Here is a 57,671-nt window from a genome sequence, read left to right as displayed (position 1 = left end):
GGAAGGCTTGGCGTCGATATAGCGGACTTCCCAGACGCGGTTCGTCGCTCGCGAGCGGTTCGGGTTCGGCGCATAGACGATCTCGGTGCCGATCATCGGGCCGCGAATATCGATCCGGCTTTCCGGCCCGTGCATGTCGGCCATCTGGATGGTAACGAGATCCGGCTTTTCGCTCTCGGAAAGAAACCGTGCGATCCGCAGCCCCGTCTGCACCCGGTGCGCGGGCTTTTCGTCATCGGCACGAATGACCGCGACGAGACGCCTTTCGCCGGAACGCAGGAATTTCGACGTGTAGATCGTCTTGCATGACCCGCTGGCCATGTCGGCTGTTTCACCCTTTGAAAAGTGAAAGCCACCGCCGAACAGAAGGGTGGCGGTGCCCGAGGCGCCAAGAAGCACCAGAAACCCACCCGTGATGAGGATCAGCTTCCTGGAAATCCTGAATGCGGAAAATAATCGGCGTTTGGCGGCAGCCATACTCGATACACCCGTTACGCAATACTACGACGCCGAGTATATCCGCCCCCCGCTTTAGCAAACGTTAATCACCTAAATGCCCGTTTTCCGGGAAAATTTACGCTACTATCTGCGTGATAGAAACACCCGGCCATTTCTGGCCGGGTGTTGTGTTAACCATGTCGCTCTCAGTTGGTCGCGGTCATGTCGATCTTCCAGAACAAGGTCTCGCCGGAGGAGTCGTCCACCCCGTCATTGTCGGTAATGGCAAAGGCGTTGCCGGCGGCATCGAAGGTGAAGCCTTCGAGCTTGTCGACCACGTAGCCGTTGGTGAGCGAGGCGAGATCCGGCAGGAAGTCGTGCACGAGTTCCTTGCTGACCACCGGCAGTTCGCCGCCGATCGGTGCCGGCTGAAGCTCATCGATCGCAACCTTGTAGAGCTTCTTGATGCTGGCCGCGTCACCGATCTGGTTGTCACGCTCGATGACATAGACCGCCCCCTCATGGGTGACGATTTCCGACAGGCCGACCCAGCCCTTCTCGCTCGCGTCGAGCGGATAGGACACCGCGCCCCATTCCCCGGTCGCGGGCTTGTAGGAGACGAGCTTCACGAAGCCTTTCTCATCGTCCTTCCATTCACGCTGCACGGCCATCCAGAGGGTCATGTCGCCGCCCTCACCGACCAGGGTGATGCCTTCGAAACCGAAACGCACCTGCTGGGCGTTGAGGTCTTCGGGAATGGCGACTTCCTCGACGAGCGCGCCGGTGGCGTCCACATGATAGATGGCGTGGAACAGCTCCTTCTCCGGATTGCCCTCGTTTGCGATCCAGAAGCCGCCCTGTCCGTCAGCCGCGATGCCTTCCTGGTCGCGGCCCGCGAGCGGCGCGCCGTCTTTCGTCACGCGGATGACGTCGGTGATGACGGCCGGCGTCTGATTGGCATCGATCACGAAGATCGAAGGCTGGTTGGCGTAGAAGGAATCGTTGATCGCATAGAGCTTGCCCGGAACTTCGGGATCGGCGGTCAGGCCCGACATCGCACCCCAGCCGATCGGCGAACCATCCTTGTCGGCGGAGACGATCTGCGGGAAATCCGCCGGACCATCGCCGAGCTGGTAGACCATGACATGCGAACGGGCGGCACCGTCTTCCACCAGATCGGCTTCGTTGGCCGTGGCGACGAGTCCGCGCGAGGGGATGGCGACGGCCGATTCCGGCGCGACGCCCGACGGCAGCATCTGCACCAGCTCGGGGTCCCCGCCGGTATCCCTGTAGACACCCATCACCGAAGCCCGCTCGGAGAGAACGAAGATATAGTTCTGACCATCGAATTCGGCGACGGCCAGACCTTCGGGCTCCACGCCCTTCTTGCCGGCGCGCTTGTCCGGGAACATGCCGAGACGCACGATCTCCCGCTCGAAGGAAGCACCGGATTCGTAGGCCACCTCACCGTCCCTGGTGAAGATCGTGAAGCCACGCGAACCGCCCTCGTAGTCGCCCTCGTTCGCCACGACGATGCGGTCGTCATCGACCCACTTCACCGTGTCGGGCTCGCGCTTGAGCCCCTTGAGGGAGCCGGTGAAATCGAGCTTGCCGTCTTTCTCGACGTCGATTCCATCCAGATCGACCGTACCGGCGGAGAAATGCGAGATGATCTCGCCCGACTTGCCGTCGACGATCACGATGTGATTGTTTTCCTGCAGCGTCAGCGCGATCTCGCCCTTCGAGTTGACGTCGACGAATTCCGGCTCGGGGTCCTCCGGCGCGATCTCCGCCAGTCCCGTCACGTCGACATGCATGATCGCACCGCAGTCGACGGCCCCCTCCGACAGCGGAAGGATGACGAGGTCGCCCGCGGGCATCTGAGGCAGTTTGCCGTCGTCAAGATCTTCGTTGCGCTCGTTCTCGATCGCTACCGTCAGGAACGAGCCATCCGGTGCAGCCGCAACCGAGTCCGGCTGACCGCCGAGATCGCAGCTTGCCTCGATCTCGTGGCTTTCCATGTCGATGGTGAGCAACTGGCCGCTCGTGTTGACGTAGTCTTCGGACGTGTTGACCGCGAGAAAGGCCTTGCCGCCCTTGACGGTGACGGAAGTGGGTTCGCCTTCGACCCTGACGGAACCGCCCGCCTTCGGCGCTTTCGGATCGGCGATGTCGACAAAGCCGATCGCCCCCAACGGGCTGTCCGAGTAGACGAGCGTCATGCCGTCTTCGCTGGCTGCGATGATCTCGGACGAGGTCTCGGTGGAAAGATCGACATCGTCGGGAAGGTTCTGGGCGACCGGGAAAGACGCGCTGCGGTTGAATACCGGCTCCGCCGAAGCGCTCATTGCGGTGGCCGTCAGAAGTACGGCGGTGACAGCGGCAAGGCAAACGCCGCCATTCATCTTCGAAACGATTGCCATTCTGGGTGCTCCTTGGGAAATTCGGGATTGGAGCTAAATGATCCAGTTACATGTCAGTCGCGTGACAGTTTTCTGAGTGGTGGAAAACTGTCACCGCAGGGTGCTTGCGGTCGCATCGCCCCAATTTCAACGCTTCGGGCGCTTTCAATCAGCCCCGTGACCAGCTAAGAGCACAGCCGATAGACCGGGGAACCTTCCGTAATGATCAGCGACATTGCAGCTTTTCTCGCACCCAGCTGGGGTCCGCTCCGGCTTCTGACGTCCTCGTTCATGCTCGCGGCGATCGGGACCATGGTCGCGGCGATCTCCGCGATGATCCTGATCCCGGTTCTGTCCAAATACCTGCCGACCGACCGTGGCCGCGCCCATGCGGTGGATTCCGCCGCGAGCGTCGGCAAGCCGATTTCCGCCGGCATCATCATGATCGGCATCATTGCCGTCGCCGCCTTCCTCTTCGTTCCCTTCGACATGCGCATCTACTGCTCGATGCTTCTGATCGTGGCGGCCTCGGTGCTCGGTTACATCGATGACAAGTCGGGCGGCCTGAGCGAACTGACGCTCGGCCTCTGCGACCTGCTTCTCGCATGCGCCGCAGCGGTCATCATTTTCGGCTTCGAACCCGCCAAGGTCTGGCTTCCCTTCACCGCCGACATCCTCACGGTCCCGGCCTGGCTGCACATCCCTGTCGCCGTCGGCATCATCTGGTTCTCGATCAACGCCCTCAACTGCTCGGACGGCGTCGACGGGCTGTCGGGCACGCTCGCGCTGATCTCGATCGCCGTGCTGGGGCTTCTGTTCTATATGGCCATCGGCCATATCGAGATGTCGCGCTACCTGCTGCTTCCGTTCGACGCCGACGGCTACAAATGGGCAATCGTCTGCGCGATCACCTGCGGCTGCCTCGCCGGCTATCTCTGGTACAACGTGCCGCCGTCCTCGGTGATGATGGGCGATGCCGGTTCGCGTCCCATCGGGTTGTTGATCGGGATTCTCGTGATGGTCAGCGGCAACCCGTTCCTGATTGTCGTGTGTGCCGGGGTGATCCTCGCCAACGGCGCCACCGGCCTTTTCAAGGTCGCCATGCTGCGTTTCTTCAAGCTCAGCCTGTTCTCCGGCATCCGCTTTCCGCTGCATGACCACGTGCGCAAGAACCACCACTGGTCGAACAGCCAGGTTCTTGCCCGCTTCGCCATGGTGCACATGGCCGTCACGCTCACACTGGTGTCGATCCTCCTCAAGGTCCGCTGAGACCGCGCGACGACAGGCCTCCCGCGCGGTTGTCATAAAACTGCAATGGAAGGCATATTATCGAGGCGGCAGGAATCACAGCGGCAAATGGAGACAGACGATGGACGAGCCCGAGCAGCGCCACCAGACGAAGGACTGGCTGGAGGTGGAACTCGAGGACACGCTCGACGAGGATTACGAGATCGAGCTCGAAGACGCCATTCTGTCCATGGAGATCCGCAAGATCTACGACCGCGCCCATGGCGAGACCATGCCGCGGCGTCAGTATTTCCAGGCCCTGCTGAAACTCCAGGCCGAGCTCATCAAGCTGCAGGACTGGGTCATTCATCACAAGAAGCGCGTCGTCGTGCTCTTCGAGGGTCGTGACGCCGCCGGCAAGGGCGGCGTGATCAAGCGCATCACCCAGCGGCTCAATCCCCGTGTCGTTCGCGTCGTCGCCCTCCCCGCCCCGTCGGACCGCGAGAAGACGCAATGGTACTTCCAGCGCTATGTGCCCCACCTCCCGGCGGGCGGCGAAATCGTGCTGTTCGACCGGTCCTGGTACAACCGCGCCGGCGTCGAGCGCGTCATGGGATTTGCCAATGACGACGAGGTCGAGCAGTTTTTCAAGGACGTGCCTGAATTCGAGCGCATGCTCGCCCGCGACGGCATCCTTCTCGTCAAGTACTGGTTCTCCATCACCGACGAAGAGCAGCAGCTGCGCTTCCTCATGCGGGTGCACGATCCGCTCAAGCAGTGGAAGCTGTCCCCCATGGATCTGCAGTCCCGCGTGCGCTGGGAGGATTACACCAAGGCCAAGGAAGAAATGCTCGAGCGCACCAACATGCCCGAAGCCCCCTGGTACATCGTGGAAGGCAACGACAAGAAGCGCGCGCGGCTCAACTGCATGGATCACCTTCTGTCGCTGTTTCCCTACGAAGAGGTCCCCGACGAGCCGATCGACCTTCCGGAGCGCGTCTTCAACGAGGATTACGAGCGCCGCATCCTGCCGTCGGAACTTTACGTTCCCGACAAGTACTGACCCTGCGGTCGCGCACGAAAAACCCCGGTGGAACGAGCCACCGGGGCCTTCTCTGTCCGGGCGAGCGGCAACCCGGTCAGGTGTGTCTGATCTCCGTGCCCAGCACCTTGAGACATTCCCGGATGAAGGCGGCAAGAGCCGTCCATCCCTTCGCTGAAACCATCGTGCCGTCCACATAGGCTTCCGTCGGCGACAGATCGATATAGGTGCCGCCGGCGAGTGTGACTTCGGGCTCGCAGGCGCCGAGCGCGGCCACCTTCTTGCCCCGCACCACGCCATCGACGGCCACGAGTATCTGGACACCATGGCAGATCGTGAAGATCGGCTTCTCCGTTTCGTGGAAGTGCTTCACCATGGCCTGGATGCGCTTGTCGGTGCGGATATATTCCGGCCCGCGTCCACCCGCGCAATAGACGGCGTGGTACTGGTCCAGCTCGTTCTCGGCTTCCGAGAACGTCTTGTTGATGAGCGCGTAGTGGCCCATCTTCTCGGTATAGGTCTGGTCGCCCTCGAAGTCGTGCAGCGAGGTCTTGATCACCTCGCCGGCCTTCTTGTCGGGACAGACGACGTGGACGGTATGGCCCACCGCCTCCATCGCCTGCTGGTAGACGAAGATTTCGTATTCTTCGGTGAATTCACCGGTGAGCATCAGGATTTTCTTGCCAGCCATTCTCACTCCTCCTGTTGAATGGTCGCGGTCAGGCTCCCGTCCCGTCCGCTGGTCTCAAAAATCACCCGGGCCGCGCAAGCGACGCTTTCAGGCCCGGGGACAACTCCTCATTCGAAAGCCAGAAGCAGGCGGTCGCGCGAGCATTCGATATGGACCCGCATCGCCTTCTCCGCCCAGTCCGCGTCGCCCGCGGCAAAGGCCGCCAGCAGATCGTCATGTCCGTTGAGTGCCTCCTCGGTCACCCGCGAGTGGAACATCAGACACAATGCTCGCATCAATACAATCCTGTATCCTATACGATTTTGTTTCGGGGCAACGATGCGGATTGCGGAGGAGGACTATCTCGACTGGACCGCGGAGCGGGCAGTCACCATCGATCGGCTGATCAGGAACAACCCGCGAGGCTTCGGCCTCGCCGTCATGCGGACACTCGTCCAGGCCGCTTACGATCGTGACCGCCAGACCGCCGCGATGTAGCAGCCCAGCTCGATCCGGAGGATTTTCAGACATGTCCATGCGATGACCGTCGGGGATCAAGCCCCCGGGAAGCCTGCGCGGCAAATCCGCTTATCGTGAAAATGATCGTTCGGCGGCGTCAGGACCGCGAGAGGCCGGTCATACTCACTGACGGGCTTGTCCTCGAACGATACTTTTCAACCACGCCCCCATCGGGAGAATTTGGTTCCTGTCCTGGCGATCAACTCGCCCCCATTATGCGCCCGCACCTGCCAGACGGGACCAACGGCCGCAGTTTCAAATGGTCGGGACGTCTTGTGTGCAGGTGCGAAAGCCGCTATCGAAGCCGCGCGGAGAACCTCCGTTATCTGGCGACATGATCGGTACGAAGTGACGCCCGGGGAAACCCGGATCACCGAACGAACACGCGCTTACGGAATGGCGCATCCAGGGACGAGTTGAGATGAACATTCAGGTCAAGACCACCGGAAACGAGCAACCGCAATTCCCGATTCCGGCTGGCGTACACGCTGAAACGATCCTTTCGGTGAAACATTACACCGACCGGCTGTTCTCGTTCCGCACCACCCGGCCGCAGTCCTTCCGCTTCCGGTCCGGCGAATTCGCCATGATCGGCCTGCCGAACGCCGAAAAGCCTGTCTACCGCGCCTATTCGATCGCCAGCCCCTCCTGGGATGAGGAGCTCGAATTCTTCTCGATCAAGGTCGAGAACGGTCCGCTGACCCAGCATCTCCAGTTGATCCAGCCGGGCGATACCCTGTTATTGCGGCCGAAGTCGACCGGCACGCTGGTGCTCGACGCGCTGACCCCGGGCCGCCGCTTGTGGATGCTCTCGACCGGTACCGGCATTGCCCCGTTCGCCAGCCTCGCCCGCGACCCCGAAACCTATGAGAAGTTCGAGGACGTGGTTCTGACCCACACCTGCCGCGATGTCGGGGAACTGGCCTATGGGCAGGAACTGGCGGACGCAATCGCCAATGATCCGCTGATCGGCGAGTTTGCCCGGGAACACTTCACCCATTATGCGACGACGACCCGCGAACCCCATGAGCGGATGGGCCGTATCACCTCGAAGATCGCCGATGGCTCGCTGTTTACCGATCTCGGCACCGAGCCCTTCGATCCGGCGGTCGACCGCATCATGATCTGCGGCTCGATCGAGATGACCAAGGAACTGAAGGCACTTGCCGAAAGCTTTGGCCTGACCGAGGGCGCCAACAATGCGCCGGCCGAGTTTGTTATCGAGCGCGCCTTCGTCGGCTGATCTTCCCGCCCGCCATTGAACTGCGGGCAAAGCCTGTTACCTTCGACTGTACCCAGGGGAGCCCCGGCAGGGGGCTGAGAAACTGACGGCTCGCCGATTTTCGGCGCGCGGCGCAGTGACCCTTCGAACCTGATCCGGATCATGCCGGCGAAGGGACGGGAGCACAGCGCTTTTCCGCCTTTGCCGGCCTCGTGAAAGAGGCCGCCATGCAGACCATCCCGAACATTCTCACCATTGCCGGCACCGACCCTTCCGGTGGCGCGGGCATTCAGGCCGATATCAAGACATTCTCCGCACTCGGCGCTTATGCGACCTCCGCGATCACCGCCGTGGTGGCGCAGAACACGCAAGGCGTCCGCTCCTATGTCGCGCTCGAACCCGCCTTCGTCGCCGACCAGATCGATGCGGTCTGCGAGGACGTAAGGATCGACGCCGTAAAGATCGGCATGGTCGCGAATGCGAGGATCGTGGAAGCGATCGCCGGGAGGCTGCGCCGGCATGAGATCGGCGCGGTCGTGCTCGATCCGGTGATGGTCGCCAAGAGCGGAGATGGGCTTCTCGACGAGGATGCGGTTGCCGCCATCCGCGAACTGCTGGTTCCGCTCTCGACACTGATCACGCCGAACCTGCCGGAAGCCGGGGTGCTTCTCGGACGCGCGGGAGGCGACTGGACGTCCGGCGACATGCAAGCCGCCCTGCCCGAACTTCTCTCGCTCGGGGCGAAATGGGTCCTGCTCAAGGGCGGGCATCTGGCCGGCAGTGACGAGAGCAACGACCTGCTCCATGGCAGCGATGGAACGATCATCCTTTCAGCGCCCCGCATCGCGACGCGCAACGATCACGGCACGGGCTGCACCCTGTCCTCGGCGATAGCGGCGCTTCTTCCACGATATCCGGTGATCGAGGCGGTCCGCCTGGCCAAATCCTATCTTCATGCGGCCCTCGCCGCATCGGATCAGCTCGATGTGGGCAGGGGACACGGTCCCCTGCACCATTTTCATGCGCTGTGGCCCTCGCCCAGCCACCGGACAACGGCGATTTCCGCCCATAGCGACCGCGCCGCGCGTTCCGGATCCGGCTGACCGCAGATCGCGGACACCACGGCGATCCCCTCGGCCCCGGCCGCAAGCACCTCCGTCACATGCTCGGCCTTCAGCCCGCCGATTGCCACGGCTGGAACCGGGCTCGCGGCAACCTGCGCCGCCAGGCCGGCAAAACCCACCGGCTGCTTGTGATCGGGCTTGGTTGACGTGGCAAAAACCGGTCCGGCGCCCACATAGTCGACCACCTCCGGATCGACGAGGCGCGCCAGTTCCGGCGTCTCCACCGTGACGCCGATGATTGCCGCCGGGCCGAGGCGTGCCCGGGCGTCCGTGGCGCTCCAGTCGGATTGTCCGATTTGAACGCCATCCGCACCGATCGCGAGTGCGGCCTCCACGTCATCATTGACGATCAGCTTCGCGCCAGTGCCCGAGAGCGCAGATTTGAGCGCATGGCCTGTGCGTACCATGCGCTCGCTCGAAGCCTCCTTGTCGCGCAACTGCACCATGGTCGCTCCGCCCGCCACGGCGCGGCGGGCGGTCTCGACCATTCCGGTCCGGGCGCAGAGGCCCGGATCGAGAACGAGATAGAGCGAGAGATCGAACAGCTTCATGTCGCGACCTCGGCTTCGCGCTCGAGATCTCCCGGCTCCACGGCATGAAGCGCATCGACAAAGAGAGACGCGAAACTGCCCGGTCCCCTTGCCTCGCGATGCGCCCGTGTTCCGGCGACGGCAAAATGGGCGAGCGCTCCGACCGCTGCATCGAAAGGATCGACCGCTACGGCCGCATAGGCCCCGCAGAGCCCGGTCAGAGAACAGCCCATCGCCGTGTTCATCGGCATGTAGGACGAACCGCCGCCGATCCGTGCCACCCGCTTGCCATCGGTGACGAGGTCGATCTCGCCGGTAACCGCAACCATCGCCCCGGTCTTTGCGGCAAGCCGCCTCGCTCCGGTCTCCGCAGCCTCCACGCCATCACGGCCGTCGACGCCCTGGCCGTGGCTTTCCTCGCCGGCGAGCGACAGGATTTCCGAGGCATTGCCGCGGATGATGGCCGGCTTCAGCCCCGCCAGTTCGGCGGACGCGGCGCGCCGGTAGGCCGTCGCCTGGCAGGCCACGGGATCGAGCACCCACGGACGACCCGCCTCGTGCGCGCCGGCAATCGCCGCCCGCGCGCCCTCCATCATCTGTGGCGAGAGCGTACCGATATTGACGGTCAGCGCGCCCGCGATCCGCGCGAATTCGCCCGCCTCCTCCGCATCGCCCACCATCGCGGGACTGGCGCCCGCCGCGAGCAGAACGTTGGCCGCGATGTTCATCGCCACGAAATTGGTGATGCACTGGACGAGCGGCGGCTCGGCGCGGATCAGCGCGAGGAGCTCCGACGGCCTCTGGCGGGTGATGCTGGTATGGTTTTCGGCGAAGGTCATCGGGCACCCTCCGTCGGGAGATACAGTTCTCCGCCTTCGCGGAATTTTTCGGCCATCTTCGCCATGCCCTCCTTCTGTGCCTCGGCGCGGATATCGTGCGAGATGCGCATCGAGCAGAATTTCGGCCCGCACATCGAACAGAAATGCGCCACCTTGTGCGCCTCCTTCGGCAGGGTTTCGTCATGCATCGAGCGCGCGGTTTCGGGATCGAGCGAGAGGTTGAACTGGTCCTCCCAGCGGAACTCGAAACGGGCGCGCGACAGCGCATCGTCGCGGATGCTGGCGGCAGGATGCCCCTTGGCGAGATCGGCCGCATGGGCGGCGATCTTGTAGGTGATGACGCCGGTCTTGACGTCGTCGCGGTCCGGCAGGCCCAGATGTTCCTTGGGCGTGACGTAGCAGAGCATCGCCGTGCCGAACCAGCCGATCATCGCCGCACCGATGCCGGAGGTGATGTGATCGTAGCCCGGCGCGATGTCGGTGGTCAGCGGTCCGAGCGTGTAGAACGGCGCCTCGCCGCAGGCTGCGAGCTGCTTGTCCATGTTCTCCCTGATCTTGTGCATCGGCACGTGGCCCGGGCCTTCGATCATCACCTGGCAATCCTTGGCCCAGGCGATCCGCGTGAGCTCACCGAGCGTTTCGAGCTCCGCGAACTGCGCCCGGTCGTTGGCATCCGCAATCGAGCCGGGTCGCAGCCCGTCGCCCAGGGAGAACGCGACGTCATAAGCGCGCGCGATGTCGCATATCTCGCCGAAATGTTCGTAGAGAAAGCTCTCGCGGTGATGGTGCAGGCACCATTTTGCCATGATCGAGCCGCCGCGCGAGACGATGCCCGTCACGCGGCTCACCGTCATCGGGATCATGTGCAGCCGCACGCCGGCGTGGATGGTGAAATAGTCCACGCCCTGCTCGGCCTGCTCGATCAGCGTGTCGCGATAGACGTCCCAGGTAAGACCCTCGGCGATGCCGCCGACCTTTTCGAGCGCCTGGTAGAGCGGCACCGTACCGATCGGCACCGGTGAATTGCGGATGATCCAGTCGCGGATATTGTGGATGTTGCGTCCGGTCGAGAGGTCCATCACCGTATCGGCGCCCCAGCGGGTGGCCCAGACCATCTTCTCGACCTCCTCCGCCATCGACGATGTCACTGCCGAATTACCGATATTGGCATTGATCTTGACGAGGAAATTGCGACCGATCGCCATCGGTTCGGCTTCCGGGTGATTGATGTTGGAAGGGATGATCGCCCGGCCCCTCGCCACTTCGCTCCGGACGAATTCCGGCGTTATGAAATCCGGTATCTCCGCCCCGAAGCTCTCGCCATCTCGCTCGAGCGCGGCCTTTGCCTGCTGTCGTCCGAGATTTTCACGGATGGCGACGAACTCCATTTCGGGCGTGATCACACCCGCTCGCGCATAGGCGATCTGGGTGACCGCCCTTCCTCCGGTCGCACGGCGCGGTTCGTGCCTTACGGGAAATTCCGGGGTCAGCCGGCTTCCCTCCGCAAAGCCGTTATCCTCGGGCCTTACATGCCGTCCGCGGTATTGCTCGGTATCGCCGCGCGCTGCGACCCAGGCCTCTCGCGGCCGAGGCAATCCCGCCTCGATGGAAATCACTGCCTCCGGATCGGTATAGGGACCCGAACTGTCATAGACGGTGATCGGCCGTTCGCCGGATGACGGGTGAAGATCGATGTCGCGCATCGGAACCCGGATAGCGGGGTACCGCGTGCCCGGATGCCACACGCGCCGGGACGCGGGCAGCGGGCCGGTCGTGACCTTGGGTGAGGTGTCAGTCATGGTTGGGAGCCTCCATAGCTCGAAGCGTTGGAGACCCAGTTCGCCGTATCGAATGGGAAGGACTGCGGGAGAACACGTCTGTGATCTGACGAGACAGGAAGTCCGAGAACCTTCCGCGCAGCCGGTGCACCATCCCTACGCCAGTATGAACTGGATCAGGTTCATCGGGTCACTGCGCTGCACGGATGCCATCAAGGCAGCCCGGCCATCAGTATCTCAGCCCCTTGTCGGGACCCCCCGGGTGAGCACGGGGAGACTGCGCGCCGGAAAGCATCTTGTCAATTGGCGGACCGATCACGCTTCGCCGAGGATCGATGCAAGACCTTGCCTACGCCCTTGGCGGGGCGGTGCTGGCACGCTCCACCAGTTCGACATCGACCACCACGAGCGCGTCCGCCGATGACGGCTCTTCCTCTGCCGCGATCGGCCGCGGCGTAATGCGGTTCATGAGCAATGAGGCTGCGCGCTCGCCGAGCGCTGAGCGGTTCTGACGGATCGTGGTGAGCGCCGGAACGTAGAACTCCGACAATTCGATATCGTCAAAGCCAACGACGGAAATATCGTCCGGCACCCTGACGCCCTCGGCGGTCAGGGTTGCGATGAGGCCGAAGGCCACCTGATCGGAAGAACAGCAGACCGCTGTCGGGCGATTGTTCATCGCCAGGATTTGTCGGGCCACGTCGCGCCCGCATTCAAGCGAGAATTCGCCCTTCAAGAGCCACTCCTTTTCAAAGGGGAGCTCGAGCCTGGCGAACTCCTCGAGCGCTCCCTGCCTGCGGGCCTGTGAAAGGACGTTCTTTTCCGGTCCCACCACATGGGCGATCTTGCGATGCCCCAGTTCATGCAGGTGTCGCACCGCCAGGCGCGCGCCGAGCACAATGTCACTGCGCACCGAGGGAATTTCGGAATCCTTCACCCACTCGCAGGCGAAAACGATGCGGTTGGCAACACCATGCTCATGGAAGTCGCGCATCTCCTGAAGCGTCAGCGCACCGTCCAGGGAAATCATGCCGTCGATGCGGGAATCGCGAAAATAATCAATGAGATTGCGGTCACTTGGCGGGTGCTCCTCGGTATCCGCGATCAGGACCGAATAGTCGGTTCCCATGAACACATCGGAGAGGCTCGCGAGAATCTGCGAAAAGAACGGATTGCCGAGATTGGGTACCAGGACAAGGACCGCGCCGGCCTTCTGGGTCCGCAGGGTCCGCGCCGCCTTGTTCGCCCGGTATCCGGTTGACCGGATGGCTTCGAGAACCAGTTTCCGCGTCGCCTCGCTCAGCAATTCCGGACTGCTTAAGGCACGACTTACTGTCGCGGTCGATACGCCGGCAGCGCGGGCAACGTCCTGGATTCTTGCCGCCTTCTGCACGCCGGAGATTCCTTTTTCATTTATCGTACAAATTGCTCGAAAGACGGGTTGACTCGCGTCACATTCGCGCAAATGATGTATGTAATCGTTTACAGTGAATTTCACAAATTGGGAAGAGGATACCAATGTAAACGATTGAATTCACGGATTGTGCACCGTCGTGGGAGCTTCGGTGCCATTCGAACAGGGAGGAAGAACATGAAATCCATCCGCATGATATTTGCGGCGACGACGGCGCTATTCGCCGCCTCCGCCGTCCACGCCACCGACCTCGAAGTCACCCATTGGTGGACCTCCGGCGGTGAAGCGGCAGCCGTTGCCGAACTGGCCAAGGCCTTTGACGCGACCGGCAACAAGTGGGTCGATGGCGCCATCGCCGGCGGCGGCTCGACAGCCCGCCCGATCATGATCAGCCGCATCACCGGCGGCGATCCGATGGCCGCCACCCAGTTCAACCACGGCCTTCAGGCGCAGGAACTCGTCGAGGCCGGCCTGATGCGCGACCTCACCGGCGTCGCCGAGAAGGAAAACTGGAAGGACGTCGTCGCGGCCCCGTCGCTGCTCGAATCCTGCACGCTCGACGGCAAGATCTACTGCGTGCCGGTCAATATCCACTCCTGGCAGTGGCTGTGGCTCTCCAACAAGGCATTCGAGGATGTTGGCGTCGCCGTTCCGACCAACTGGGAAGAGTTCGTCGCAGCTGCGCCGAAGCTTCGCGAGGCCGGCAAGGTTCCGCTCGCACTCGGCGGCCAGGCCTGGCAGCGCCGAGGTCTGTTCGACGTGCTTCTCATCTCGCTGGGCGGCAAGGAACTCTACAACAAGATCTATCAGGACAAGGACGCGGAAGCAGCGCGCAGCGAAGATACGGCCAAGATCTTCAAGGCAGCCGCAGACGCGCGCGAGATGTCCGAGGGTTCGAATGTCCAGGACTGGAACCAGGCCACCAACATGGTCATCACCGACAAGGCCGGCGGCCAGGTCATGGGTGACTGGGCTCAGGGTGAATTCCAGGTCGCGGGCGAAGTCGCCGGCGAGGATTACACCTGCCTGCCCGGCCTCGGCGACAATGCACTCCTGACCACCAATGGTGACGCCTTCTATTTCCCCGTCCTCAATGACGAGGAGAAGAGCGCGGCCCAGGAAGAACTGGCATCCGTCATGTTCGACGCCAAGACGCAGGTCGCCTTCAACCTCAAGAAGGGCTCCCTGCCGATCCGCAAGGACGTCGACCTCAATGCGGCCAACGACTGCATGAAGAAGGGGCTTGCGATCCTCGAAAAGGGCGACGTCATCGCCTCGGCTGACCAGTTGGTCACGCCGGACACCGCCACGCAGATCGAAGGCATGTTCACCGAGTTCTTCAGCGACATGTCCATCACGCCTGAAGACGCGCAGGAGCGCTTCGCCGAGCTGATCGAAAACGCCGACTGAAACCCGTCACCGAACATCCGGCCGCCGGAGCTTTCCCCGGCGGCCGGTCAAAAGTGCCTGATTACGGGGAATGAGGCCCGGGATGTCATCCAAACGTCCGAACCAGCTGTTCCGCAATCTCAATGCCAAGATCGCATCCGTACCGATGATCCTGACGGCCATGGTCGTCTTCTTCGGCGGCACGATCTGGACCATCGTGTATTCATTCACCAACTCGAAGCTGCTGCCTCGCGAAAAATGGGTCGGCTTCGACCAGTATGAGCGGCTCTGGAACACCAATCGCTGGCTGATTTCGATCGAGAACCTCCTGATCTACGGAATTCTCTCGATGGTCTTCTCGCTGGTGATCGGCTTCGTTCTCGCGGCTCTTCTCGACCAGAAGATCCGTTTCGAGAACACGTTCCGCTCGATCATGCTCTACCCCTACGCCCTGTCCTTCATCGTGACCGGCCTTGTCTGGCAGTGGCTGCTCAATCCCGACCTCGGCATCCCGAAAGTCGTTCGCGCACTTGGCTGGGAGAGCTTCGATTTCGACCCGCTCTACAATGCCGACATCGTCATCTACGGCATCCTGATCGCGGGGCTCTGGCAGGGCACGGGACTGATCATGTGCCTGATGCTGGCCGGCATGCGCGGCATCGACGAGGATATATGGAAGGCCTCTCGCGTCGACGGCATTCCGGCCTGGAAAACTTACATCTTCATCGTCATTCCGATGATGCGCCCGGTCTTCATCACCACGCTCGTCATCATCGCCTCGGGCCTGGTGCGCGTCTACGACCTGGTGGTCGCCCAGACCGGCGGCGGCCCCGGCATCGCCTCGGAAGTGCCCGCCAAATACGTCTACGACATGATGTTCCTCGGGCAGAATCTCGGCCAGGGCTTCGCCGCCTCGACCATGATGCTGATCACGGTCGCCATCATTCTCATCCCCTGGGCCTATCTCGAATTCGGAGGGAAACGTCGTGGTTGATCCTACCGGAATCACGCTTCACGGAGAGGTTGGCGCGGGCGCTGACGGCGGTCCCCGCGGACCCAGGCCGCGCCGCCGCTTCTCCCGCCGCAACATCTTCATCTACGGCACGCTCATTGTCGTGTCGGTCTACTACCTACTGCCGCTTTACGTCATGATCGTCACCTCGCTGAAGGGGATGCCGGAAATCAGGCTGGGCAACATCTTCGCGCCGCCCATGGAGATCACCTTTCAGCCCTGGGTGAAAGCCTGGGCCCAGGCGTGTACGGGCCTGAATTGCGACGGGCTGTCGCGCGGCTTCATGAATTCGGTGATCATTACCGTCCCCTCGGTGATCATCTCGATCGTCATTGCCAGCGTGAACGGCTACGCGCTCGCCAACTGGCGCTTCAAGGGCGCCGATGTCTTCTTCACCATCCTGATCTTCGGCGCCTTCATCCCCTATCAGGTGATGCTCTATCCGATGGTCATCATCCTGCGCGAGATGGGGATCTACGGCACGCTCGGCGGACTGGTTCTCGTTCACACCGTCTTCGGAATGCCGATCCTGACGCTGCTCTTCCGCAACTACTTCACCTCGATCCCCGAGGAACTGTTCAAGGCGGCGCGTGTGGACGGTGCGGGCTTCTGGACGATCTATTTCAAGATCATGCTGCCGATGAGCCTGCCGATCTTCGTGGTCGCCATGATCATCCAGATCACGGGCATCTGGAACGACTTCCTCTTCGGCGTCGTCTACACCCGGCCCGATACCTATCCGATGACGGTTCAGCTCAACAACATCGTCAACTCTGTACAGGGCGTGAAGGAATATAACGTCAACATGGCGGCGACCCTTCTGACCGGACTGGTGCCGCTCGTCATCTACTTCATCTCAGGAAAACTCTTTGTCCGCGGCATCGCCGCCGGGGCTGTGAAAGGCTGAAGGCGAACTCATGGAACCGAGTATCTCCATCCGTAACCTCTCGCTCAACTTCGGAGCGCTGAAGGTCCTCAAGAACCTTGATCTCGAAATCGGCAAGGGCGAATTTCTTGTTCTGCTCGGCTCGTCCGGCTGCGGGAAATCGACGCTTCTCAACTGCATCGCAGGCCTGCTCGACGTGTCCGACGGCCAGATCTTCATCGGCGGACGCAACGTCACCTGGGCGCAGCCCTCCGAGCGCGGCATCGGCATGGTGTTCCAGAGCTACGCGCTCTACCCGCAGATGACCATCAAGGGCAATCTGAGCTTCGGCCTGAAGAATGCCGGGGTCTCCAGGGACGAGATCGAGGAGCGCGTCCGGCGCGCCGCCCAGGTGCTGCAGATCGAGCCGCTGCTCGAGCGCAAGCCCGCGGCGCTCTCCGGCGGCCAGCGCCAGCGTGCCGCGATCGGTCGCGCCCTGGTCCGCGACGTCGACGTCTTTCTCTTCGACGAACCGCTTTCGAACCTCGATGCCAAGCTCCGCGCCGATCTTCGTGTCGAGATCAAGCAGCTTCACCAGAAGCTGCACAATACGATGATCTATGTGACGCATGACCAGATCGAGGCCATGACGCTTGCCGACCGCATCGCCATCATGCGCGGCGGCTCCATCATGCAGCTCGCCTCGCCGAACGAGATCTACATGCGGCCGGTCAACAAGTATGTGGCCCAGTTCATCGGCTCGCCGTCGATGAACTTCTTCCAGGGCACCATCGAGGGCCGGCGCTTCATGACCGAGGGCCTCACCATGCCGCTCGACGGCTATGAAATGACCGGGGCCGGCGCGAAGGACGGACCGGCCTGGTTCGGCATCCGTCCCGAACATGTCGCAAGCGGCGAAGCCGCCAATGCCATGCCGGTCACGATCGATGCGACCGTCGATCTTGTCGAGCCGCTCGGCTCTGACACACTCGCCCGGCTCGAGGCGCTGGGACAGCTCTTCTGGATCCGCATGGACGGGCAGGCCACCGTCGAACACGGCGACAAGCTGACGATCGGCTTCGATCCCGCCCGGGCTCACCTTTTTGACGAGAAAACCGAAGAACGGATCTGACCCGTTCCCTGCACTGCCAAGGACAGTATGTGACCATGGATGTATCGTTCCAGCTTTATTCCGCACGCGAGTTCACCCCCTGGCCGGAGGTGATCGAGATGCTCGCCAATCTCGGCTACACCCAGGTCGAGGGCTTTGGCGGCAATTACGATGACCCTGCCGCCTTCCGCGCGCTTCTCGACAAGCACGGACTGAAGATGCCCTCCGGGCACATCTTCCCGCTCGACGCCTTCGAGAACGACATGCCGAAAGTCCTCGATATCGCAAAGACGCTCGGCATCGAGCGACTGTTCTGCCCGGCCCTGCCGCCTGAACAGCGCAAGGCCGATGCCCATGGCTGGCGCGAGGTCGGCAAGCGGCTGGAAGAAGTCGGCGAAAAGGTCCGCGATGCAGGGCTGCGTTTCGGCTGGCACAATCACGATTTCGAATTCGCCACGCTTGCCGATGGCGGCCTGCCGATGGACATCATCCTCGACACGGCGCCGAACATCGAGTGGGAAGCCGATATCGCATGGATCGTGCGCGGCGGGCAAAACCCCATCGGCTGGATCGAGCGCTATGCGGACCGCATCACCACCGCTCACGTCAAGGACATCGCGCCCGAGGGCGAGAACACCGACGAAGATGGCTGGGCCGATGTCGGGCACGGCACGATGCACTGGAAAACCATCCACCAGGCTCTCGTGAAGGCCGGCGTCGATCTCTTCGTCATGGAGCACGACAAGCCCGCCGACGTGAAGCGCTTCGCCACCCGTTCCATCGAAACCTTCAAGACATTCTGAGACGCATAACATGGCTAAATCACTTGGAATCGGCATTATCGGATGCGGCAACATCTCCGCCGCCTATATGCGCCTCGCGCCCCTTTTCCGGGGCATCGAAATCCGCGCCTGCGCCGACCTCGATGCGGACGCCGCCAAGGCCCGTGCCGCGGAATTCGGCCTCAAGGCGATGACGGTCGACGACATCCTGGCGGCAGGCGATATCGACATCATCGTCAATCTCACCATTCCCGCCGCGCATTTCGAGGTATCGAAGAAGATCCTTCAGGCAGGCAAGCACGTCTATTCGGAAAAGCCCTTCGTGCTCAGCGTCGCGGAAGGCAAGGAGCTGGCGAAGATCGCCGAGGCGAAGAACCTGCGCATCGGCTCGGCGCCGGACACGTTCATGGGCGGGGCCCACCAGCTCGCCCGGAAGCTCGTCGACAGCGAGGCTGTCGGCGCAATCACCTCCGGCACCTGCTTCGTGCAGAGCCCGGGCATGGAGATGTGGCATCCGAACCCGGACTTCTTCTTCCAGCCCGGCGGCGGCCCGATCCTCGATCTCGGCCCCTATTATATCTCCAACCTTGTCCAGCTTCTGGGACCGGTCAAACGCGTGGCCGCCATGAGCTCGAAGGGTTCGGAAGAACGCACCATCACCTCCCAGCCGCGAAACGGCGAGAAGATCAAGGTCGAGACCCCGACCACCATCCACGCGGTTCTGCAGTTCCAGTCAGGCGCCCAGATCACCTATTGCGCGAGCTGGGACGTCTGGCAGCACGGCCATTCCAACATGGAGCTTTACGGCCGCGAAGGCACGCTGCACGTACCCGATCCGAACTTCTTCGGCGGTGAGGTGCGGATGACCAGACAGTCCGGCTTCGTCAACATTCCGGAGAAATGGGATCACCCCTTCAGCCGGGCCAACGACCGCACCTTCGCCAATTACCGGACCGCCGGGCTCGCCGATATGGGTGTCGCCATTCTGGAAGACCGCCCGCATCGCTGCTCGCTCGAATTCGCGCTGCACGTCGTCGATGTGATGACGGCAATCCTCGAATCCGGCGAGAAGGGTGAGTTCATCGAGCTCTCCACGAGCTGCGCCCGTCCCGCGGCCCTCGATCCCGATGCAGCGAAGGCTCTGCTCGTATGATGCCCTGGACCGCTGCCGAAAACCGCTACGAGAAAATGCCCTACCGCCGTTGCGGGCGGTCGGGCCTGAAGCTGCCGGCGATTTCGCTTGGCCTCTGGCACAATTTCGGCGACGACACACCGCACGAAACCAAACTGGCCCTCGCCCGCACGGCCTTCGATCTCGGCATCACCCATTTCGATCTCGCCAACAATTACGGGCCGAAGCCGGGTGCCGCTGAAAGCGCCTTCGGCGATATGCTGCGCAGCGATTTCGCGCCCTATCGCGAGGAGATGATCATCTCCTCGAAGGCCGGCTACGAAATGTGGCCGGGGCCCTACGGCGAATGGGGAAGCCGGAAGTACCTGATTTCCTCCTGCGACCAGTCCCTGAAGCGGATGGGTCTCGACTATGTCGACATCTTCTATTCCCACCGCTTCGATCCGGACACGCCGCTCGAGGAAACGATGATGGCGCTCGACCAGATCGTCCGGTCGGGCCGCGCGCTTTATGTCGGCATCTCCTCCTACAATTCGCAGCGCACCCGCGAAGCCGCCGCGATCCTCAGGGAGCTTGGCACGCCGTGCCTCATCCATCAGCCGAGCTACTCGATGATCAATCGCTGGGTCGAGGATGACGGGCTGCTCGACACGCTCGATGAACTCGGCATCGGCTCGATTGCCTTTTCGCCACTGGCCCAGGGCATGCTGACCGACAAGTATCTCGACGGCATTCCCGAAGACAGCCGCGCAAACCAGGGCAAGTCGCTCAGGACGGATTTCCTCAGCGAGGAAAATCTCGCCACCATCCGCGCCCTCAACGAGATCGCCGGACGCCGCGGCCAGACACTCGCCCAGCTCGCCCTCGCCTGGGTATTGCGCAACGGACGGGTGACGACCGCCCTCATCGGAGCCTCACGTCCCGAGCAGATCCGCGATTGCGTGGCTGCCATCGACAACCTCGACTTCACCGAGACCGAACTCGAGGAAATCCGCCGGACCACCCGCGAGGCCGACATCAACCTCTGGGCGGCCTCTGCAGAACGCAAAGGCCCCAGCCGCAAATGAGCCGCAAATGATCCGGAACCCGATCCTCCCGGGCTTCAATCCCGATCCCTCCATCTGCCGTGCAGGCGACGACTATTTCATCGCCACCTCCACCTTCGAATGGTATCCCGGCGTGCAGATCCACCGCTCGCGCGATCTGGTGAACTGGGATCTCGCTTGCCGGCCACTCGACCGGGCAAGTCAGCTCGACATGCGCGGGAACCCGGATTCGGGCGGCATCTGGGCGCCATGCCTCAGCCATGCCGACGGAAAGTTCTGGCTGGTCTATACCGACGTCAAACGGCTCGACGGCAACTTCAAGGACGCCCACAACTACATCGTGACCGCCCCTTCGATCGACGGGCCGTGGAGCGATCCGGTTCATGTGAGTTCGCACGGTTTCGACCCGTCGCTCTTTCACGATGACGACGGACGCAAATGGTATCTCGTCCTGCAATGGAACCACATTTCGGACTCCGTCGGCGGCGCGCCAAAGCACCCGGCCTTCGACGGCATCCTCCTGCAGGAATGGTCCGAGGAGACCGGCCTCATCGGCAAGCCGCAAAAGATCTTCGCCGGCAGCCCGCACGGACTGACGGAAGGCCCGCATCTCTATAAACGCGACGGCTGGTACTATATGACCGTGGCCGAGGGCGGCACCGGCTACGACCACGCGGTCACCATGGCCCGGTCGCGCACGATCACCGGACCTTACGAGATGCATCCGGACACACATCTGATTACCGCGAAGGACGCGCCGGACAATCCGCTCCAGCGCGCCGGCCATGGCCAGATCGTCGAGACGCCGGAGGGCGAGGTCTATCACACCCATCTCTGCTCGCGCCCGCTGCCGGGCCATTACTCGCCGCTTGGCCGCGAAAGCGCGATCCAGAAATGCGAATGGCGCGATGACGGCTGGCTCTATCTCGCCGAGAATGCGCCGCTCCCCTCGCTCGACGTGCCCTCGCCGGTCAATGCGAGCCCACGCCCGCCGCAGCGGGTGGACCGCGACTTCACCGGCTCGGAGCTGCCCCGGGAGTTCCAGTGGCTGCGCACCCCCTATCCGGAGCGGCTCTTCTCGCTGACGGGCAGGTCGCTTCGCCTTGTCGGCCGTGAAAGCGTGGGAAGCTGGTACGAACAATCGCTCGTCGCCCGCCGACAGGAGCATCTGTCCTATCGGGCCGAAACCACGGTCACGGATTTCGATCCGGACACCTATCAGCAGGCCGCGGGACTGACGACCTATTATAACCGCCACAAGTTCCACTTTGCCTGCGTGTCATGGCGCGAGGATCTGGGCCGATGCCTGCGCATCCTCTCCTGTCCCGGCGACTGGCCCGATGGCCGGCTGGAATTTCCCGGCGAGGTGATCGCCATCGAAGGCGGCCCCGTGGACCTTGCCGTCGAGGTGAAAGGCGCCGAACAGCGTTTCTTCTACCGTCAGAGCGGAAACGACTGGCAGCCGCTCGGCCCGCCGCTCAACGCCGCCGTCATCTCGGATGAAGGAGGCCGCGGCGAACATGGTTCGTTCACCGGCGCCTTCGTCGGCATGCTCGCCTTCGACACGACGGGCCTGGCGCGCACAGCGGACTTCACCCGTTTCAGCTACGCCCCCGAGGGGACGTAGGCGGCAGCACTGTCCGCAGCCACTTGACTACCTATATAGACAAGCCATATTGGCGCCCATGTATCTCGGAATCGACATCGGCACCTCCGTCATCAAGGCGGCACTCTTCGACACAGACGGCCGCCAGAAGGCGGAAGCAAGCGAGCGCATGTCGCTGCTCGAAGCCCCGCTCGGATGGTCCGAACTCGACGGCGAGGCGACCTGGCACACCACGATCCGGGTCATCCGTCAGCTTCTCGAGGAAGCCGCGCTCGATCCGGCCCGGATCAAGGCGATCGGCGTGACCGGCGTCATGGTCGGCGCCTGGCCGCTCGATGAGAACGACAAGCTGCTGCGCCCGCCGATCCTCTGGAACGACGCGCGCGCGCAAGACCTCGTCGACGAGCTTCTTGCCGAAAATCCGGACCTGATCTCGTCCGTCTTCGCGCATTCCGGCTCGGTGATGCAGCTCGGCTGCACCCTGCCCGTCATCGCCTGGCTTGCCCGCCACGAACCACATGTCCTCGCGCAGGCCCGCCACATCCTCACAGCCAAGGATTTTATCCGCTACCGGCTGACCGGCGCGATCGCCACCGACGAGTCCGAAGCCGCCATGGCGCCGGGCTCGGCGGTGACGCGTGACTTCCATCCCGACCAGGCCAAGCATCTCGGCATCGGGGAGTATGTCCACCTTCTCTCTCCCGTCGCCCGCGGCGAAACACTGGCCGGCGCCGTGACCGACGACGCGGCGGAGGCAACGGGGCTCAAGCCGGGCACGCCGGTCGCCATCGGCACCGGTGACACAAGCGCCTGCGTGCTGGGCGCCGGCGCGCACAAACCCGGGCAGGCGGTGAGCGTGCTCGGCACGACCTGCCTCAACGGCGTGCTTTTCGATCGCGCGATGTATGAACCCCGCGACCTCGGACTTCTGTTTATCGTGCCGGGCCGGCGCTGGATGAAATCGATGGTCAATGTTGCCGGAACCACCGTACTGGACTGGTGCCTGGAAGCACTTTGCCCCGACATCGCGTCAGCCGCAGCGCCCTATGAGCGGCTCGGCGCCTTGGCGGAGACAAGCTCGCCGGGTGCCAACGGCGTGAGCTTCGTTCCCTATCTTTCGGCGTCCGGGGTCATTGCGCCGCGGATCGAGCCGAAAGCGCGGGCGAGCTTCAACGGACTGGCACCGCACCACACGCGTGCCGACATGGTGCGCTCGATCTACGAGGGACTGGCTTACGCAATCCGCGACTGTTTCGAGGCCGTCGGCGGCGTGAAATCGTCCATCCGCCTCGTCGGTGGCGGCGCACGCAGCCCGTTCTGGTCGCAAATGATTGCCGATGTCACCGGCGCCCCGGTGGAGGTGCCGGAAGGCACGCAGTTCGGCGCCAAGGGCGCGGCGCTCTGCGCAGCGGTCGCCGTCGGCGACTTCGCCTCGCTTGACGAGGCTTGCGACAAGACCTTCGAACTCAAGCACAGCTACGTGCCTTCACCGGGCACCAGGGATGCCTATGATGCAGGCTTTGCCCGGTTCAAGGCAGGCAGCGAGGCAGCCCTCGGTGGCCTCAGGGCCGTCGCGGACTGATCGGCAACTGGCCGGGACTGAAGCCTAGCGATCCTTGGAGCGGAAATCACCGAAGCCGACCGTGTAGGTCCACTCCTTGGCCGCAGCGCTGCGGTTGTCGGGCTCCGGCGAGGGAAAGCCGACATTGCGGATCGAGATGTCGAGCGGCACCGGCAGCATGATGATGCGCGAAACCTCCAGAGGCGCCCCCGTCTGATCCCTGCCCTCACGCACGGCGAGAAAGACCGGCGCGCCTCTTTCGAGGTTCAGGAGCGAAGCGATCTCGTCATCGGCGGCCATCGGCATGTACTTGTCTTCGGCGACGACGACCGTGCGGCCGAATTTCTCCCGCAACACCTTGTAGAGCGAGCCTGAAAGGGCGGAGAGTTCCAGCCCCTCGAGGAGATCGAGATTGAGGTTGGTGGAGACAACCGCGAGCGGCCTGCCTGCGGAAGCCGCCAGGCGCTTGTGGGCGTAGACCTTGCTGCCTGCAGAAATGTCGAAGAAGCGCTGTTCGACCTCGCCGGCCGGCACCTCGCCGCTTTCCAGTACGGTATAGTCCGGCTTGAGCCCCTGACCGACAAGGCTTTCGGTGATCGACGCGATCGCGTGATAGCGTTTCTCGACCCCGCGGCGGTTGATGAAGGTCCCCATGCCGTGCTGACGGATCAGCAGCCCTTCGCGCACAAGGATATCCAGCGCCTGCTGGATCGTCCGGCGGCTGACCTTCCACTGGGAGGCAAGCTTGAGTTCGCCGTCGATCTTGTCCTCGTAAAGTCCCGACACGATGCGGGCCCTGAGAGTTTCGGCAATCTGGATATAGACCGGGCGATGATCCTTCGCCGCGGGTGCCTCTGCCTGCACAAGGAACTCCTGAAAACATTGCGATTTGAATGCGTTCGCAACCCTCAATAAGCCGGTCTGCCCCGCCACTCAGGAATTGCTGCTGGATTGCCTATCATAAAGGAGGGCTACCTGCTTTGCCATATTGGCCAGCACGGCGCTCAGTATTTTTTCGCCCTTCTCCGCGGTCGCGGCACGCGCATCGCCCAGCACCGGGCTTTGCGAGAAATCCGTCCAGCGATAGGCGACCGTCGCGAAGTCTTCCGGAAATTCCGGATAGTTCGCGATTGCCTTGTCCATTTCCACGGCATCAGGCGCGAGATGAAGCATGTAGGACGTCTCGATCTCGCAGGCATGCATGTAGGAACCATGGGCCTGACGCTTTTCCCGCACCTCGTCGATAACGGCATCGGCGCCGGGATAGAAGAAATTGGCGAGCGTGATGCCCTCTTCGCGCAATATGCGCTGGGCGTCGCGAATGGCGTTCGCATTACCGAGATGCGCATTGACCACAACGACGGTACGAATGCCCTTCTGGGCCGCACTCTGCGCGATTTCCACGATCGCATTCGTCACGGTCGCATTGCTCACGCCGAAGGAACCGGGCGCTTCTGCCAGCGACCAGACCTGGCCGAAGGGAAGCACCGGAAGGCGCAGCACCGGCGTATCGTCGCCGATGGCCTTCACCAGTTCCTCGACGAGGCGGGCCGCCAGTGTGTTGTCGGTACCGGCCGGCAGATGGTCGCCATGGCTTTCCACCGCGCCGATCGGAAGGAGAAGCACCGGCTGCCGGGCCAGCGCCGCTTCCATGTCGCTGTCGTTGAGGCGGGATATGTCGGTCTTGTCGTTTGCCAAGGGAATGATGCTCACTGCTTGAAGACGAAGGCGCGCTGCGGGTTCTTCACGAAGAACTTGTCGAACAGCGCCTTGCCGTCGAAACCGGCCTCGCCGGCCTGCTCCATGAAGCGCGGCACCCAGCTGCCGAGGATGTAGCCGAGGCCGAGACCGCCCTCGCCGTAATTGCGGAACATCGTGCGGCGCGCGATATCGCCACCGACGACGATCTGGTCCTCATGGCCGTGGCGCACGAGATTGAGGATGCAGTCGATCAGGATGCTCTCCGGGTGGTACTTGATGCGGCTGATGCCGTCGAAGCACATGAAAACCCCGGTCTCGGCTACCTTCCGGTGAAGCCACTGGTCGGGATTGCGGTCGACATGAGCCATGGTCAGGCGCGAGCAGTCGACACCCTCTTCCTTGAGGATGGCGAGCTGTTCGAGCATCAGCGTACCGAGTTCGGTATGCGAGTGGATCGGGCAGCCGGTTTCCTTGTGGGCGTCGAGAACCGCGCGGGTGACCTTGTCCTCGGCTTCCGAGATGGTGTTGTAGCCGGTCCCGAACTTGGCGACGCCACCCTTCAGATCCGTATTGTCCATGCCGACGGTGAGTTCATGCACCACATGGTCGCGGATTTCCTGGCGCGAATGGGCATCGATCCATTGCTGGAAGGTCCCGCCGGTTCCCTCCATCTGCCCCGGCCACATGATTGCCTTGTTGAACCCTGCCGTGGCGATGATCTTCACGCCGGTGCGATCCGAGATCGCCTTGAGTTCGGTCGGCTTGCGGCCGTAGTCGATGGCCGTCGCATCATAGACGGCCTGCCCGCCCTCGGCGACGAAGAGCTCCACGTCCGCGATCGAGGCTTCGAGATCGTCGATCATGAAATCGTCGATCTTCTTCTCCTTCCACAGGGGAGGAATGCAGAAGAGGTGATCGTGCGAGTAGGTAACGCCGACCTCTTCGGGTGCGATGTCGCCGTTGAGCGTCCGAATGAATTCCATGGTCAGCGGTCCTTTTTGAAGTTTGAAAGCGCGAGCGCGATGACGATGATCGAGCCCTGCAGAACGAAGCGCGCAGCCGGCGGCAGCGACAGCACGTAAAGCAGGCTCTGAAGGAAGAAGAGGATGAGGCTGCCCGCGGCAACGCCCGCCGGCAGGAAGACGCCGCCCGAGAAGAGGGCTCCGCCGATGACGGCGGCGGCGATCGAATCCACCGTGTAGGTGTCGGCGATCCCGATCGAGGCCATGCCGGTGATCGAGGACAGGAGAATGCCGCCGAGCGTCGCCATGAAGCTTGCCAGCACGAAGGAGAAGATCACCATGCGGTCGGCGGCAATTCCGTTGCGCTGTGCCGCCCGCGCATTGGCGCCCGACAGCAGCATCTTCCGCCCCTTCAGCGAATAGTGCACGAAGACGAGCAGGATCAGGCTGCAGGCTGTCCAGATCACCACGGACCACGGCAGGATGCCGAACAGCCAGCCCTCGGTGATCACGCGGAAACCTGCCGGGATCGAGCCGCCGGGGCTGCCGCCGGTATAGACGAGGATCGCGCCGGCAATCACGAGAGACGTCGCGAGCGTGGCGAGAAACGCCGGAATGCGCAGCACCACGACGAGAATGCCGTTCGCAAGACCGACAAGAAGACCGAAGAAGACGGTGATCGCGAGCGCGGTTGCCATGTTGTCCATATTGCCGGCAAAGCTCGCCGCGAGAACCACATTGGCGAGGCCGGCGGTCGCGCCTACCGAGAGATCGAGCCGCCCCATCAACAGGATGAGTGCCTGGCCAAGCGCTATCAGTCCGAGCGGAGCTGCCTGGCGGGCATTGTCCATCACCTGGACCATCGACACGCGGCCGGAGAAGACGAACAGGACGATCAGCAGGATCGCGAGCAGTCCCAGCGCACGCCAGGTCGCGGCGGCCGGCTTGGCATTGGTGAGAATTGCAGGCAGCGCCATCTCAGTGCTCCTCCGCCTTGCCGCGCATGAACAACACGAGCGCGAGAATGAAGATCAGCCCCTTGGCGATGTTCTGAAAACTTGTATCGATATCGAGCAGGTTGAAGGTGTTGTTGATCAGCACCAATGCCAGCGCCGCGAAGAACACGCCGATGGCATTGCCGCGCCCGCCCTGCAGCGCGACCCCGCCGAGAATGGCGGCTGAAACGGCATCGAGCGTGTAGGATTCGCCGATCAGCGGATCGCCCGAGAGAATGCGGATCGACAGCACGATGCCTGCGGCGGCGGCCAGCATGCCCGACATGCCGAACACCACGAGATCGATCTTCAATGACGAAATCCCGTTTGCGAACGCCGCCCGCGGATCGGAACCAAAGGCGTAGATCGAGCGGCCGAGCCGGGTCCAGTTCATCACGACCGCGATCACGATGAAGGCGATCAGCGACATGATGAGCGGCGCCGACAACAGACGCTCGGCGCCGAAGAGCATGTCGTAGAAGGCATAATCCACTTCACCGCCCGGTGACGGCAGGAGGAGCATGGTCACGCCCTTGACGATCGCCGCGGTTGCCAGCGACATCACCAGCGGATTGATGCGCAGGAAGTTCACGCCGCACGCCGTGACCACACCGCAAACCAGGCCGGCACCGAGAGCCAGCGGAATGGCAAGCCAGCCGAGCGAGGCGGAGGTCAGCGCCATGATCGCCGTCGCAAGGCTCATGATCGCGCCGACCGACAGGTCGATGCGGCCGGCAAAGAGCACCATGGCCTCGCCCAGCGCGACGAGCCCGATGGGCAACAGCCGCGAAGACAGGTTCGTAAGGTTGGAATCGCTCAGGAAATTCGGCGACATGTAGGCCGTCAGAATGATCAGAAGCGCGGAAAGCGCGAGCGCCGGCAGGCTGGTCAGCAGGTTTGAACGAAGCGATCCCTCAAACATGGGCGGCCTCCATTCCTTCGGCCTGCCGCTTACCGGGAAGGCCCGCGGCATAGCGCATGATTTTTTCCTCGGAGAATTCGGAACGGGCGATCTCGCCGGTGATGCGCCCTTCGTAAAGCGCCAGGATCCGGTCCGAGAGCCCGATGAGTTCCATCAGGTCCGACGAGATCAGGATTACCGAGACGCCCTTCTGCGACAGCTCGTCGACCAGGTGATAGATCTCGCTCTTCGACTGGACATCGACGCCCTTTGTGGGTTCGTAAAGCACAAGAAGCTTCGGCTCATGGGCGAGCCAGCGGGCAAAGACCACTTTCTGCTGGTTGCCGCCGGACAATTCGCCCACCGGCTGTTCCATGTCGGTCGAGCGGATCGAGAAACGCTCGCGCGCGCCCTCGACGAAATCGCGCTCATAGGCGAGCGGCAGAAAGCCGCCTTTCGCACGCTCGGTGATGGCGAACAGGCTCATATTGAGACGGATCGGCAGGGACAGCGCCAGGCCGTCATGCTTGCGATCGTCGGGAATACTGGCAATGCCGGCCGCGATGGCGGCTGCGGGCGACTTGAGCTTCAGCGCCTCGCCGTCCAGTTCGATCGTCCCGGAGCGGAACGGCGCCATGCCGCACAGCGCATCGGCGAGCGGCTTCTGCCCCTGCCCCTCGAGACCGGCGATGCCGAGAACCTCGCCGCGACGAACCGCAAAGCCGATCTCCGGCAGGTTCTCGTTGGTACCGCCGCGCACCGAAAAGCGCACCGGCGCATTCTCCCGCGCAGGCCGTGCCGGAAAGATGTTCTCAAGCTTTCGCCCGACCATCGCATGGATGAGGTCGTCCTCGGAAAATTCGCCGCGCGCGGCCGCGAGGGTGAGCGCTCCATCCTTCAGCACCACCACGCGGTCGGCCGCCTCCATGATCTCGCCCATGCGGTGGGAGATGAAGATGATCGAGGTCCCTTGCGCCTTCAGCTGCTCCATGAGCCTGATGACGCTGTGGGCGGCCTCGGAGGACAGCGAAGCCGTCGGCTCGTCGAGGATCAGGATGTCCGGTTTGGCGGAAATGGCGCCGGCGATCTCGACGAGCTGCCGTTCCGCGGCGCTCAGGTGACGCCCGAGCTTGCGACCGTCGAGGTCGAAGCCGAGAGAAGCCGCCAGCTGCGTGAAATCGGAGTGAAGCTGCCTCTGCCGGATCATTCCGAGCGCATTGCGCGGCTCGCGACCAAAGAAGACGTTCTCGGCCACCGTGAGATCCGGCATGACGGCCGTTTCCTGGTGAGCGATCGCGACACCGTTCCTGGCGGCATCGGCAGGGCTCGATGGCTTGTAGGTGGCGTCTTTGAGGCGGATGTCTCCGGCATCATGGGAGAGGTTGCCGGAGAGAATGTTCATCAGGGTGGATTTGCCGGCGCCGTTTTCACCGACGAGCGCGAGCACCTCCCCCCGACCAAGCGAGAAAGAAACGTCCTGCAGGACAATATTTCGCCCGAAGGATTTGGAAAGGCCGGACACCGCTATCAGGGTGGGGGAATGATTTGCGGGTTTCAGACTAGCCACTGTTTCTCTCTCGCAGGTCGGACCGGTCAATCCTGGAAGGTTGCCCGGACCTGTTCGTCGCTGAGACGCGTATTGGCCCAGAACGAATCCGAAAGATCGTCGCGCTTGAATTCGCCGAGATTGTCGGCGGTGATCATGGGCACGTCGTAGATCTTGTTCTTCTCGACGGTCTTGCCTTCGAGCAGATCGATGGCGACCAGAAGCGCCTCCGAACCGAGCCAGGTCGGCTTGGAAGGGGCGACCGACGTAAATCCGTCAGCCTCGAGAGCCGCCCAGCGCTTGAGATAGCCGTTATTGTCTTCGCCGGTCATCGGCACCAGCGGCCGCTGCGCGGCCTCGAAGGCGTCGATCGCGCCGAGCGTCATGCTGCCGCCCTGCGACCACACACCGTCGATTTCCGGATTTGCCGCAAGAAGGTTGGAAACAGCCACCTTGGCCTTGGCGTAATCCCAGCCCGCATCGACAACGCTGATCACCTCGATGTCGGGATGGGCATCGAAGATCTCCTTGGCGCCGGTCCAGCGGTCATCGCTTGCCGAGATGCCGGAAATGCCGTTGAGAGCGATAATCTTGCCCTTGCCGCCGAGCTTCTCGGCAAGCCACTCCGCGCCGGCCTTGCCGAAGTCGACGTCGTCAACGGTGACGAGCGCGTCATAGTCGTCGCTCTTGATGCTGGAAGCCAGCAGGACGACCTTGATGCCCTTGGCCTCGGCCTTCTTGAGAACCGGGATCACGGCGGTCGGCGAGATCGGGGTGAGGATGATCGCGTCAACGCCCTTGGTGATCATGTCTTCGATGTTGGAGACCTGCTTGTCGGCCTTCAGCTCGGATTCGGTGTAGGCAACCTCCACCGTGTCCTTGTGCTTTTCAGCCTCGGCCTCGAATTCCTTGGCCAGCTGGACCGACCACGAATTACCGCTGAAATAGATGTCGTAGCCGATGTCGAACTTCTCCTGGGCGATGGCGGGCACTGCCATGCCTGCAAGGGCAGAAGCGACGAGAAGCATTTTTCTGAATTTCACTGTGTTCCCCTTTCGAATGCTATCCACGCTATGTCGAAATGTTATCTTGTACACTCAAGTAGTCAAGTTGGAATCTGACGTTGTCTTCATCGAAAACGCATCCAGGCATTGCGCGTCAGGCCTTAAGCCCTTCAACCGCCTGGCGAACCCAGTCGAGCCGCTTTTCCGGAATGAGACCGTAATTATAGAAATTTATGCCGTCGGCCCCCGCTGCGATAGCCGCCGCGGACCGGGCGGCAAGGTCTTCCGCCGAGGTGACTTCCGGGTAGAACACCCGGTAGCCGGCGCCGAGATATTTATCGGGCCCCAGTGCCTGGCGTCCCTGGCGCATCAATGCCGAAACGGCATCGGGCTCCATGAAATAGCAGCACAGGATTGCGCCGTCGCAGACCTTGCCGACGGCCTCGAGGTCGACGCCGCCCTTCCATCCATCGGCGAGATCGATGAGCACGATCCTGGTGGCTGCATCCGCATGTTCCCGGATTTCTGCAATCAGGCTGGTTACGGGTTCGGTGCGCCACTCGAGGAAGGCACGCAGCGCGGGATAGGCGTTGAATGCGTCGTTGCCGGCCTCGGGAAACCGGGGAAACTGCCTTTCGGGCACTTCGCGCTCGCACATCTCGGCGATGAACCTGCCGACCGTTTCACGCGCCTCCTCCATCGCAATGCCGGCATTCTTCCCGCGCTCCATGCAATGGCCGCAAAAGCACAGGGAGAGCAGGAAATCATCCTCGTCATTGAGGCCGACACCGTCCTTCTCGTGATGGAACTCATGCGCGAACCCCATGAAATTGGGACTTTCGAGCTCCAGCATGTCCGGCTTGTAATGCGTCGTCACATCGCGCACGAGCGTCACCACATAATCGCGCGCGGCCCGGCTCGACGGGCAGAGGTTGTAGTAATTCGGGTTGCCGAATGCGTTGCGCGTCACGTGCTCGGGATGCAGAAGGCCCAGACGCGTGTTGTGCAGGCATACCGTCCAGCATGAGACCTTCATGCCGTGCCCCGCGTCACGCGCCTCCACAAGCGCCTTGAGCATGTCGCCGCGATCGGTGAGATTCTCTGCCAGCAGCGGGCGGATTTCCTTTCCCTCCCACAATTCATCCTCGGGGCGGTAATAGACCGTACCGTCCTGTGGGAAATAGGCTTTTTGCGATGGACTGCGCGGCTGGAGGAAGCGTCCCGCATGATAGGATGTCGCAAGGCTGATCGTGTTCAGACCCGCACGTCCGGACAAATCCTTGAAGGTCTGCTCGAGCCCCTGGTCCTGAACGTCCCATGGATAGGTCCACATGGAGAGATGCATGATGTCCTCGCGCTCACAAAATGACTACTTGTACACTCATGTAGTCATAGAAGCCGGTCGGATGTCAAATCATGCATTTCATTTTCAGACACGACCCGATGTATGGACCCGCGGACCAGGTCGAGCGTGTCGTTCGAACATCGATCTGGACGCTCGACCGGCATATCCGGCCGGTGATAGCGTTTGACTATCTGGTTATTACCAGTAATCTTGTCAGCCTGATCGTGAGGAGGAACTCGTGACGGATTTGACATTCAGAAATATCGCGACATTCGCGCTGGCCACGGTTGTCGTGACCACCTTGTCCGCGGCTTACGCGACGGCCGGCGATCGCAAGACGGATCGCCGTTTTGTCGGCACCTGGGACGGTTTTGCCGGGGTGCCGATCTATACCAAGCTCGTCTTCGACGACGTCGCCGGGAAGCTCACCTACTGCAACGTCCAGAGTTGCCGGAACGTCAATTGTTTCGACATGGCCTATACCGGCTCGCTGCAGTCGAAATTCGCCTATTCCGACGAGCTCCGGAGCTGGAAATTCGAGTGGGTCGACGAGGATCGCCTGCTGGGCGAGTTCACCAACAACGAGGGCGAGACGGCGTTTGCCTGGTACGGCCCCGAGGATACACCGCTCGAATCCCTGACCAAATAGGATATCCGGGCACGCTCGCCCGCCGCTGATGAATTGGAGCGGGCGCGATATCCGCGCCCGCCTTCGTCACCTCGTGCGTGGTGTCAGGCCCAGCCGGCCGTGGACTTGATCTCCAGATAGTCGTGCAGGCCCCATTCGCCGTGCTCGCGACCGTTGCCCGACTGCTTGTAGCCGCCGAAGGGCGCGCGTGGATCCCACGCCGCATCGTTGATCCAGATCGAGCCGACGCGAAGCTGACGGGCGATCTTGCGCGCCTTGTCCTTGTCGTTGGTCTGGATATAGCCCGAGAGACCGTAGATCGTGTCATTGGCGATCCGCACGGCATCCTCTTCAGTCTCATAGGGAATGAGCGCGATGACAGGCCCGAAGATCTCCTCGCGTTCGATGGTCATGCCCGGTGTGACATCGCCGAACACGGTCGGCTTGACGTAGTAGCCCTTGTCCAGTCCGTCCGGCAGGCCTGTTCCGCCGGTGACCAGCGTGGCACCCTCGTCGATGCCCGACTGGATGAGCCCCTGAATACGGTCGAACTGCAGCTTGTTGACCACCGGACCGAGCTTCACCTGGCTCATCGGATCGCCGACCGAATGGGCGTCTGCGGCCTCCCTGGCGTAACGCTTGGCCTCTTCCATCTTCTCGGCCGGGACCAGCATGCGCGCCGGCGCGCGGCAAGCCTGGCCGCAATTGACGTAGCAGGCGTCGACACCGTCCTTGACCGCCTTTTCAAGGTCTGCGTCGCGCAGGATGATGTTGGCCGACTTGCCGCCGAGTTCCTGGGCGACCCGCTTGACCGTCTCGGCAGCGGAGCGCGCCACCGCGATCCCCGCCCGCGTCGAGCCGGTGATCGAGACCATGTCGACATCCGGATGACGCGACAGCTGTTCGCCCGCGCTCGGACCATGACCGGTGATGTGGTTGTAGACGCCGGCCGGGAAGCCTGCCTCGTCGATCAGCTCGGCGAAGAGAAGCGATGAGAGCGGCGAGAATTCCGACGGCTTGGCGACCATCGTGCAGCCGGCTGCCAGCGCGGGCGCGGCCTTGACCACCAGCTGGTTCATCGGCCAATTCCACGGCGTGATGAGCGCGCAGACGCCGATGGGCTCCAGCGACAGGAGCGTGTTGCCGCGCACCTCTTCCAGCTCGATCCGCTCCAGCGCGTCGATAGCGGCTTCCAGATGCGCCTGGCCGACCCAGGCCTGAGCGGCCTTGGAGAAATCGAGCGTGGTGCCCATCTCGCGCGTCATCAGTTCGGCAATGTCGTCATAGCGTTCGTTGTAGAGCTCGAGAAGGCGCCGCAGGAGCTTCAGCCGTTCTTCCTTGCTCGTCATCTGCCATTCGCCGAACGCTGCCTTGGCAGCGCCGACGGCAGCGTTGACATCTGCCTCGTTCGCCATCGGGATGGAAGCGATCACGCTCTCGTCCGCCGGATTGATCAGCTCATGGACGTCACCGCCCTGTGGCGCGACCCATTTGCCGCCGATATAGAACTTGTCGATATGTTTCATGGTCTGGCTCCCTGTTGTTCGCCGTCGCGGCCCGCTGCGCGGACCATTTTCAATTCGTGTCGAGGGGCTTGCGGCCAAAGCGTTTGGCATCCGCGCGTACCTGCGCTTCCGCATCCGGCAGCCGGTCAGGGCCGACGAGCCGGAAACTCACCGCAGTAACGGCATTTTCGGCGAGTATTCCCGCCAGCTCGTCATTGACCCGGCCCTCCGGATCGCAGCCCGCCAGCCGGGCGAACCGGATGGTCTGGATGTGCTGATAGATGTCGTTGCCCGCTGACTGCCGGCAGGCTTCGAGCGCCTCATGGAGGTCGGCCTCGCTGCGCGCGGGAATGGCCCCGCCCCAACTGTAGGCGAGGTAACGGGCCTGAAGTTCCAGCGGCGGCAGATAGGGGCCGATCTGCCCCCACAGCCCCATGAAGGCCAGACCCGGAAGCTCGGGATGAAAGGTGTGATCGGCAAGCGTGATCGATTTCGCCGACAATTCGAGCGTCCCGGCCAGCTCGTCCGACAGGAACGGCAGGTTCAGATGATAGCCCGTGCCGAAGATGATGCCGTCGAACTCGGCTTCACGGCCGTCGGCGAAGATGACCTTGCGGCCCTCGATCCGCTGCGGCCACGGATAACAGGTGATCCGGTCCTCTGCGACGAGGTTGAGGAAGTTCTGGCTGCCGGTGGTGCCTGCGATGCGCACGTCGTCATCCGGCTCGGGCGCGCCGAACCAGGCCGGGTTGCCGCCATATTGCAGCACGAAGTCCTTCGTCGATTTCGCCCATTCGTCGGAGCTGGCCGTCTCCTGCCAGAGCGCGCCCGCACGCGTAAAGCCGAAGCTCTCGACGGGCGTGCCGGCAATTAGTTTCGGCATCACGTAGCGCTGGCGACGCATGGTGGTGGCAACGGACTGCGCGCCGAGCATGGCGAGATCCTGGGCGATCTCGAGGGAGGAGATGTTGCCGCCGGCAACGAGCACGCGCTTGCCGCGATAAAGCTCCGGATCCTTGTAGTCGAAGGCGTGGATAGCCCCCAATTCGCCGGCAAATCCGTCAAGACCGGAAATGGGCGGAATGGCAGGCTTGTTGTAGGCCCCGCTCGCGACGACGACCCGGTCGAAACGTTCGCTCCGGCTTTCGCCGTCATGCTCCAAGGTCAGCACATAGCCGTCGCCATCCCGTTTCAGACCGGTCACCCGCGTGCCGAGTTCCACGCGGTCGGAAATGCCGAACTTTGCCGCAAAGTCACGCAGATAGGCTGCCACCTGCTGGTTGCGTGGAAAAGTCCTGGTACCCTCCGGGTAGTCGAGATCGGAAAACCGCGTGACCATGCGAGCGGTGTTGGTGCGCATCAGCGGCCAGACACCCGAGGACGGATTGGTGTATTCCCACTGCCCGCCGATCCTGTCATGGGCCTCGAACAGCTTCGGCTCGAAGCCCTGGCCAATAAGATATCGCGCGGCGATGAGCCCCGCCGGCCCACCGCCGATGATTGCGACGTTCTTCTCCACGAGTGTCTCCTCCCGGGATATCGCCTATGTCCTAGTGGAAGTAGATGCCCCCGCAGACGTTGAGCGCCTGGCCTGTCACGAAACTTGAGAGGTCGGACGCGAAGAACACAGCCGGGCCGACGACATCCTTCGGATCACCAAGGCGCTTGAGCGCGGTGACGTTGGTCCAGTGATCCATCGCTTCCTGAGAGCCGAGATTGTTCTTGCCCATCTCGGTGAGAATGATGCCGGGGCAGATCGCGTTGACGGTGATCCCGTCCATGCCCACTTCCTGCGAATAGACGCGTGTGAGGGTGATCGCGGTCGCCTTCGTGGCCGCGTAGTGCCCCTGCGTCGGCACGCCCTGACGGCCGGCGATGGAGGCGATGTTGATGATGCGGCCGGCCTTGCGCGACCGCATCTGCGGAAGCACCGCATTGGTCACCAGAAGCACGCCCTTGGCGTTGACGTCGAAATGCGCGTCCCAGTCGGCTTCCGACAGATTTTCCAGAGTGGCAGGCTTCAGGATGCCGGCATTGTTGACGAGAACGTCGATGCCGCCGGACTTTTCGGTCGCGTCCGCCACCACTTTCTCGATCGCCGCCTTGTCGGTGACATCGAGGTCGTAGCTCCAGCATTTGCGGCCTGCGGCTTCGACATCCGCCTTCACCCTGGCAAGGGCATCGGCTTCCCGCGCCAGATCGCAGATGACGATATCGGCGCCATGCTCGGCGAGACCGACCGCAATCGCGGCCCCGATCCCTCGGCTCGCGCCGGTGACGAAAGCGGTTTTTCCGTTGAGTTCAGTCATGGTCCTATTCCTTGACCGGCCACGAATTCATGGCCTCCATCGTGTCGTCGAATGATGTGAGTGTGCCGTCCGAGCCGAGCCCCATCGCCACCTTGGCGGCAACGGCGGACGCGAAGCGGGCGCTCTCGCGAATGTCCCAGCCCTTCGACAGACCGACGATGATCCCTGCCGAGAAACTGTCGCCGCAACCGGTCGTGTCCACCACCTTGATGTCGTGGGCCGGCAGCGTGAAGGCGTCGCCCTCCTCGGGATCCACATAAACGCCGTCCCCGCCCATGGTGAGGATCGCGTTCTTGACGCCGTGGCTCTTGAAGTAGCGCGCGACCTCGGCGGGATCGCTGACCCCGGCCATTTCCGAAGCCTCCTCGATGGAGGGAATGAAGTAGTCGATATAGGGCAGAAGCGGCTTGACCAGCTCGACCGTTTCGGGGTTCGCCTGGATGAGGTCGAAGGTGGTCGTGCGACCGGCTTCCTTCGCCGCCTTCATGAACTTGACGGAAGGCTCTCCGTCGAAGGATTCAAGCAGGCCGGTACCGCCGACATGAACGATCCTGGCATCGAGCGCGCCGGCATAGTCCTTTTCGGTCAGCGTGAAGGAGCGCGCGGTGCCGGGAACGTGCAGGGCGGGACGTTCGCCGTTGGGACGCACCGGCAGGATCGTCGATGACGTCTGGTGCGTACGGTCACGGGACACCATGTCGGTATTCATCCCGTAGCGCTGCATCTTGGAGATCAGGAAATCGCCCATGTCGTCGGTGCCGACGGTCGTCACCATGCGGGTCTTCAGACCGAGAATGGCGCAATCCATTCCGGTCGCCGCCGCGGTTCCGGCCACGGTCATGCGGATTTCCTCGATGAAATCCACGCGCCCGCCTTCCGGGATCCTGGTGACCGGCCGCCCGAGGATATCGAGTACGGCAAAGCCGACCGAGCTTACGTCAAATGTCGTCATGTCTTGTGTTGTCCTTATTCGCCACGCTTGCGCAATCCGAAGGAGAGTCCCAGCACCAGGAACACCAGAACACCAATGCCGACCTGCTGCCAGAAGAAGTTCCAGCCGATCAGCAGCAGTCCGTTTCGCATCACCGCAAGCAGGGCGACGCCGATGAGGGTGCCCAGAACGGAGGGTCTACGTTCCGCGCTGATGGCCGTTCCGATGAATGTCGCGCCGATCGCATCGAGCAGGAACGCGTCCCCCGCCAGCGGAACGTAGGACCGCACCGTGGAAGACAGGAGAATGCCGGTGATGCCCGATAGGACCGCGCAGGAGATGAACACGATCGACATGTGCATCGGAACGCGGATGCCCGAGTAGCGCGCGACGTCCGCCTGCGCGCCGAGCGCTGCGACATAGCGGCCGAAGACCGAGCGGTGCAGGGCGAGATAGACGCCGATAATGCAGATCACGAGGATGATCATCGGTGTCGGGATGCCCAGAAGCGAGGTCCGCGCGATCGCGTCGAAAGGCGCCGCATATTCTGCCCGTGTGAGATAGATCGGCACGCCGCCCTGCGTCGAGAGCTGCTGGATCGACTTGCCGATGAACAGCACGCCCAGCGTTGCCAGGAACGGGTTGATCTTCAGCTTGTTGATCAGGAAGGCGTTGAGCAGGCCGACGCAGAATGCGGCGCCCAGCCCCCCCATCACGGCGAAGGCGCCCATGTAGCCCGCCGCAATCATCATGATGAAGATCATCGAGGAGAGGTCGATCGAGACGCCGACGGAAAGATCGATGCCGCCTGCCCCGATCACGATCGTCATGCCGAGCGCGACAATGGCGAGCAGCACCACCTTGTTGGAGATCAGGTTGAAGATGTTCTCGCCGGTCATGAAGCCAGGCGCGGCGAAGGTGAAGAAGATCACCACCGCGACGAAGGCCACGATCACCGCGTAGTTTGATGCGGCTTCGAGACTGAAGCGGCTTTCGCGGACGGCGGTATCGGTCTGGTTTGTCATCATTGCCTCCGTCAGTGCTTCTTGGCGAACGAGGTCACGGTCACGACCAGCAGGATGAGCGCCCCCTGCACACCGCTGACCCAGTAGGACGAAATGCCCAGGAGCTGGAAGCCGTTGGCGAGGAAGCCGATGAACAGCGCAGCCAGCAGCGTGCCCCCGATGGTCGGAATGAAGCGGCGCGAGAATACCGTGCCCAGAAGCGCGGCGGCCAGGATGGGCAGCAGCATGAGCCCGGTGCCCGGTGTCGACGACGACAGCCGTGAGACGATCAGGATCGATGCGACGCCGGCCATGAAACCGGAGAAGATATACGCGCCATAGATATAGGCGCCGGTACGGATGCCCGCCGCCCGCGCGGCCTCGATATGGCCGCCGACGGCATAGAGCCTCAGCCCGATACGGCTGAAATGGATGGCCCAGATCAACAGCGCCGAGCCAATGATCAGACACCAGGCAAGCGTCGAGACGCCGAGAAAGCGGCCGAAAGCGAGCACGTTCATGAGGTCCGACTGGACCGGAACGACCGTATTTTCGGTCAGGGTCAATTCCAGACCGGCGGCGATGTTCATCACCGCAAGCGTTCCCAGAAGCGGCATGATCTTCAGTGTCACCACCGCCAGCCCGTTGAAGAAGCCGATCACCATGCCGGTGCCTACGGCCGCCGGAATGGCAACGAAATTGCCGTAGCCCTCGCGCATCATGACCGCATAGACGGCCGCGCAGAGACCCGCATTGGCAGCGATCGACAGGTCGATCCCGCCCTTTTGAACGTCCGTTCCGGTTCCGATGAAGACCACCGTCATCGCAAAGGCGAGAAAGCCCAGGATCGTCGACTGTTCGACGACGTTGATGAGGTTGTAGCTCGACGTGAACCCACGCGCGGTCAGCGCGAAATAGATCAGGATCCCGGCGAAGGCCGCGAAGGCGCCGAGCCGGATCGCCAGCTTGGCGAAGATCTTTGAATTGAACCACCCGCGGTTGGCGGCAGCGGGTGCGTGCTCGACAGCCGTCATGCCCGTTTCCTTTCGGTTTCGGCGACTGTGCCGGAAGCGGCGGCCAGGAGCCGGTCCGCATCGATCTCGCCGCGCTTGTATTCAGCGATGATCTTGCCGCGATAGATCACCAGAACCCGGTCACACATCTCGGTCACTTCCTCGAGGTCCGAGGACACGAAGACCTGCCCCTTCCCCTCGGCCGCGAGCCGGTTCATCAGATTGTAGATTTCGACCTTCGCCCCGACATCGACGGCCACTGTCGGCTCGTCGAGCAGGTAGATCTCGGAATTGCAGCTCAGCCATTTGCCGACGACGACCTTCTGCTGATTGCCGCCCGAGAGGTTCTTGACCAGCGTATGACGATCCGGCGTCTTGATGCCGAGATCCCTGATCAGCCCGTCGATGACTTGGGATTCCTTCTTGCGGTCGACGAAGCCCTTCGTCGACACCTGGCCAAGCGAGGCGAGCGACATGTTCTCTCCGACGGAGAGTCCCGTCGCCACGCCATGCGCGCGACGGTCCTCGGGAATCTTGGCGACGCCGCCATTGACCGCATCGACCGGCGAGCCGAACTTCTGCTTCTTGCCGTGCAGGATGATCTCGCCGGCATCGGGCTTGATCTGGCCGAACAGCGCGTTGAGGACTTCCTTGTCGCCCGAGCCGAGAAGGCCGGTCAGACCGAGGATTTCGCCCGCATGGATATCGAAGGTGACATTCTCGAACGCCCCGTCGACCGTGAGGTTCTTCACCGACATCACCGGCGCCCCGATCTCGACGTTGCGGCGCGGATACATTTCCGACGTGTCGCGGTTGGTCATCATCTCGACGATCTTCTGGATGCCGACTTCCGAAGGATCGACCACGCCGACGTCCGTACCGTTGCGAAGCACCGTGACGACATCGCAGATCTCGAGAATTTCCGACATGTAGTGCGAGATGAAGACGATCGCGAGACCGTCGGCCTTCAGGCGACGCAGCACCGAAAACAGGCTCTCGACTTCCTTGCTGACAAGGGCCGCGGTCGGTTCGTCGAGCACCAGAATCTTCGCGTCGTGGGCCAGGGCACGGGTAATCTGAACGATCTTCTGCTGCGCCGTCGACAGCTCGCTGATCAGCGTGCGGGGGTTGAGATCGAGTTCGAAATACCGGTGCAGCAATTCGCTCGCGCGCCGGTTCATCTGGCGGTAATTGATGAATGGGCCGAAACGCGGCTCGTTCCGGAGAAAGATCGCCTCCGCCACAGTCGCGGTCGGCACCAGCAGGCGATCCTGGTGAATGAAGTGGACGCCTTCCGCCTCGATCGCGGCGGGCGTGATCTGTTCGAGACGCTTGCCGAAAACGGAGACGTCGCCGCTGGTCCGGCGGTAGATTCCGGCCAGGATCTTGATGATGGTCGATTTGCCGGCGCCATTCTGGCCGACCAGGCCATGGATCGTACCGGATTCAACAACGAGATCGGCCTCATCGAGTGCCTTGACCGGCCCGAAAATCTTGTTGATCGAACGCATTTCGATCGCAGCAGCAGTCATCGAATCCTCCTCACAGAGCAGTGTTAAGTTGGAGCCCCCCGAGGAAGGGGGGCTCCGAAACCGAGTGTCAGACACTCAGTCCTTCTTCGGGAGGAAGTCCTTTGCCGTTTCAGCGGCATTGTCCTTGGTGATCAGCACCGCCGGAACGAAGGTGAACGGGGTCACGTCTTCGCCGTTGAGGTATGCTGCAACGTTGTCGGCAGCACGCTGGCCGATCTCGTAGGGCTGCTGGGCGACGACCGCGCCGGCCGGCGAGTCCGCGGTGGCAACCATCTCGACATATTCCGGGCTGCCGTCGACGCCGTATGTCTTGACGTCGGTGCGGCCGGCAGCCTCGATGGCCTGGGTTGCGCCGATCATCGGAACATCCCAGCAGGCCCAGACCGATTTCAGGCCGCTGTCGGCACCGTACTGGGTCAGAATGTCGGTGACGTCGGAATATGCCTGCTGGACGGTGTTCGGAATCACGTCGCGCAGTTCCGGCTCGATGACCTCGATATTCGGGTAGGACTCGAGAACATATTTGAGCTGATCGTAACGGATCTTGCAGACGGGCACGGAGTAGAAGCCGTTGAACACGGCGACCTTGCCTTCGGCACCCATGTCATTGACCATTTGAAGGGCCAGCTGGGCGCCGATGGAATAGTTGTCGGAGGTGGTGTTGTTGATCGCGTGCGGGGTCGACGTATCCACGGTGAAAAGCGGAATGTCGGCCTGGCGGATACGCTGCAGCCACGGATTGAGAACATCGAGGTTGCCGAGCTGCTCGATGATGGCATCCGGCTTCTGCGCGATAAGGGTCTGGATCTGGCTGATCTGCGTCTGGTCGTTACGACCGGCATCGAGCGCGATCACTTCGGCGCCGAGCTCCTTGAGGCGATCGACCTGGCCGCGATAGGCCATCAGGTCCCAGTGGTGGTCGGTACCGATGACCGTCACGCCGACTGTCTTGCCTTCAAGCGGCTTGTCCTGGGCCATGGCGGGGAAAGAGACCGCAAGCATGGTCGTGGCGAGTGCAATAGCCTTGACGGTCGTGCGGCGAGAGAATTTTGACGTATGATGCATGGTTTCCTCCTCTGGTGCATCGAGATGCCGGCGTAGTCCTTTTACGTGCTCCGGCGACACGACTTGACCGGTTGGTTCACCCCCCGTGCCCGTAACCTGCCATCCGGCTGATGACGTTCTGGATTTCCTCCTCACTGAGAAGCGGAGGTTCACCGAACGGCAGGCAGCCGAGATACTGTTTGGCGAGCGTCTCGACCTCGACGGCCAGCCACATCGCCTTGCTGAGAGAGTTGCCCGTGGCGATCATCCCGTGATGACCGAGCAAGCAGGCGCTGCGGCCGTCCAGGGCCTTGAGCGCGCTTTCCGAAAGTTCCTTCGTTCCAAAAGTGGCATACGGTGCGCAGCGGATATCGGATCCACCGCATATCGCGATCATGTAGTGAAGCGGCGGAATGGACTTTTCCATGATCGACAGCGTTGTCGCAGCCGTGGGATGTGCATGTACGATTGCGCCCACCTCGGGCTTCGCCATCATGATGTCGAGATGGAACTGCCATTCCGACGAGGGGCGGCGGCCTCCGTTGCGCGCACCGTCGAACCCCATCCAGACGATGTCGTCGACCGTCATTTCGTTGTAGGGCAGCGATGTCGGCGTGATCAGCATTCCATCACCGTCGCGCACGGAGATGTTGCCCGACGTGCCCTGGTTGATGCCGGACCGGTTCATCTCCAGGCAGGCCGAGATGATCGCTTCGCGCTTTTCGATGGAATTGAGTGTCGCCGATGTCATGAAATGTCCGTTCTCAAAGCGCAGTGTAGCCGCCGTCGATCGCCACGATCGAGCCGGTCATGTAGGTTGAAGCCTGTGAAGCCAGGAAGACGATGAGGGCGGCAACCTCCTCGGGTTCGCCGCAGCGCCCCATCGGAGTCATGTCGAGCCAGACGTCGAACAGTTCCGGACGGGCGCGCATGCCGAGCGTCATCTCGGTCGCGATGTAGCCGGGAGCCAGCGCATTCACGCGCACCCCCGTCCTGGCCCACTCGACCGCCAACGCCTTGGTCAGCTGGTGAATCGCGCCCTTGGACACCATGTAGCTCGACGCGAATTGCGGGCGATTGATGATGCTGCCCGACATCGAGCCCATGTTGATGACCGAACCGCGGCCCGCCTCGACCATCTGCGCGCCGAAGGCGCGGCAACAATAGAAGGTGCCGTTGACGTTTACATCCATCACCAACTGCCAGTCCGCGTCGGAGATTTCGATGGCGCTGTGAAGCCGCGCGATACCCGCTGAGTTGAGAAGAATATCCGGCGCGCCGCTACGGGCCTTCACGGTCTCGGCGACGGCATTGACCGCCGCCGGATCGGTAACGTCGAGAAGGGCCGTTCCGACTTCGTACCCGGCCGAAGACAGTTCCTTTGCCGCGCCGTCAAGCGCCTCGGAATTGAAATCGAGAATTTCGAGCTTTGCGCCGCACTGACCAAGCGCCCGGGCAGCCTCGAGCCCGATCCCGCTGGCACCGCCGGTGATGACGGCCAGCTTTCCGGTCAGATCATTTGCATTTCTGTAGTCCAAGCGAACTCCCTCGTCGACCGCGGCACTTCATGCCGTCCGACGTCAAAACACCCTCTTCGGGGTCATTTTCTGGGAGATCTCCTCCTCCCTGTCATGTACGATGACGGGCGAAGATGGCGATGTCAATCTGGTTATAACCACAAATGGGATTTTTTTTGGGAATAACCAGAATACAGGCAGTGTGACAGCATGCGACAGAGCTGCCGCGAATGAATTAAACTATTGATTTTAATTAATTTTTGAATGTGCCGGTGGAAACGTGAATGCGTGCGACCGCCGAATTGTAGAACGCCCGATAATATTCCAGGGGCGCATCTGCCCCATCATATGCGATGGATTCGATGGAAATTAGCGGATGCTCGATGCTCACCTGCAGCCGTTCGGCGACGGTCTTGTCCGGCATGGCGGCGGTGAACCAGCGCTCGGCACGACGGGAAACGAGCCCGTATCGCTCCTTCAGGATCTGGAAAATCGACTGGTCGGTGATGTCCAGTTTCTCCATGTCCGGCACCTTGTGGCCGGGAAGGGAAATCAGGGTATGCGTGATCGGCTTTCCGTCGGACTTGTAGATGCGTCCCACCCGCACGACCGTTCCACCCGGCGGCAGGCTGAACACCCGCGCCTCGTCCTCGTCGGGTTCATCGCGGCGGAATTCGAACGCCACCGAGGTGACCTTGTGACCGCGGGCTTCGAGGTCGGAATGCACCGAGACGTTCGACGTCAGGAAGTTGGTTTCCATGACGGGCTTGGCGACGAATATCCCCCGCCGCGGAACCTTCATCAGAAGCCCTTCGTCGGCCAGGCTGCCGAGCGCGGCGCGCACCACCGGTCGGGAGACATTGAAGATCTCGCACAGCGCCTGCTCGGAAGGAAGTCGCGCATCGGGCTTGAGAACATCCTTGCCGATCTTCTCCGAGAGCGCGTTTTTCAACTGTACCCACAGCGGCGTGGCGCTGTCGCGGTCGAGGGCGCCGTCATCCGCGATTTCACGCAGAACCGTGACATTGGAGCTGTCGTCTTCGACATTGCGCGGCCGCCCGCGACCCCGCCGCTCTTCGTGTGCAATAGCCAACTTGTCTCTCTCCCGAAATCCTGTCCCGCCGCTTTGGCTCGGGCAAATTATTGATCGTTCTTATACATCCGTTCCGGCAGATCAACTATCGCCGGTTGTGAAAACCTGAATTATCGAGCGCCTCCCGCAAGCCTTGCGGATTCGGGCAGCGCGCGAAGCCGCATCATGGCAAGTGCTCCGACAACGGGGCCCGGAATGAGGACCAGGAAGGCCCAGTTCCAGCCGCCGAGCCAGTCCGCCACCACCGGCACCAGCCATATGGTGGCCGCAGTCAGTGCGAACCCGATACCGAGTTGCAGGGCGAGCGCCGTACCGACGAAATTGCGGTCCGCAAGTTCGGTGACCGCGGCGGAAAACTGCGCGCTGTCGCCGATGATTGAAATGCCCCAGACGATGCCGATCAGTGCCAGCAGCCACCCCGGACCGGTAAAGGCGAAACCGATGAGAGCCGCGCACACACCCGACACCGCCATCATGCCGGCAGTCGTCAGGCATCGTCCGATCCTGTCGGAAAGCCAGCCGCCAAGCAGGCATCCGACGACCCCGGAGGCGACGACGATAAAGCTCAACATCGAGGCGGAGCCGAACGGAAAGGGCTCAAGACCGGCCTCCGCAGCGCTCGCGAAAGCGAGGATCCAGGCCCACATGGCGTAAAGCTCCCACATGTGCCCGAAATAGCCGAGATTGGTGAGAAACAGCCCCCGCGATGTAAAGACCTTCAACGACTGCCGCGGATCGAAAGTGGCCCGGCCGAAGGCATGCGGGCCTTCCCGGACAGCGAAAGCGAAAAGAAGCGTTCCGACGAGCGTGGTCGCCGTGGTCAGCATCACCACCACGCGCCAGTCGAGCCCGTCGGTGACGGCGCGAAACAGATGCGGCATCGATGAGCCGAGCGTCAGCGCACCGATCAGAAATCCGAGCGCCAGCCCCCTGCCCTTGACGAACCATGTCGCCATCAGCTTGAGCGCCGGCGGGTAGACCCCGGCAAGCGCGATGCCGGTGACAAACCGGGCGGCAATCGCCAGCTCCGGCCCCGGCTGCAGCAGGAGCGAGGCATTGGCGAGCGCGGCTACCGCGCTCGAGGCCGCCATCAGCCGGTTCATCCGGACGATATCCGGCAGATTGACGAGCGATGCGCCGACCGCGCCCAGCACGAAGCCGAGCTGCACCGCATTGGTGAGCCAGGCCGCCTGGGAGGTCGAGAGCGACCAGGTGACGATCAGTTCGGGGACGATAGCCGTTGCCGAGAACCAGGTGGTGAGCACACCCACCACCCCGACGCAGATCAGTGCAAGCGCCTTCCAGCGTCCTTCGGCGGCCATCGTCCCCGTCACATCAAAGACCTTCCAGCGGCATCGTGTAGGTGGTTGCCGTTCCCTCGACGCAGACATCACCCGCGCTGTCGGTTACGGACACCTTCAGCTGGCAGATCGGCTTGTCGGGCCGCACTGTCTCGACCTCCACGCGGCCGGTGATCGTTTCGCCGACGCCGACTGCCTTCTTGAAATTGAGATTGGTATTGAGAAACACGGTTCCCGGTCCCGGAAGATCTTCTGCTACCACGGCATTGAGAATACCCGTTGTCACGCCACCCTGCACGATCAGCTTGCCGAATGCCGTCTTCTTGGCAAGCGCCTCGTCGTAGTGAACCGGGTTTCTGTCGCCGGTCATTTCGGTGAAGGCGTGGATGTCGTCCATCCTGGTCGTGCGGCTGCGTTCGGCGCTGGCACCCTGCTCCGGGCGCCCCTTGATGGTTCCGGCCCAGCCGTCCTTGACGTCGCTCATACGTTCTCTCCTTGGTCTTTTCGTTGAAATGCGGGCAGCACGCGGCCGCCGATATTTGTCGGCTTGAGTTCCAGCCGGTCGCCGACGGCAGGCTCACACTCGCCTGGAAGGATATGCGAAAGCATGGTCGGCCCTTCATCGAGTTCCACGAGACCGACGACATAGGGGGAGACCGGCATCCAGCCCGGATGGCCGGGCTTGTGAACGCGCGAGAAGGATTTCAGCCGCCCAAGCCCGCTCGCCTGTTCCCAGGTCAGCTTCTCGCTCCAGCAATGAGGGCAGATCTCGCGCGGATAGAGGATGGCCTTTGTGCAATCCTCGCAGCGCTGGACCAGCAAACGTCCCTCGGCAGCCGCCTTCCAGAAAGGCTTCGTCAGTTCGATCTCGGTCGGGCCGGGAACCTTGAGGTCGGCGAGTTCGCTCATTCGTCTGCTCCCAGTACCAGGGCAACCGCCTCGCTCATGGTCGCGCCGTTTCCGGTGACGAGAGCCAGGCGCGGATTGTTGATCTGCCGCCCTTCGGCGCTGCCGCGCAGCTGGTGCACGGCTTCCACGACATGGGTCATCCCGCCCGCAAGGTCGGGCTGTCCGTAGCCGATCTGGCCGCCATGGGTATTGAGCGGCATGTCCCCCTCGGGGCCGAAGTCATGGGCGCGCATGAAACGCCCGAAACCGCCCGGCTCGCAAAGCCCCGCATCCTCGATCGTTGCCGCGACCATGATCGTGTAGCAGTCATAAAGCGACAGAAGGCTCATATCCTGGGCGGTGACGCCGGCTTGCGCGAAAGCCCTCTCCATCGAGGGTTTGAGTGGGCCCGAGGTGAGGCTCGGCGCCTGGCTGACGGCGCGATGCGTGACCTTTTCGCCCGCACCGAGCAGATGCACGGCGCGCGATCCGAGTTCCTTCGCGCGTTTGGCCGACGTGACGATCACCGCTTCCGCACCGGCCACCGGCATGACGATCTCATAGAGATGCAGCGGCGAGGCGATGATCGGTGAATTGAGCACGTCCTCGACGCTTGCCGGCTTGCCGTGAAAGATCGCGTTCGGATTGCGCTGGGCATTCGCCCGCGCCCAGTGCGCGATCAGCGCGAAATCCTCGGCCGTCGAGCCGTATTTCGCCATATGCGCCTGCATCAGCAGCGCATAGGAAATATTGGCGCCCGACGCCCCGAAAGGCACGTCGAATTCCCGAATGGGGTTGCGGTTGGGGCTGCGCGGCGCTTCCGCATTGCGGTGGTTGCCGAGCACGCACAGCACCGTCTCGCACATGCCCGCAGAGATCGCGGCCGCAGCGCGCCAGATCATCCCGGGGCCGGACGCCCCGCCGAGATCGACGACATTGGCCATCGCCGGCTGGAGGCCGAGATATTCCGAGACCGTGGCCGGTACATGCTGCGGGGTTTCGCCCACCTGCGGACCGACGAGCAATCCGTCGATTGCGTCCTTCTCGAGCCCCGCATCCGCGAGCGCCCGGGCGCTGACGCGCGCCAGCATGCCGAGCGTCGTCTCGCCTTCGGTCTGCCGCACGGGTTTCAGGGACGCGGCGCCGATCAGCGCCGCCTTGGACCTCGTCACAATGCTGCTCCTTCGCCGAGCCGGGCGTATTCGATCAGACAATCGGGATTGGCGAGCGAGGCCTTGTTCTTGACCTCGAGCCCGGAGATCATCGCCTTGCAGGCGCCTTCAACCCGCTTGCCGTTGATCGTGTAGGGAATGTCGGAAACCATGTAGATTGCCGCAGGCACGTGGCGGGGCGAGCACTCCTTGCGCAGCATGGTGCGGATCGAGTTCGCGAGTTCAGGCGTCGCCTGGCGTCCGTCGCCCATCTTCAGGCAGAGAATGATCTCCTCGTCATTGTCCACCGGCCGCCCGAAGGTAATGCAATCCTCCACATCCGCGAATTGTTCGCAGACATTGTAGATGTCCGCCGTCCCGATGCGCACCCCGCCGGGATTGAGTGTGAAGTCGGACCGTCCGTGGATGACGGCGCTGCCATCGGCATTCAGCGTTGCGCGGTCTCCGTGCGTCCAGATCTCCGGACGGTCCGCGAAATAGGTCTGGCGGTAGCGCTCATCGCCGCCCTCGCCCCAGAACGTCAGGGGCATGGCGGGGAAGGGTTCGGTGCAGACAAGTTCCCCGGCACGGCCGATCACCGGCGCGCCACGCTCGTCGAGCACGTTGACCGCCAGCCCGAGCGCGCGCGTGGTCAGCATGCCCCGGCGCACCGGATGGAACGGTGAGCCGATAAGGAAGCAGCCCAGAATTTCCGTCCCGCCCGAGATCGACGCGAAACCGAAATCCGGTTTGATCGCCTCGTAGATCCAGTCGTATTGATGCGGGGCGACCGGGCTTCCCGCCGACATCAGCCAGCGCAGCGATGACACGTCGGCCTCCCGGCCCGGCGCGAAATCCTTCTCGGCGAGGGTGGCAAGATATTTCGGCGAGATGCCGAGATGGGTAAGCCCTTCTGCCTCGACCATCCGCCAAAGCGGTCCGCAATCGAAACCGTCGGAGGTCTTGAGAATGGGGGCACCGTCATAGAGAGCGATCGTCGCCTCGCAGGCGAGTGCGGACACCATCCAGTGATACATCATCCAGGCGGAATTCGAGTACCACATCAGCTTGTCGCCGGGGCGCACATCACCATGCAGCATGTGTTCCTTGAGGTGCTGCAGCAGCACGCCCCCGGTGCGATGCACGATCGCCTTGGGCTTGCCCGTCGTTCCCGACGTGTAGAGAATGTAGACGGGATCGTTGAAGCCGACACGGGTGAATTCGAGCGGCCCGTCGCTGCCGAAATCGGCATAGGCCGCCACCGGCGCGGATGCGTCGAGAGTGCCCTCGCCGATCACCACGATCTGCTCGAGCCCCTCGATACGGCCCGTCACCTCCGACAGCCGCTCGGATATGTCCTGAGCCTTGCCGCCATACCTGATATGCGGCTGAACGAAGAGGACTTTGGGCTTCACCTGACCGATCCGGTCGGTAATCGCAGCCCCTCCGAAATCGGGAGAGCATGAGGTCCAGACCGCGCCCACGGCAGCGGTGGCGAGAAGCGTGACGAGACACTCGATCCTGTTCGGCAGGACTGCGGCCACCCGGTCGCCGGGCTGCACACCCGCGGCCCGCAGGCCGTTGGCGATCCGCGCGGTCTCCGCACGCAGCTGATCGGCAGTCATCTGCCGCCGTCCTCCGGCTTCGTCACCCTCGACGACGGCAATATCGGCGCCGCTGCGCTTCAGCAGGTTTTCGGCCAGATTGATGCTGGCGTCGGGGAAGAAGCGCGCGCCGGTCATCCAGTGGGCCTGATCCGGGACGAAGGCGACGTTGCCCCGCTCGCCGATCACGCCGGCAAAATCCCAGAGTTTCGACCAGAAACCTTCGATATCGGAAATGGACCAGCGGTGCAGGCCGTCGTAATCGAAAGGATCGAAGCCCGCCTCCCGCGCAAACCTTGATAGGGCGGAATGCTCCGCCATGGCCGCCTCTGGCGTCCACATGACCTGTGTCACGCTGTTCCTCCCAAAAATCGGGCCCACCTCTCCACGGGCCCTTTTAACCGGACGTTATTTTGGGTATAACCAAAAGTCAATATTGGTTGTTACAAGAAATCGACCGGGAGGAATTCGGCAGTGGACGACATCTTCATAGTGGGCGCTCAGCGCTCTGCGATCGGCAGTCTCGAAGGCGCTCTTTCCCCCCTTTCGGCGGCCGAAATAGGCGCGCAGGTGATTGCCGGGGTAATTGACGATGCCAAGGTGGACCCGGGTGCCATCGATGAGGTGATTATTGGTCAGGTGCTCCAGGGCGGGGCCGGCCAGAACCCTGCGCGGCAGGCGGCTATTCAGGCAGGTATACCGGTAAAGGTTCCTGCGATGACCATCAACAAGGTCTGCGGCGCCGGTCAGAAATCGATCCATCTCGCTGCACAGGCCATCAAGGCCGGCGATGCCGGGCTCGTGCTGGCGGGCGGGCAGGATTCGATGAGCCGCGCGCCCCACATCATCCCGAAGGCGCGCCAGGGCCAGAAAATGGGCGATACGGCCGTCAAGGACATGATGATCCTCGACGGCTTGTGGGATGCCTTCCACGACATGCACATGGGCAACACCGTCGAAACGCTGGCGCGCCGCTACCAGATCACCCGGGAAGACCAGGACCACTTCGCGCTCCACTCCCAGGAGAAGGCACGCGCCGCGCAGGAAGCGAACGTCTTTGCAGACGAGATCGTCGCCGTCACCGTACCCGGCCGGAAGGGCGACACGGTCTTCGACCGCGACGAACATCCGCGCCTGAGCAGCTTCGAAAAACTGTCCTCCATGCGTCCGGCCTTCGAGGAGGACGGAACCATCACCGCCGGCAATGCGTCCGGTATCAATGACGGGGCCTCCGCCGTGCTCGTCGCCAGCGGCCGCCGCGTGAGGGAGCTCGACCTGACGCCGATGGCGCGGATCGCCGCTTACGCAAGCTTCGCCATGGAGCCGATGAACATGGGTCTCGGGCCGGTCGGAGCCTCGCAACAGGCGCTCGCCAAGGCAGGCTGGACGGTCGACGATCTCGACATTGTCGAGGTCAACGAGGCATTCGCCGCCCAGTCGCTCGCCGTGCAGAAGGAAATGGGCTGGGACCCGGACAAGTGCAATCCGAACGGCGGGGCGATCGCGCTCGGCCATCCCCTCGCCGCCTCCGGCAACCGTATCGTCGTCACGCTGGTCCACGAACTCAGGCGCCTCGGCCTGAACGGCAGGAAAGGCAAGGGGCTCGCAACCCTCTGCATCGGCGGCGGCATGGGCGTGGCGATCTGCGTGGAAGCCGTGTGAGCGGTTTGCCGGAAGATGAAGCGCTTGGGCGCCAGGGATGATTGATCCGGGCCGCACCAGCACCCTCCCCTGAAAGGCAGCACAAGAACCCACTGGAAGGAGGTGGACGGGCAGATTTCGGATGCCACTAAAAAAATGGTCATTTGACCAAAATTGAGGCAATACTACCCGAAGAGACATCGTGCGGGAGGGAGGCTCAAGCGTGTCGCGAAACACCCGAATCCACCCGGATGAATGTCTGCATGCCGAGAACCGCGTCGTCAGACGGGGTTTATGGGCAGGCAATGCGCATGGCACGCAACTTGCGTCGTCGATTTCAGTCCGGCGACATATCGACAGGCGCCTCAAGACCGTCAGTATATGCGCCGACCCCGAGCCGAGGTCAGGAGCGATGCTTTGAGTGCGACACCATCCAACGCTGCAATCGAGATCAGGGGCGTCAGCCGCATCTACGGCTCGGGTGAAAACAGGGTCACCGCCCTCAGCGACGTGTTCGTGGACATCCGCGAAAACGAGTTCTTCACGCTCCTCGGCCCCTCGGGATGCGGCAAGACCACGCTGTTGAGGCTGATCGCCGGTTTCGATTTTCCGACCAAGGGCGAAATTCTGCTGAATGGCGAGGACATCGCGCCGCTTCCGCCCTTCAAGCGTCCGGTGAATACCGTTTTCCAGAGCTACGCACTCTTTCCCCATATGACCGTGGAGGAAAATATCAGCTTCGGTCTCGAGATGCTGGGCAAGCCGAAGGGCGAGATAAAGGCCCGCACCGGCGAGATGCTGGAACTGGTGCACATGACGGCCATGCGCGACCGTGCCGTCAGCCAGATCTCCGGCGGCCAGCAGCAGCGCGTGGCCCTTGCCCGCGCCCTGGCGCCGAAGCCGGAAGTGCTGCTCCTCGACGAGCCCCTGTCGGCACTCGATTACAAGCTGCGCAAGGAAATGCAGTTCGAACTCAAGCGGGTTCAGTCCGAGACGGGCATCACCTTCATCTTCGTCACCCACGACCAGGAGGAAGCGCTCACGATGTCTGACCGCATTGCGGTGATGTCGAACGGCGAAGTCCGCCAGATCGGCTCGGCGCGGGAGATCTACGACCGCCCGGCTGATCGGTTCGTCGCCGATTTCATCGGCGAGTCCAACTTCCTGGAAGGCACGATTACCGCGACGGGGGAGAATTCCGCCACCGTGGCGCTCGCGGGAGGCACGACCATAACGGCGGCACTTCCCGCCGGACAGAAGCATTCCGGAAACGCCACCGTGGTCGTTCGCCCGGAGCACGCGACACTCGGCAAGGCCGGCACCGGCGCATTCGACGGCACCCTTGAGGAAGCCGTCTATTTCGGCACCGACACCCATTTCCACATCCGCCTCGAAACCGGTGAACTCTTCATCGTGCGTGAACAGAACAGACGCGGCGGCGGGGACGACGTGCCGGCAACGGGCCAACGCGTCTCAGTTCACATCGGCCCCGAAGCGGCACAGATCCTGAGGGACTGACGATGGACAAGGTGCGAGAAGCCGCGATGGCGGCACGGAGCAAGGATGTCCGCAATCGCTGGTTCCTCAGCGCGCCCGCGCTCCTGGTCATTTTCGTCGCAGCCGTCGGCCCGCTATTCGTCATGCTGCTCTATTCCTTCATGGCGAAGGGCGATTACGGCGATGTCAGGTTCGGCGAGTTTTCACTCGATGGCTGGTTCTCGGTGTTCTTCCAGCGCGACCTCTTCGACGACACCTTCGGTCTGGCGGACGCGCACATCGCCATCATCTGGCGATCGATCAAGCTTTCCCTCTCCACCACGATCTTGACGCTGACCCTGGGCTTTCCCACCGCCTATTTCATCGCCATGCGGCCGGCAAGGAACCGGGAGATCTGGGTCTTCCTCGTGACGATCCCCTTCTGGACCAATCTCCTGATCCGCACATTCGCCATGCAGCAGGTCATCCGCAACGAGGGACTTCTCAACAACGCGCTCATCTGGCTGGGCGTCATCGATTCACCCATCCAGATCATGTACACCGACACGGCAAACCTTCTGGGCATGACCTATGTCTATCTGCCCCTCATGGTGCTGCCGCTCTACGCCTCGATCGAGAGGCTCGATTTCCGGCTGGTCGAGGCCGGTTACGATCTCTACGCCACCCGCCTGCAGGTGCTTCGGCGCATCATCATCCCCATCGTGAAGCCGGGCTTGATCGCGGGTTCCATCCTTGTCTTCATTCCCTCGCTCGGTGCCTATGTGACACCGCGCGTGCTGGGCGGCGGCAAGAACATGATGCTCGGCAACCTGATCGAGATGCAGTTCGGAGGCGGCCGCAACTGGCCCCTGGGAGCCGCCATCTCCATCACGCTGATGGCGCTCGTGATGATCGCCCTGCTGATTTATGTGCGAAACGCCTCCCGGAACGGAGGCGGTCATGCCTAGCCCGAAATTCGACATACAGGCACAGCCCGGTTTCAGCTTCGTCGCGCTGTTCACCTTCTTCGCGCTCTACCTGCCGATCGCGGCCCTCGTCGTCTATGCCTTCAACGATTCCGAATCCCTTTCCATGTGGGGCGGCTTTTCGACCCGCTGGTTCGTCTCCGCCTGGAACAACACCGCCGTGCAGGATGCCGCATGGCGGTCGGTGCTGATCGCCGTCTGGTCGGCGGTTCTTGCCACGCTGGCCGCGACCATGGCGGCGCTCGCGACCACCCGTTCGCCCAATTACCGGGGACTGACATTCAAATACGCCATGATCAACCAGCCGCTGATGGTGCCCGAGATCGTCACCGCGGTCGCGCTTCTGATCGTCTTCTCACGCATCAAGGTCTGGACCGGCTATAGCGGGCTGGGCTATCTCATCCTCGCTCATACCGCCTTCTGCATACCCTTTGCCTATCTGCCCATCCGGGCACGGCTTGAAAGCATGGACCTGACGCTCGAGCGCGCGGCTGCCGACCTTTACGCCACGCCGTGGAAGACCTTCCGGCGTGTGACGCTGCCCCTCCTCAGGCCAGGCATCGTCGCCGGCTTCATGCTGGCCTTCGTCACCTCACTGGACGACGTCGTCATCACCGAATTCGTGAAATCCGGCGGACAGGATACGCTGCCGACCTACATGCTGGGTCAGCTCCGCCGCGAAACCACGCCCGAGATCAACGCCATTGCCACGGTCTTTCTGGCGGTTTCGGTGCTGATCGTCGTCATTCTCTTCTTGCTCAATCGCCGCAGGCAGTAGGCTTGCGGGGACAACGAAATCAACAAAGAGAGGAACTGAAATGAACATCAAATGGATCTCCACCACCGCTGCAGCGGCTATAGCCGTCATGGCCTCTGCGGGCGCGGCCTCCGCCGAAGGCGAACTCAACATCTACAACTGGGGTGACTATACCAACCCCGACCTCATCTCGAAGTTCGAGAAGGAATACGACGTCAAGGTCACGCTCACCGATTACGATTCCAACGACACGGCGCTTGCCAAGATCCGCGCCGGCGGCCACGGCTTCGACATCGTCGTTCCCTCCGCCAACTATGTCCCGATCTGGGTGCGCGAAGGCCTGCTACTCGAGGCCCGTCCCGACCAGATGGAGAATTTCAAGAATGTCGACGAGCGCTGGGTCGACGTTCCCTGGGACGAGGGCCGTCACTACACCGTGCCGTGGCAATGGGGCCTGAGCGGCATCGGCGTCAACACCACCGTCTATGACGGCGACATCAACACCTCGGCGATCTTCCTCGATCCGCCGGAAGAACTCGTCGGCAAGATCAATGTCGAACCGGAAATGAACGACGTGCTCTTCGCGACGATCAAATATTTCGGCGGCGAGTGGTGCACCACCGACAAGGACGTGCTGCGCAAGGTCCGCGACAAGCTTGTCGAAGCCAAGACCAAATGGCTCGCGATGGACTACAGCGTTACCGACAAGCTTCCGAGCGGCGAATATGCCGCCGTCTACTACTGGAACGGCGCCATCATGCGCTCGCGCGAACAGAACCCGGACATCAAGTTCGGCTATCCGAAGGAAGGCTTCCCCTATTTCATGGATAGCGTCGCCATCCTGAAGGATGCGAAGAACCCCGAGAATGCCAAGCTGTTCATGAACTTCATCATGGATCCGGAGAACGCGGCCCTCATTTCGGCCTATGCGAAATATGCAAACGGCATCAAGGGCTCGCAGGAATTCATGCCGGAAGCGATGAAGAACGCGCCTGAACTCGTCATCCCGGCCGAATACGAAAACGCCGGCGAATTCCTCGCGTCTTGCGAACCGGACGTGGTGGATTTCTACTCCAGGATCTGGACCGAAGTGCAGAAGTAGACCACGCACCGTATTCGACCAACCGGGCGGGGAGAAAACTCCCCGCCTCCCTTGCCTGCCGGGAGAGCGCTCCGCTCAGCTGGTGCAGGTTGCGTTTTCAACGAGAACATACATGCCGCAGACAGCCGACATCATCATCCGCAACGCACGCATCCTGACGATGGATTCCGACCATCCGACGGCCGACGCAATCGCACTTGCAGGCAACCGCATTCTCGCGGTCGGCGCCAATGCGGATATCGATGCTCTGGCATCCTCCGGCACGCGCATCGTCGATGCCCGGGGCGCAAGCGTATTGCCGGGCATCAACGAAGCCCACATGCACATCTTTCCGGGCTCCGTTTCGCTGACCCAGCTCAACCTGCACCACCTCTCAGGTTTCCAGGCCCTGAAGGCGGCGATGCTCGACTATGCCGCTGCCAATCCCGACGAGCCGCTGTTGATGGGCTTTTCCGCCTCCTATACCCTTCTGGGTGAAGGCAAGCCCATCACCCGGCATGTCCTCGATGCGATCCTGCCCGACCGTCCCTTCATGATGTTTGCGCCCGACCACCATACGGCCTGGGCCAATACCGCAGCCCTCAAGGCCGCCGGAATCCTCGAAGGCGGCGATGTCGGCATCGGCAACGAGATCGTCATGGGAGACGATGGATTTGCCAATGGCGAGCTGCGCGAGGGCAATGCCTTCGGTCCTGTCGTGGCCCTCTCCTCCACCGGTGGCCGCGAGGAACTCGGCATGCTGACCGGCATGGACCCCGAACAGGTCACGCCGGAGCAATACGCGATCGACCGGGCGGTTCTCAAACGCGGGCTCGAATACTGCGCCTGCGAGGGGATCACGTCGATCCAGAATTTCGATGGCAACCACTATCAGCTCAGGATCATGCGCGACCTCGAGGCGTCAGGCGAATTGCCGGTGCGCATCCGCATTCCCTTCCACATCAAGAACTTCATGGACCTTTCCGTGCTCGACACGGCGGCCCGCTGGAAACAGGACTATGCGAGCGACATGCTGCGCAGCGATTTCGTGAAGGTGTTCATGGATGGCGTGCTCGACAGCTACACCGCCTTCATGCTCGATGGCTATGGCGACCGGCCGGACTATTGCTGCGAGCCGCTGTTTACCACGGAGGCCTTCAATGCCATCGCCACGCGCGCCGATGAGCTGGGCTTGCAGCTCGCCGTTCACGCGATCGGCAGCGCGGCGGTGCGCCAGACCTTCGATGGCTATGAGGCGGCGGCGAAAGCCAATGGCGCCCGCGACAGCCGGCACCGCATCGAACACATCGAAATCATCCACCCGGACGATATTCCCCGCTTTGCCGAACTCGGCGTCGTCGCCTCCGTCCAGCCGGTTCACTATCCGGGCGGCTCCTGCTTCCCGATCGAGCCGACGGATTCGAAGATCGGCCGGGAGCGCTGGCCATACGCCTATCTCTGGCGCACGCTGAAACAGGCCGGAGCGCGTATGGTGTTCGCCTCGGACTGGCCTGTCTCCCCCATCAACCCTTTCGAGAACATCCAGGATTCCCTGACGCGCAAACCCTGGGGTGAAGCCATGCCGGACGAGCGTGTGACATTGCACGAAGCCATACACGCCTACACGGCCGAAGGCGCCTGGGTGGAATTCATGGAAGACCGCAAGGGCCGTCTGAAGCCCGGATTTCTCGCCGATATCGTTGTCCTTTCCCAGGACATCGAAGCCGCGGCACCCGATGGGGTCGCCCGGATGAAGCCGCTGATGACGATCTGCGACGGTCGCGTCACCTTCGAGGCGGTGTAAGGGAATGGGCGCGGCGCCTGTAACCGCTGAAAGCGAAAAGACGGCCGCGGCGGTCGGGACCACGAAAAAGGGACTCGCGACGCGCGATCGTATCATCACGGGCGCACGCGAAGCGCTCGAGAGGGACGGCATGGCGTCGCTCACCACGCGCAAGATTGCCGCCAGCGCCAATGTGCGGCTGGCCACGCTGCATTACTATTTCGACAGCAAGGAGAGCCTATTGCTCGCCGTGCTCGAGGACGT

At 62.5% G+C, this 57,671-nt stretch carries 53 protein-coding genes, 1 pseudogene and 2 riboswitches (2 of these 56 only partly in view); of the genes and pseudogenes, 22 read left to right on the top strand and 32 right to left on the bottom strand.

Translation table 11 applies throughout. The annotated features are described in order from the left end of the window. Positions 1-477, bottom strand: the 5' portion of a protein-coding gene (locus E2A64_RS14850; protein ID WP_133285279.1) for a hypothetical protein. 222 nt of this gene lie to the left of the window's left edge; only the first 477 of its 699 coding nucleotides appear in the window; the start codon lies at positions 475-477; its stop codon lies off the left edge, out of view. Positions 478-644: 167 nt separating this feature from the next. Further along, a complete protein-coding gene (locus E2A64_RS14845; RefSeq protein ID WP_244598312.1) occupies positions 645-2,861 on the bottom strand; it encodes an esterase-like activity of phytase family protein in 2,217 nt (738 codons plus the stop codon). A 201-nt stretch (positions 2,862-3,062) separates the two neighbouring features. Between E2A64_RS14845 and E2A64_RS14840 the strand changes: the two genes are divergently transcribed. Further along, positions 3,063-4,109 (top strand): MraY family glycosyltransferase, encoded by a 1,047-nt coding sequence (locus tag E2A64_RS14840; RefSeq protein ID WP_133285278.1) that lies wholly within the window; start codon positions 3,063-3,065, stop codon positions 4,107-4,109. A 100-nt stretch (positions 4,110-4,209) separates the two neighbouring features. Further along, on the top strand, positions 4,210-5,130 hold the full coding sequence (gene ppk2, locus E2A64_RS14835; protein WP_133285277.1) for a polyphosphate kinase 2: 921 nt from the start codon (positions 4,210-4,212) through the stop codon (positions 5,128-5,130). A gap of 76 nt (positions 5,131-5,206) precedes the next feature. On the opposite strand, the gene E2A64_RS14830 is transcribed toward ppk2, so the two are convergent. Then, a complete protein-coding gene (locus tag E2A64_RS14830; protein ID WP_133285276.1) occupies positions 5,207-5,800 on the bottom strand; it encodes a DJ-1/PfpI family protein in 594 nt (197 codons plus the stop codon). A 107-nt stretch (positions 5,801-5,907) separates the two neighbouring features. Next, positions 5,908-6,060, bottom strand: a pseudogene (locus E2A64_RS14825) (FCD domain-containing protein); the annotation flags it as partial. Positions 6,061-6,118: 58 nt separating this feature from the next. Between E2A64_RS14825 and E2A64_RS14820 the strand changes: the two are divergent. The 3 genes from E2A64_RS14820 (at position 6,119) to thiD (ending at position 8,623) form a co-directional block, all read left to right on the top strand. Further along, positions 6,119-6,277: a hypothetical protein gene (locus E2A64_RS14820; protein WP_194086918.1), complete on the top strand. Its 159-nt coding sequence runs from the start codon at positions 6,119-6,121 to the stop codon at positions 6,275-6,277. 442 nt (positions 6,278-6,719) lie between these two features. Beyond that, positions 6,720-7,541, top strand: a complete 822-nt coding sequence (locus tag E2A64_RS14815) for a ferredoxin--NADP reductase (RefSeq protein WP_133285274.1) — start codon at positions 6,720-6,722, stop codon at positions 7,539-7,541. Between the two features lie 44 nt (positions 7,542-7,585). Continuing rightward, positions 7,586-7,715: riboswitch (TPP riboswitch) on the top strand. A 32-nt stretch (positions 7,716-7,747) separates the two neighbouring features. Next, complete coding sequence (gene thiD, locus E2A64_RS14810) at positions 7,748-8,623, top strand: bifunctional hydroxymethylpyrimidine kinase/phosphomethylpyrimidine kinase (RefSeq protein WP_133285273.1); 876 nt, start codon at positions 7,748-7,750, stop codon at positions 8,621-8,623. Here thiD and thiE read toward each other — a convergent pair. The 4 genes from thiE to E2A64_RS14790 form a co-directional block, all read right to left on the bottom strand. Further along, on the bottom strand, positions 8,539-9,195 hold the full coding sequence (gene thiE, locus E2A64_RS14805; protein ID WP_133285272.1) for a thiamine phosphate synthase: 657 nt from the start codon (positions 9,193-9,195) through the stop codon (positions 8,539-8,541). The two genes, thiD and thiE, sit on opposite strands and share 85 nt — an antisense overlap. Next, a complete protein-coding gene (thiM, locus tag E2A64_RS14800; RefSeq protein WP_133285271.1) occupies positions 9,192-10,013 on the bottom strand; it encodes a hydroxyethylthiazole kinase in 822 nt (273 codons plus the stop codon). Before thiM ends, thiE begins: the two co-directional genes overlap by 4 nt. Beyond that, on the bottom strand, positions 10,010-11,812 hold the full coding sequence (thiC, locus tag E2A64_RS14795) for a phosphomethylpyrimidine synthase ThiC (RefSeq protein ID WP_133285270.1): 1,803 nt from the start codon (positions 11,810-11,812) through the stop codon (positions 10,010-10,012). Before thiC ends, thiM begins: the two co-directional genes overlap by 4 nt. 114 nt (positions 11,813-11,926) lie before the next feature. After that, positions 11,927-12,062: riboswitch (TPP riboswitch) on the bottom strand. Positions 12,063-12,140: 78 nt separating this feature from the next. Then, complete coding sequence (locus E2A64_RS14790; protein WP_133285269.1) at positions 12,141-13,184, bottom strand: LacI family DNA-binding transcriptional regulator; 1,044 nt, start codon at positions 13,182-13,184, stop codon at positions 12,141-12,143. A 198-nt stretch (positions 13,185-13,382) separates the two neighbouring features. On the opposite strand from E2A64_RS14790, the gene E2A64_RS14785 reads away from it, so the two are divergent. From E2A64_RS14785 to E2A64_RS14745, 9 genes are all read left to right on the top strand, one after another. Further along, positions 13,383-14,615: an ABC transporter substrate-binding protein gene (locus E2A64_RS14785; protein ID WP_133285268.1), complete on the top strand. Its 1,233-nt coding sequence runs from the start codon at positions 13,383-13,385 to the stop codon at positions 14,613-14,615. An 82-nt stretch (positions 14,616-14,697) separates the two neighbouring features. Next, positions 14,698-15,588: a carbohydrate ABC transporter permease gene (locus E2A64_RS14780; RefSeq protein WP_133285267.1), complete on the top strand. Its 891-nt coding sequence runs from the start codon at positions 14,698-14,700 to the stop codon at positions 15,586-15,588. Beyond that, the gene (locus E2A64_RS14775) at positions 15,581-16,513 is read left to right on the top strand and encodes a carbohydrate ABC transporter permease (protein WP_174235806.1); all 933 of its coding nucleotides are present in this window, start codon (positions 15,581-15,583) and stop codon (positions 16,511-16,513) included. Before E2A64_RS14780 ends, E2A64_RS14775 begins: the two co-directional genes overlap by 8 nt. Before the next feature lie 10 nt (positions 16,514-16,523). Beyond that, a complete protein-coding gene (locus E2A64_RS14770) occupies positions 16,524-17,603 on the top strand; it encodes an ABC transporter ATP-binding protein (protein ID WP_133285266.1) in 1,080 nt (359 codons plus the stop codon). Positions 17,604-17,638: 35 nt separating this feature from the next. Continuing rightward, positions 17,639-18,385, top strand: coding sequence for a sugar phosphate isomerase/epimerase family protein (locus E2A64_RS14765; protein WP_133285520.1), 747 nt, complete (start codon positions 17,639-17,641; stop codon positions 18,383-18,385). 10 nt (positions 18,386-18,395) lie between these two features. Continuing rightward, positions 18,396-19,517: a Gfo/Idh/MocA family protein gene (locus E2A64_RS14760; RefSeq protein ID WP_133285265.1), complete on the top strand. Its 1,122-nt coding sequence runs from the start codon at positions 18,396-18,398 to the stop codon at positions 19,515-19,517. Beyond that, the gene (gene mgrA / locus E2A64_RS14755; protein ID WP_133285519.1) at positions 19,517-20,563 is read left to right on the top strand and encodes an L-glyceraldehyde 3-phosphate reductase; all 1,047 of its coding nucleotides are present in this window, start codon (positions 19,517-19,519) and stop codon (positions 20,561-20,563) included. The genes E2A64_RS14760 and mgrA overlap by 1 nt, the downstream gene beginning before the upstream one ends. A 7-nt stretch (positions 20,564-20,570) precedes the next feature. Further along, the gene (locus tag E2A64_RS14750) at positions 20,571-22,169 is read left to right on the top strand and encodes a glycoside hydrolase family 43 protein (protein ID WP_133285264.1); all 1,599 of its coding nucleotides are present in this window, start codon (positions 20,571-20,573) and stop codon (positions 22,167-22,169) included. 58 nt (positions 22,170-22,227) lie between these two features. Continuing rightward, positions 22,228-23,730 carry an FGGY-family carbohydrate kinase gene (locus tag E2A64_RS14745; protein WP_158285772.1) on the top strand — a complete coding sequence of 501 codons (1,503 nt, stop codon included), beginning with the start codon at positions 22,228-22,230 and terminating at the stop codon, positions 23,728-23,730. Positions 23,731-23,754: 24 nt separating this feature from the next. On the opposite strand, the gene E2A64_RS14740 is transcribed toward E2A64_RS14745, so the two are convergent. The 8 genes from E2A64_RS14740 to E2A64_RS14705 all read right to left on the bottom strand — a co-directional run bounded on the left by E2A64_RS14740 (position 23,755) and on the right by E2A64_RS14705 (position 32,163). Further along, the gene (locus E2A64_RS14740) at positions 23,755-24,573 is read right to left on the bottom strand and encodes a GntR family transcriptional regulator (RefSeq protein ID WP_158285771.1); all 819 of its coding nucleotides are present in this window, start codon (positions 24,571-24,573) and stop codon (positions 23,755-23,757) included. Between the two features lie 69 nt (positions 24,574-24,642). Further along, on the bottom strand, positions 24,643-25,407 hold the full coding sequence (locus tag E2A64_RS14735) for a creatininase family protein (RefSeq protein ID WP_133285261.1): 765 nt from the start codon (positions 25,405-25,407) through the stop codon (positions 24,643-24,645). A gap of 11 nt (positions 25,408-25,418) precedes the next feature. Next, a complete protein-coding gene (locus tag E2A64_RS14730) occupies positions 25,419-26,393 on the bottom strand; it encodes a phosphotriesterase family protein (RefSeq protein WP_133285260.1) in 975 nt (324 codons plus the stop codon). 2 nt (positions 26,394-26,395) lie between these two features. Further along, a complete protein-coding gene (locus tag E2A64_RS14725; RefSeq protein ID WP_133285259.1) occupies positions 26,396-27,349 on the bottom strand; it encodes an ABC transporter permease in 954 nt (317 codons plus the stop codon). A gap of 1 nt (position 27,350) precedes the next feature. Beyond that, the gene (locus E2A64_RS14720; protein WP_158285770.1) at positions 27,351-28,289 is read right to left on the bottom strand and encodes an ABC transporter permease; all 939 of its coding nucleotides are present in this window, start codon (positions 28,287-28,289) and stop codon (positions 27,351-27,353) included. Continuing rightward, complete coding sequence (locus tag E2A64_RS14715; protein ID WP_133285257.1) at positions 28,282-29,835, bottom strand: sugar ABC transporter ATP-binding protein; 1,554 nt, start codon at positions 29,833-29,835, stop codon at positions 28,282-28,284. The genes E2A64_RS14720 and E2A64_RS14715 overlap by 8 nt, the downstream gene beginning before the upstream one ends. A 26-nt stretch (positions 29,836-29,861) precedes the next feature. Continuing rightward, complete coding sequence (locus E2A64_RS14710) at positions 29,862-30,857, bottom strand: ABC transporter substrate-binding protein (RefSeq protein WP_133285256.1); 996 nt, start codon at positions 30,855-30,857, stop codon at positions 29,862-29,864. A 115-nt stretch (positions 30,858-30,972) separates the two neighbouring features. Continuing rightward, the gene (locus E2A64_RS14705; RefSeq protein WP_133285255.1) at positions 30,973-32,163 is read right to left on the bottom strand and encodes a glycoside hydrolase family protein; all 1,191 of its coding nucleotides are present in this window, start codon (positions 32,161-32,163) and stop codon (positions 30,973-30,975) included. 238 nt (positions 32,164-32,401) lie between these two features. On the opposite strand from E2A64_RS14705, the gene E2A64_RS14700 reads away from it, so the two are divergent. Beyond that, entirely contained in the window at positions 32,402-32,812 is a 411-nt protein-coding gene (locus E2A64_RS14700) for a hypothetical protein (protein ID WP_133285254.1), read from the top strand. Between the two features lie 83 nt (positions 32,813-32,895). On the opposite strand, the gene E2A64_RS14695 is transcribed toward E2A64_RS14700, so the two are convergent. From E2A64_RS14695 to E2A64_RS14620, 16 genes are all read right to left on the bottom strand, one after another. Beyond that, complete coding sequence (locus E2A64_RS14695; protein WP_133285253.1) at positions 32,896-34,317, bottom strand: aldehyde dehydrogenase family protein; 1,422 nt, start codon at positions 34,315-34,317, stop codon at positions 32,896-32,898. A 49-nt stretch (positions 34,318-34,366) separates the two neighbouring features. Further along, positions 34,367-35,815, bottom strand: coding sequence for a flavin-containing monooxygenase (locus tag E2A64_RS14690; RefSeq protein ID WP_133285252.1), 1,449 nt, complete (start codon positions 35,813-35,815; stop codon positions 34,367-34,369). Positions 35,816-35,846: 31 nt separating this feature from the next. Beyond that, positions 35,847-36,605 (bottom strand): SDR family NAD(P)-dependent oxidoreductase, encoded by a 759-nt coding sequence (locus E2A64_RS14685; RefSeq protein ID WP_133285251.1) that lies wholly within the window; start codon positions 36,603-36,605, stop codon positions 35,847-35,849. A 4-nt stretch (positions 36,606-36,609) separates the two neighbouring features. Beyond that, on the bottom strand, positions 36,610-37,557 hold the full coding sequence (locus E2A64_RS14680; protein WP_133285250.1) for a carbohydrate kinase family protein: 948 nt from the start codon (positions 37,555-37,557) through the stop codon (positions 36,610-36,612). Positions 37,558-37,571: 14 nt separating this feature from the next. Further along, entirely contained in the window at positions 37,572-38,561 is a 990-nt protein-coding gene (locus E2A64_RS14675) for an ABC transporter permease (protein WP_133285249.1), read from the bottom strand. Positions 38,562-38,572: 11 nt separating this feature from the next. After that, complete coding sequence (locus E2A64_RS14670) at positions 38,573-39,574, bottom strand: ABC transporter permease (RefSeq protein ID WP_133285248.1); 1,002 nt, start codon at positions 39,572-39,574, stop codon at positions 38,573-38,575. After that, the gene (locus E2A64_RS14665) at positions 39,571-41,085 is read right to left on the bottom strand and encodes a sugar ABC transporter ATP-binding protein (RefSeq protein WP_133285247.1); all 1,515 of its coding nucleotides are present in this window, start codon (positions 41,083-41,085) and stop codon (positions 39,571-39,573) included. The genes E2A64_RS14670 and E2A64_RS14665 overlap by 4 nt, the downstream gene beginning before the upstream one ends. A gap of 75 nt (positions 41,086-41,160) precedes the next feature. After that, positions 41,161-42,150: a sugar ABC transporter substrate-binding protein gene (locus tag E2A64_RS14660; protein WP_206662457.1), complete on the bottom strand. Its 990-nt coding sequence runs from the start codon at positions 42,148-42,150 to the stop codon at positions 41,161-41,163. 76 nt (positions 42,151-42,226) lie between these two features. After that, positions 42,227-42,880, bottom strand: coding sequence for a class II aldolase/adducin family protein (locus E2A64_RS14655; protein WP_133285246.1), 654 nt, complete (start codon positions 42,878-42,880; stop codon positions 42,227-42,229). 13 nt (positions 42,881-42,893) lie between these two features. Next, positions 42,894-43,667, bottom strand: coding sequence for an SDR family NAD(P)-dependent oxidoreductase (locus E2A64_RS14650; protein ID WP_133285245.1), 774 nt, complete (start codon positions 43,665-43,667; stop codon positions 42,894-42,896). Between the two features lie 232 nt (positions 43,668-43,899). Then, complete coding sequence (locus tag E2A64_RS14645; RefSeq protein WP_133285244.1) at positions 43,900-44,739, bottom strand: GntR family transcriptional regulator; 840 nt, start codon at positions 44,737-44,739, stop codon at positions 43,900-43,902. A gap of 110 nt (positions 44,740-44,849) precedes the next feature. Next, entirely contained in the window at positions 44,850-46,073 is a 1,224-nt protein-coding gene (locus tag E2A64_RS14640) for an MFS transporter (RefSeq protein WP_244598311.1), read from the bottom strand. Between the two features lies 1 nt (position 46,074). Beyond that, positions 46,075-46,524: a MaoC family dehydratase gene (locus E2A64_RS14635; protein ID WP_133285242.1), complete on the bottom strand. Its 450-nt coding sequence runs from the start codon at positions 46,522-46,524 to the stop codon at positions 46,075-46,077. Then, the gene (locus E2A64_RS14630) at positions 46,521-46,949 is read right to left on the bottom strand and encodes a Zn-ribbon domain-containing OB-fold protein (RefSeq protein WP_133285241.1); all 429 of its coding nucleotides are present in this window, start codon (positions 46,947-46,949) and stop codon (positions 46,521-46,523) included. The genes E2A64_RS14635 and E2A64_RS14630 overlap by 4 nt, the downstream gene beginning before the upstream one ends. Continuing rightward, entirely contained in the window at positions 46,946-48,100 is a 1,155-nt protein-coding gene (locus E2A64_RS14625; RefSeq protein ID WP_133285240.1) for a thiolase family protein, read from the bottom strand. The genes E2A64_RS14630 and E2A64_RS14625 overlap by 4 nt, the downstream gene beginning before the upstream one ends. Beyond that, the gene (locus tag E2A64_RS14620) at positions 48,097-50,037 is read right to left on the bottom strand and encodes an acetoacetate--CoA ligase (RefSeq protein ID WP_133285239.1); all 1,941 of its coding nucleotides are present in this window, start codon (positions 50,035-50,037) and stop codon (positions 48,097-48,099) included. Before E2A64_RS14620 ends, E2A64_RS14625 begins: the two co-directional genes overlap by 4 nt. A 120-nt stretch (positions 50,038-50,157) precedes the next feature. On the opposite strand from E2A64_RS14620, the gene E2A64_RS14615 reads away from it, so the two are divergent. The 7 genes from E2A64_RS14615 to E2A64_RS14585 all read left to right on the top strand — a co-directional run. After that, positions 50,158-51,345, top strand: coding sequence for an acetyl-CoA C-acetyltransferase (locus E2A64_RS14615; RefSeq protein WP_133285238.1), 1,188 nt, complete (start codon positions 50,158-50,160; stop codon positions 51,343-51,345). A gap of 396 nt (positions 51,346-51,741) precedes the next feature. Further along, positions 51,742-52,842, top strand: a complete 1,101-nt coding sequence (locus E2A64_RS14610) for an ABC transporter ATP-binding protein (protein WP_244598310.1) — start codon at positions 51,742-51,744, stop codon at positions 52,840-52,842. A 2-nt stretch (positions 52,843-52,844) separates the two neighbouring features. Further along, positions 52,845-53,768, top strand: coding sequence for an ABC transporter permease (locus E2A64_RS14605; protein ID WP_133285236.1), 924 nt, complete (start codon positions 52,845-52,847; stop codon positions 53,766-53,768). After that, positions 53,761-54,564: an ABC transporter permease gene (locus E2A64_RS14600; protein ID WP_133285235.1), complete on the top strand. Its 804-nt coding sequence runs from the start codon at positions 53,761-53,763 to the stop codon at positions 54,562-54,564. Before E2A64_RS14605 ends, E2A64_RS14600 begins: the two co-directional genes overlap by 8 nt. A 40-nt stretch (positions 54,565-54,604) precedes the next feature. After that, complete coding sequence (locus E2A64_RS14595) at positions 54,605-55,645, top strand: extracellular solute-binding protein (RefSeq protein ID WP_133285234.1); 1,041 nt, start codon at positions 54,605-54,607, stop codon at positions 55,643-55,645. Positions 55,646-55,757: 112 nt separating this feature from the next. After that, positions 55,758-57,428 carry an amidohydrolase gene (locus E2A64_RS14590; RefSeq protein WP_133285233.1) on the top strand — a complete coding sequence of 557 codons (1,671 nt, stop codon included), beginning with the start codon at positions 55,758-55,760 and terminating at the stop codon, positions 57,426-57,428. A gap of 4 nt (positions 57,429-57,432) precedes the next feature. Continuing rightward, positions 57,433-57,671: the start of a TetR/AcrR family transcriptional regulator gene (locus E2A64_RS14585; protein WP_133285232.1), read on the top strand. 433 nt of this gene lie beyond the right edge of the window; 239 of the gene's 672 nt are visible here — the first part of the coding sequence; it begins with the start codon at positions 57,433-57,435; its stop codon lies off the right edge, out of view.

The organism is Pseudohoeflea suaedae (genome assembly GCF_004354915.1).
In the GTDB taxonomy this organism is placed as follows: domain Bacteria; phylum Pseudomonadota; class Alphaproteobacteria; order Rhizobiales; family Rhizobiaceae; genus Pseudohoeflea; species Pseudohoeflea suaedae.
This window is presented reverse-complemented; position numbering and strand designations above follow the sequence as displayed.

Coding starts and splice junctions, on each gene's coding strand:
- E2A64_RS14845 (WP_244598312.1), bottom strand. CDS start 2,861: ATGGCAATCGTTTCGAAGATGAATGGCGGCGTTTGCCTTGCCGCTGTC.
- E2A64_RS14840 (WP_133285278.1), top strand. CDS start 3,063: ATGATCAGCGACATTGCAGCTTTTCTCGCACCCAGCTGGGGTCCGCTC.
- ppk2 (WP_133285277.1), top strand. CDS start 4,210: ATGGACGAGCCCGAGCAGCGCCACCAGACGAAGGACTGGCTGGAGGTG.
- E2A64_RS14830 (WP_133285276.1), bottom strand. CDS start 5,800: ATGGCTGGCAAGAAAATCCTGATGCTCACCGGTGAATTCACCGAAGAA.
- E2A64_RS14820 (WP_194086918.1), top strand. CDS start 6,119: ATGCGGATTGCGGAGGAGGACTATCTCGACTGGACCGCGGAGCGGGCA.
- E2A64_RS14815 (WP_133285274.1), top strand. CDS start 6,720: ATGAACATTCAGGTCAAGACCACCGGAAACGAGCAACCGCAATTCCCG.
- thiD (WP_133285273.1), top strand. CDS start 7,748: ATGCAGACCATCCCGAACATTCTCACCATTGCCGGCACCGACCCTTCC.
- thiE (WP_133285272.1), bottom strand. CDS start 9,195: ATGAAGCTGTTCGATCTCTCGCTCTATCTCGTTCTCGATCCGGGCCTC.
- thiM (WP_133285271.1), bottom strand. CDS start 10,013: ATGACCTTCGCCGAAAACCATACCAGCATCACCCGCCAGAGGCCGTCG.
- thiC (WP_133285270.1), bottom strand. CDS start 11,812: ATGACTGACACCTCACCCAAGGTCACGACCGGCCCGCTGCCCGCGTCC.
- E2A64_RS14785 (WP_133285268.1), top strand. CDS start 13,383: ATGAAATCCATCCGCATGATATTTGCGGCGACGACGGCGCTATTCGCC.
- E2A64_RS14780 (WP_133285267.1), top strand. CDS start 14,698: ATGTCATCCAAACGTCCGAACCAGCTGTTCCGCAATCTCAATGCCAAG.
- E2A64_RS14770 (WP_133285266.1), top strand. CDS start 16,524: ATGGAACCGAGTATCTCCATCCGTAACCTCTCGCTCAACTTCGGAGCG.
- E2A64_RS14765 (WP_133285520.1), top strand. CDS start 17,639: ATGGATGTATCGTTCCAGCTTTATTCCGCACGCGAGTTCACCCCCTGG.
- E2A64_RS14760 (WP_133285265.1), top strand. CDS start 18,396: ATGGCTAAATCACTTGGAATCGGCATTATCGGATGCGGCAACATCTCC.
- mgrA (WP_133285519.1), top strand. CDS start 19,517: ATGCCCTGGACCGCTGCCGAAAACCGCTACGAGAAAATGCCCTACCGC.
- E2A64_RS14750 (WP_133285264.1), top strand. CDS start 20,571: ATGATCCGGAACCCGATCCTCCCGGGCTTCAATCCCGATCCCTCCATC.
- E2A64_RS14745 (WP_158285772.1), top strand. CDS start 22,228: ATGTATCTCGGAATCGACATCGGCACCTCCGTCATCAAGGCGGCACTC.
- E2A64_RS14730 (WP_133285260.1), bottom strand. CDS start 26,393: ATGGAATTCATTCGGACGCTCAACGGCGACATCGCACCCGAAGAGGTC.
- E2A64_RS14725 (WP_133285259.1), bottom strand. CDS start 27,349: ATGGCGCTGCCTGCAATTCTCACCAATGCCAAGCCGGCCGCCGCGACC.
- E2A64_RS14720 (WP_158285770.1), bottom strand. CDS start 28,289: ATGTTTGAGGGATCGCTTCGTTCAAACCTGCTGACCAGCCTGCCGGCG.
- E2A64_RS14705 (WP_133285255.1), bottom strand. CDS start 32,163: ATGCATCTCTCCATGTGGACCTATCCATGGGACGTTCAGGACCAGGGG.
- E2A64_RS14695 (WP_133285253.1), bottom strand. CDS start 34,317: ATGAAACATATCGACAAGTTCTATATCGGCGGCAAATGGGTCGCGCCA.
- E2A64_RS14685 (WP_133285251.1), bottom strand. CDS start 36,605: ATGACTGAACTCAACGGAAAAACCGCTTTCGTCACCGGCGCGAGCCGA.
- E2A64_RS14680 (WP_133285250.1), bottom strand. CDS start 37,557: ATGACGACATTTGACGTAAGCTCGGTCGGCTTTGCCGTACTCGATATC.
- E2A64_RS14675 (WP_133285249.1), bottom strand. CDS start 38,561: ATGACAAACCAGACCGATACCGCCGTCCGCGAAAGCCGCTTCAGTCTC.
- E2A64_RS14670 (WP_133285248.1), bottom strand. CDS start 39,574: ATGACGGCTGTCGAGCACGCACCCGCTGCCGCCAACCGCGGGTGGTTC.
- E2A64_RS14665 (WP_133285247.1), bottom strand. CDS start 41,085: ATGACTGCTGCTGCGATCGAAATGCGTTCGATCAACAAGATTTTCGGG.
- E2A64_RS14660 (WP_206662457.1), bottom strand. CDS start 42,150: ATGCATCATACGTCAAAATTCTCTCGCCGCACGACCGTCAAGGCTATT.
- E2A64_RS14655 (WP_133285246.1), bottom strand. CDS start 42,880: ATGACATCGGCGACACTCAATTCCATCGAAAAGCGCGAAGCGATCATC.
- E2A64_RS14635 (WP_133285242.1), bottom strand. CDS start 46,524: ATGAGCGACGTCAAGGACGGCTGGGCCGGAACCATCAAGGGGCGCCCG.
- E2A64_RS14630 (WP_133285241.1), bottom strand. CDS start 46,949: ATGAGCGAACTCGCCGACCTCAAGGTTCCCGGCCCGACCGAGATCGAA.
- E2A64_RS14605 (WP_133285236.1), top strand. CDS start 52,845: ATGGACAAGGTGCGAGAAGCCGCGATGGCGGCACGGAGCAAGGATGTC.
- E2A64_RS14600 (WP_133285235.1), top strand. CDS start 53,761: ATGCCTAGCCCGAAATTCGACATACAGGCACAGCCCGGTTTCAGCTTC.
- E2A64_RS14595 (WP_133285234.1), top strand. CDS start 54,605: ATGAACATCAAATGGATCTCCACCACCGCTGCAGCGGCTATAGCCGTC.
- E2A64_RS14590 (WP_133285233.1), top strand. CDS start 55,758: ATGCCGCAGACAGCCGACATCATCATCCGCAACGCACGCATCCTGACG.